Below are 57,671 nucleotides of genomic sequence, written 5' to 3'. Positions count from 1 at the left end.
GTATTGTTTGGTGGTGCGATGGGTGGTGCAGCTGCGCCGACAGCTGCTGCGGGTGCACAAGTGCAACGTAACTACCGTTCAGGTTCTGCAGATGATGCTGGCTTCTTAATGTCAAATGCAGACAGCGTTGTCATTGTACCGGGTTATGGTATGGCACAAGGCCGTGCACAAAACGCAGTAAAAGAGCTGGCAAATTTGCTGAAAGAGCAGGGCGTGACTGTACGTTTTGCGATTCACCCGGTTGCTGGTCGTATGCCAGGTCATATGAACGTATTGCTTGCAGAAGCTGATGTTCCTTATGAAGACATTCTGGAAATGGACGAGATCAACTCGGACTTCCCGGCAACTGACGTAGTACTGGTTATTGGTGCAAACGACGTTGTAAACCCGGCTGCAAAAGACGATCCGAACTCACCAATCTACGGCATGCCAATTCTGGAAGCTCATAAGGCACGCACCATCATGGTCATCAAGCGTTCTATGGCGACCGGTTATGCAGGTCTGGACAATGACCTGTTCTATAACGACAAGACCATGATGATTTTCGGTGATGCGAAGAAAGTTGTGGAAGATATGACTAAAGCGATTAATGGTACAGGTCACTAAGACTTTCCATTCGCTGGATCATCTTAAATCCTCCTTTTAAAAGGGGGATTTTTCCATTTAAATTACAGATAAATTCTCCTTCCTATATAAAAGCTGAATCAGGAAGAATTACAAAATAAAATTAGCTATGGTGTTTTATTTTTAGAAAATTGGTTTAGATAAAATTGCAACAAAACGTTTAAAAAATAGGCTGAATGATTAAATCTGATCGAAAAGCGAATTCATTAAAGTTGCTGATCCATGAATTTCCTTTTTGATTTAAATCAAAGGATATAAAAAAAGCGACCTACATAGGTCGCTTTTTTTGAATATTCGATGTTTATGCTACAGAATCTGCAGGATTGCGCCATAGGCTTTCTAGGTCATAGAATTTACGCGCTGTAGGCAGCATGCAGTGCACTACAACAAAACCTAGATCAATCAGGATCCATTCTGCATCACGTTCGCCTTCGATACCAAGCGGACGGAAACCTGCTTTACGTGCTTCTTCAGCAACATTATCTGCAAGTGATTTAATATGACGGGTTGATGTACCGCTTGCAATCACCATGGCATCTGCCACGTTACTGATGCTAGCAACATCAAGCTGAACAACTTCTTTAGCCTTTACATCTTCGAGGGCTGCATGTACAACTTTCAAGCATGCGTTTACTGCTTGTGCATGAGAATTCATAGTGTGATCGTGAGAATTAGAAGCGCTGGGCGATGGTTCTAAATTCATAGGGAGTATAATTTCCTAACAATTATGCATGATCTAATATAGCGGTTTTAGCCCAAAATTTCAAATGCACCTTCCGCCGCTTTAGTCATACTCCGGGAAGAACTGTTCTTTCCAGCCAAAGGATTCTTCCGAAGTCCCCAGAGGTTTATATTCGGCTGCGACATAACCATTGTATTGGCTATTCTCTAACCATTGAAAAATCTCATAATATGGAATGGAAGCGGTATTGGGTTGATGACGCCCCGGGCAGTCTGCAAACTGGATATGACCAATCTCTGCAATATTTTCTTTTAAGGCTTCAAGTACATCTTCACCCATCATGGCCATATGATAACAGTCATATTGCATTTTCAAGGCAGGATGATTGACAGCTTCCAGCATCTCCTGAGCTTGGGCCACATTCTGAATCAGGAAACGTGGCATGTCCTGACCGTTGATCATTTCAAAGACCGGCTGAATCTGATAATCAGAGAGCATGGAGCAGGCAATTTTCAGATTACTCGCCAAGGTGTTCAGGCAAGGAAGCAGGTCACAATCCAGTGGCTGTTTGCCGGCCAGAATATTGACACTTGGCACATTCAGAGCAGTCGCATATTGAATGGCCTGCTCTACAGCATGACGAAACTCGATTTCCTGTCCAGGAATACCGGCCAGACCGTGTCCACCTTGCATCAGATCACCAGCAGGCACATTAATCAGGCAGATGTCCAGATCATGCAACTGAAGCTGCTGCTGAATCTGCTCAATGCTCAGTTCATAGGGAAACTGGATTTCCACATGTTTAAAACCGTGCGCATGAGCCAAGGCAAAACGTTCTAACAAAGGTACTTCCGTAAAAATCATGGAGAGGTTAACGGCGAGTTTGGTCATGGACTTTTCCTTGCTCAAAGCAGAATATTGAAATGAAATATTTAATGGTCTACGTGCTTGATTACAGTAGCCAGATCGGCCTCAGCAAATCCGTCTTGCTGATGGGCTTTGAGTTGAGACAGGGCCTGGCTTGCCACAGGGATATCCAAAGACAAAGTAGCAGCCAGTTGCACCGCATTGTTCAGGTCTTTAGACAGTGTCTGCACTTTCCATTGCACAGGTTCAAACGTCTGGCTGGCCATACGTGGGGCCAGAATCTGAAAAGGCTTGGAGTCAGCAAAACCACCGGCTAATGCTGGTGCAAGCAGGGCAGTATCTACACCGGCACGATCGGCTAGGGCCACTGCTTCAGCGATCAGGGTACTGTTCGCCGCTACAATCAGCTGGTTACAGATTTTAGTCGCCTGACCGGTTCCCGTATCACCCATGCGAGTGACACGTTGTGAAAGCACGGTATAGATGGGATCAAGTGCGGTAATAGTTTTTGCATCACCACCCGCGAAGATGACTAGCGTGCCTTGTTCTGCACCGGCTGTACCGCCAGACACAGGAGAGTCAATCCAGATCGCTTGTTTAGCTCGGGCCTGTTCAGCTAGAGTTTTGGTTTGATGTACGGAAAGACTGGAAAAATCGACAATAACCTGTCCAGCCACCAGATTGGGCTGAATCTGCTCAAAGACCGATTGCACTGCGGCATCATCTGCCAGACAAGTCAGAATAACCGGATAATTTGCAATTTGATCTAGAGATAGCGGAGTGGCTCCAAGAGCAAACAAAGGATCGCAGGCACTGGCCGTACGGTTCCAGACTGCAACTTGAAAACCTGCTTTTAGCAAGCGGGTTGCCATACGACTGCCCATGAGTCCCATACCTAAAAAGGCAATTTTGCTATCATGATCGAATTGCATTTTATCTCTCATCTTTTGATTTTGCTTCAGCCATAATTATCGATATTGACGTGGCACAAACTGCACGTCCGGATTTTTATCCTTCTTGCGTGCCAGTTGACTGTTTTTACCGAGTAACAGTTTAAGCTGCCAGATTTTTTCCATACGCAATGACTTGTTGGGTTTGTGCTCCATCGCATCCAGCACAAATTTAGAGGCCATCAAGGCATCTGGAGAGCGTTGTAACATTTCTTCAGCCAAAGCTTGTGCTTTTGCTAATGGCTGTTCATCAACATGGGTGATCAGGCCAATTTCTTTGGCATAGGCACCTTCAAAAATACGTGCGGTTAAGGTCAGCTCTTTGGCCAGATCAATCCCGATCAGACCTTTGAGTGAGCGCGTTAATCCCATGTCTGGTACTAGGCCCCAACGAGTTTCCATAATTGACATTTTGGTCGCAGGGTGAGCGATCCGGATATCCGCAGCCAGCGCAAGTTGCATACCTGCACCAAAGCAGAAACCTTCAATGGCTGCAATGACGGGGACAGGCAGTTCCTGCCAGACCAGAAAAGCTTTCTGGAATAAGCTCTGTCCAGGACGGATCAGTTCCCAAGCCGCATAGGCCCGATTTTTAGGATTATTTAAATCGGCCAAGTCAATGCCGGCACTAAAGACCTGCGCTTCACCGGTTAAAATGACACAACGCACTGACTTGTCTTTTTTAATCCGGTTCGCAATCTGCACCAGTTCACGCAGCAGGGCAAAGCTCATAGCATTACGTTTGTCTGGACGGCTGAGAGTAACCGTGGCAATTCCATTATTTTTTTCAAAGCGCACAAGTGACATGGTATTCATCCTTAATTTTTCTGTAAGCGAGCATAGCATGAGCAATCTGTGCTTGCATGACAGCGCAGTCATACAGATATGAGTGATTAAAACAACAATGATTTAACCACTATGCTTGTTTAAGATTTGCTGGGCTGCCTGTTCTACCTGCTCAATTACGGCTTTCAGTTCATCCAGATATTTCAATACTTCCTGAACAAAACTGTCATCGGCCTTACGGCGTTCCTTACGCAAGGTCGAGACAAACTGCTCAAAACTTCCGGTAACTTTTTGCAGAGTCGGTGTGCCGACATAACGAGTAGCCCCATAGAGACGGTGCAAAACATGTTCCAGCTGCGGAAAATCTTCCAGCTCAATTAATTGCTCAATTTCATCCAACTCTTTTTCAAAACTGTCGACCAGCATGCTGAGCAGATCGACGGCCAGATCTTCTTTATTGGCCGCCAGTTGCAGGCTTTGCTGCCAGTCCAGAATATTCGGATCTAGCGCATCAATGACATTGGCACGTTCCAGCACCGGAATCTTTTTAAAACTCTCAGTCGTCCAATGCGTCAGGATCTGCACGATCTGATCAATCTGAATAGGCTTAGTGACATAATCATCCATACCATTTTGTAGCAGTTTCTGTTTCTCATCGGAAAGGGCATGTGCTGTCAGGGCAATAATCGGCAGACGCTGATGATTTTCAAAAGTTGATTCCAGTGAACGGATTGCACGCGTGGTATCGATACCGGACATCACTGGCATCTGGATATCCATAAACACCAGATCAAAAGATGGCAGGCCCTGTTCATAACGGCTCTGGATGATATCAATCGCTTCCTGTCCGCTAATGGCTTTGGTTGTGGTGACATTCAGTTCGGCCAGTAAGGCTTCTAGAACAATCAGGTTCGGCAGATGGTCATCAACGGCCAGAATATGCAGTCCCTGACCATTAAAGTCTTCATGCTGTTCCTGATCGAAGACGGGTTGATTGCCGAGTAGCTGAATCAGAGCACTACGACTCAGGGGCTGATGCAGGGCACGGGCACGATGGTCATTCAGCATGCTCGGATCAAGCTGCATCTGATAACCATACACAGCCAGATGTCCCTGATAGCGAGAGCGAATCTCTGTCAGTAGAGCCTGGCTATCGCCACTATGGTCGACAATCAGCCAGGTATTCTCGATATTTTGTAAATGGTTCAGACGACTGAACAGATCCAGAATGGACGTCGACTCAATATGTTTGACGCGATAATTTTCCAGATAATGTCTCAAAACATTCGCTGTTGCTGGGTGGGCAAGATAAGACACAACGGTCAGATCACTGAAATCCGGGTGCTCATGAACAATATCTTCATCCACCGGGAATTGAGCAGTAAACCAGAAGGTTGAGCCTTTCTCTGTTGGAGCGCGTTCCTGATTGTCTTCAAAGCCGATCTGACCATGCATCAGGTGAACCAGTTGCTTGGAAATGGCCAGCCCTAGACCCGTACCACCGAATTGGCGGGTGACCGAGGTGTCGCCTTGCGAGAAGGATTCAAACAGTTTTTTACGGTCAGTTCCGCTCAGGCCAATGCCGCTGTCCTGAACACTGAAATGCAGCAGACACTGCCCAATATCATCGTGCTCCATGCGTGCCCGGACAATGATTTCGCCATCAGGAGTAAACTTGATCGCATTGGAAATCAGGTTGGTCAGAATCTGTTTAAAGCGCAGTACATCACCAATCACATGTTTTGGCACATTGTCTGCAAAATAGAATGCCATATCGATATGCTTCTGTGCAGCCAGTGGCGAGAGCATATCCATCACATCGAAAATAGCTTCTTCCAGATCAAAAGGTGCGGTTTCCAATTCTAGTTTGCCAGCATCAATCTTGGAGAAATCCAGTACATCATTGATCAGGGCCAGCAGATGTGCAGAAGATTTGCGGATGGTCTGCAAGTACAGGCTTTGCTCATTGCTAAGATTGCCTTGACGCAGCAGCAGGTGAATAAAACCATCAATACTATTCAGTGGTGTACGTAATTCATGGGAAATATTGGCAAGAAACACCGACTTGGCCTGGTTAGCCGAAATCGCCTGGTCACGTGCCTGACGATAAGTAATATTTTGAACTTCTAAAGTATCTAGAGTACGGCGCAAATCATCTTCAGTCTGTTCGGTATGCTCACGCAATTCCAGAAAACTGAAATGCAGACGTTTCACCACATTGGCAATATCACGCTGCAACAGACGCAGTTCACCGGTACTGTTGATCACCATATGCTGATCTAGAGTGTCGGCATTCAGGCGTTGTAGCTGCATGCGAATTTCATACATTGGCGCAATCCAGCGACGAGAATAGAAATTCAGACATAACAACAAGAGCAATAAGGTCAATAAGCCGGTCGCAATCAAAACGATCAGGACCCGGTAGCGGGCAATTTCTAAGGGCTGATTGTCCAGTTCGATCGCCAGCCAGCCTGCATTCATGCCATTTTCATTTACTTTGACTGCATAAATATGATTGTTTTTATCTAATATCGGGCCAACAAAATTGCCATCTTTTTTAAAGTCAGGCCAAGGTGCCTGTTCCTGAAAACCAATGCCGAGTTTACTTTTACCATTTTCATCCAGAATAGCCGCACGAACCAGATGTTTTTCATTCAGCATATTCTGCATGGCGTCATGAGCTTGCTCATATTGCCATGGATAAAGGCTCAAAATGTCCAGCGCATATTCTGAAGTTGCCTGAAAACGGGTCAGAATCGCAATGGCCATCTGCTTTTGCTGGACACGGGCGGCATTGGAAGTTTCCGAGATGACCAGAGCAGCACCAACACAGGCCAGAATAGTAATGGGTACAAAAATCAGTGCAATCAGCTGTCCATAAGCATGATTTAAGTGTAGGCGTTTAAACAGCTTTTTGTTGATATTTGACATGATTCAAGCAGTATTTTCCTTATGCTTTGCATATTAGCATGCTTTAAATCTACTGTTAAAATTTCAGCATTATTTTTCTAAAGCTCCAGATTAAGGCAGAAAATAAGAACCATTGCGCTGAACAGTCATTATGGATGTTTGAGCAAGCCTTTTCAGGGGGAGAGGTGAGCTAAGTCACTGTCACGATTGAGGAGTTTTATCAAGCTAAAACAGGACGAATTGGCCATGCCGATCGTGATTTATACAGTTTTATGCAAAAGCACTGCTATAAATGGGTGCAGGGAAATGCATTTTTTCATACAATAGCCGCACCTCGATATAGGTGCAAATAATGAGTAATACCACCCCTGATTTTCAAGCAGACGAATTTTTACTGGACCATTATGTAGGCAAAACGCCACTGGTGCGTTTGCAGCGTCTGGCTAGTCACACTCAAGCCATAGTACTCGCAAAACTCGAAGGAAATAATCCGGCAGGCTCGGTCAAGGACCGTCCGGCGTATAACATGATCATGCAGGCGGAAAAGCGCGGACAGATCAAACCGGGTGATACCTTGATTGAGGCGACCAGCGGAAATACAGGGATTGCATTGGCGATGGTTGCGGCCATGCGTGGTTACAAGATGCAGCTGATTATGCCGAATAACATGAGTCAGGAACGTAAGGACGCAATGCGTGCTTATGGTGCTGAACTGATTGAAGTGACCAAAGAGCAGGGCATGGAAGGTGCACGTGATCTGGCCTTGCAAATGCAGGCTGAAGGTAAAGGTCTGGTGTTAAACCAATTTGGTAACCCGGACAATGTCGAAGCGCATTACCTGACCACAGGTCCTGAAATCTGGCAGCAAACAGGTGGCAAAATTACACACTTTGTCAGCTCAATGGGTACTACAGGTACGATCATGGGCGTATCTAAATATCTGAAAGAAATGAATCCGGATATTCAGATTGTGGGCCTACAGCCATCTGATGGTTCTAGTATTGCCGGTATCCGTCGCTGGCCAGAAGAATATTTGCCAACGATTTTTGATCGTAGCCGTATCGACCGTATTATCGATATTCCACAGATTGAAGCGGAACGCACCATGCGTAAACTGGCGCAAAAAGAAGGTATCAGTGCCGGTACATCTTCTGGCGGTGCAGTTTGGGCATCCATCAAGCTCGCAGAAGAAAATCCGGATGCAGTAATTGTATGTATTATCTGTGACCGTGGTGACCGTTACCTGTCTACAGGCTTATTCTCTGTACAAGACCCTGAATAATTTTTGAGAAATCTTTTATGCGCCTGCCTGTTTTAACTTTCGATATTGAAACCCAAACCGATCTTAAATCAGGCGCGCATCTGTTTGGTCTGGATCTGCCCGAGGCTGATCTGGATCAGGCCCTGACCAAGTTACGCCGTCAGGAATCAGGCTCGGACTTTCAGCGTCTGCCTTTGCATGAGATTGTCTGTATTTCCGGTTTATGGATGGATGAACAGGGTATGCGCCTGTTTTCTTTCAGCCGTGAACAATACAGTGAAGCAGAGATTTTAAAAAAATTCTTATCCATTTTTGAAAAGCGTCATCCAACTCTAGTCAGTTGGAATGGCTCACAATTTGACCTGCCGGTTATTCTTTATCGGGCCATGTATCATGGTTTATCTGCCCCAAGTCTGTTCGATCAGGGCGAAATCGATACGCAAAAGCGTTATAATAACTACCAGAATCGTTACCATCAGCGTCATGTTGATTTGATGGATGTTATGGCCATGTTTCATGCCCGTCATTTTCAGAAACTGGATGATGTTGCTCATTTACTGGGTTATCCAGGCAAGCGTGGTGATGGTGGCTATCATGTACCTGAATATGTACGTAACCAGCAATGGAACGCACTCACCAGCTATTGCGAAGGTGATGTGCTCAATACCTGGTTGGTCTATATTCGCTGGCTGTTGCTAAAAGGCCAGTTGATGTTGCCTGATTATCAGCATCTGGTGCAGAGTACGATTCAATACCTGCATACCCAGCCGCAACATGCAGATTTTTTATCAGTCTGGCGTGAAACCTCACAAAGAACTGAATTTACCCGTTTTGATTTTCCCATCTCCACATCCTAGGTTTTCATGAAACGTCGAGTACAACCACGTCCAGCGCCGCAATCCGAGTATATTTTTCAGGTTGAATCACTCTCACATGAAGGACGTGGCATCGCTCACTATGGTTCACATCCGGATCATCCACTTGAAAAGCATGGCAAGAAAGTCTTTATCCGCTATGCCTTGCCGGGTGAAACCGTACGTGCCCGCATTACCCGTGAAGTCAAAAAACTGGAAGAGGCGGATAGCCTTGAGTTGCTCAGTGAGGCTTCCGAAATCAGGGTCAAACCTGTGTGTCCACATTTTGGCGTATGCGGCGGCTGCAATATGCAGCATATCCATCCAGATGCCCAAATTGAACTTAAGCAGAATGTTCTGAAATCACATTTGCAGCATTTTGCCGGGATTCAGCCTGTAGAATGGCTGCCACCGTTACGTTCACAACGTGAAGATTACCGTCGTAAAGCCCGGATTGGGGTGCGTTATCTGCCTCAAAAAGAAAAGTTGGTGGTTGGTTTTCGTGAGAACCAGTCCAATAAGCTGACTTCGATTGACCGTTGTATGATTCTGGATCGCGAGTTTGGAGCGGTTACACGTCTTAAACAATTGCTCCAAAGTCTCGATGGTCAGGCAGATATTGGTCATATAGAATTGGCTATGGGTGATCATGACATTGCGTTGCTCATTCGTGAAACCGCAGAATTATCGGTAACAGATGTCAACCGATTGCGCCAATTTACGTTAGAGAAAGGTTGGCAGCTTTATTTGCAACCTGCAGGCCAAGATTATTTGAAGCGGATTGATGAGCCTGAACAGGCAGCACGCTTACACTATGGTCTTGATGACTTTGATGTGGAATTCGGTTTTAATCCATTGGACTTCACTCAGGTCAATTCAACGATCAATCCGCAAATGGTGCGCTTGGCATGTGATTTGCTTCAATTACAGCAGGGCGAACGCGTTCTGGATCTGTTTTGTGGATTAGGAAACTTTTCTTTGCCACTGGCGCGCTGTGTTGGTGCGTCTGGTCAGGTGGTTGCGGTTGAGGGAAGTGAGGAAATGGTGCAACGTGGTGCGGAAAATGCTAACAATAATGGTATTGCACAAGTTTCGTTCTATTCACAAGATTTAACCAAAGATTTTTCGCACCAGTCTTGGGCAAATCAAGGATTTGATGCATTATTAATCGACCCGCCACGTGCTGGAGCAGAAGAAGTCATGCATTATATCCCTCAGTTTGGTGCCAAAAGAATCGTTTATGTGTCATGTAATCCTGCTACGCTTGCAAGAGATGCAGGGCTACTGGTACAACAGGGTTATCAGCTAACGAAAGCCGGTGTGATGGATATGTTTACGCATACCGGACATGTCGAGTCGATTGCCTTGTTCGAAAAAGAAAATTAAATAAACGATCAAAGAGATGATGTATCTAAAAGTAGGAGAAGGGTATGGTCACAGTACGTGAGCAACTGCCTGGGCGGCTCACTGAGTTGTCACAGGAGGCGACTGTAGAACATGCCGAACAAGCACAGCAGGATCTGACTGAATGGTTAGATCGGGTTCGTGGCATATTAGACGGGGCTCCCCTGAAGCAGCTCGAAGAAGTTGCCCGTTTAACCTTAGAAAAAGAGCTACAAAGTACGATTCAGCATCGCTCTAATACCTTCTATACCGGTATTGAAATGGCGGATATTCTCGCGCATCTCTATGTCGATGAAGATACCTTGTCCGCTGCCATGCTTTACCGCGCAGTACGTGAAGGCGTCATGCCACTGGCAGAAGTGCAGGAAAAATTCGGTGAACAGGTCTACAGTCTGGTCAAAGGCACGCTGTCCATGGGTAAGCTGTCTGAGCTGATTGAAAAAAATAAACGCCTGGAAGATCACTTTAATAATAACCAGCGTGAACATCTGTCTGGCATTTACAAGATGCTGATTTCAGTGACAGAAGATGTCCGCGTCGTGTTAATCAAGCTGGCAGAACGTACCTATGCACTGCGCGAACTGGCCAATTCTTCACGTGAACGGCAAGAACGGGTCGCACGAGAAATTCTCACCATTTATTCTCCTCTAGCGCATCGTCTCGGGATTGCCCAGTTGAAATGGGAACTCGAAGATCTGGCCTTCCGCTATCTGGCGCCAGAACGCTATAAAGAAATTGCCTCTTTGCTGAATGAAAAGCGTCTGGAACGTGAACAATATATTCAGTTCGTGATTGATAAATTGCGTGAAGAGCTGGCAGAACACGGCATTGAAGCTGAAATTAACGGCCGGGTGAAGCACATTTATTCGATCTATCGGAAAATGAAAAGCAAAAGCCTGAGCTTCGACCAGCTGTATGACATCCGTGCGCTGCGTGTATTGGTGAAAAGTGTGCCTGAGTGTTATCACACGCTCGGGATCGTACATCAATTGTGGCGACATATTCCGCATCAGTTTGATGACTATATTACCAATCCGAAGGCCAATGGTTATCGCTCTTTACACACAGCTGTGATTGCGGAAAACAAGTCACTTGAAGTGCAGATTCGTACTTATACGATGCATGAAGAGGCTGAACTTGGCGTATGCTCACACTTCAACTATAAGGAAGGTTCGAAAAATACCGATACTTCCTTTAATCATCGTCTGCACTCCCTGCGTGCAGTGATTGAGCATTATCAGGAACGCAATGAAGCCAGTGCACATAAGGATGAAGAAGAGGAAGTTGAAAATTTTGAGCATATTCAAGATTTTGAAGGCTTCGAAAAAATCTATGTGTTCAGCCGTGATGGTGATATTAAAGAGTTACCACGAGGTTCAACCGTACTCGACTTTGCCTATCATGTACATACGGAAGTCGGCAACAAATGCTATGCAGCCCGGGTCAACCAGCGCTATGTACCTTTAACCTATGCCTTGAAAACCGGGGAACAGGTTGAGATTCTGACCAAGAAAGACCGTGAACCAAATCGGGACTGGTTGGTTAATTCACTGGGTTATATCAAGACTGCACGTGCCCGTGACAAGTTACGTCACTGGTTCCGTCAGCAGGATCGCAGTAAGAATCTGGAAGTGGGTCGTGAAATTCTGAATAAAGAATTGGCACGTCTAGCAATTCACCCGAAATCAATCGACTTGGGTGATTATTGCAACCATTTCAATGTGAAAAGTGGTGAAGACATTCTGATTGGTCTGGTGAATGGTGATATCAGCCTGCATGCCCTGATCAATCAGGTGAACCGTCATATGCATCTGGATCAGGATGAGCCTGAACTGGTGCTGAAACCGGCGTTGAATCCGCGTGCCAGCCATACTTTGTCTGCACATGGTATTCTGATTGATGGTCTGGATAACGTCGAACTGCATGTTGCCCAATGCTGTCAGCCGGTACATGGTGAATCGATTGCGGGTTATATCACGTTGAATCGTGGTGTAAGCATCCACAAGGTGGCTTGTCCAGATTATGTACGCATGATCTCGCAGGAACCGGAACGTGCAGTAGAAGCCGACTGGGAGATGCAGCCGACTCGCGGTCAGAGTGTACAGATTGTGGTGGAAGCCTATGACCGTCGTGGCTTGCTGAAAGACCTGACCCAGGTAATTTTCTCGGATCAGATCAATATCCGTCAGGTAAATACTATTTCTGAAGCAGATGGTATTGCCAATATGAAATTATTGATCGAAGTTAAAGGCTTGGCTCAACTTTCCAAATTGCTGGCCCGTCTTGAACAGCAGCCGGGAATTATCAGTGCGCGCCGTCTGGTTCAAGGTAACTGATTCTTTTTAGGCAGGATTAGAAAAGCCCGCAATTCAATTGTGGGCTTTTTTGTTATAAGGTGTGCTGAAGAGGGAAAAGAGCAAATAATAAACATGAGTGCCACGGAAATATTTGAACTGAGACGAAACAATCTGGCCAAAGTGATTGATCAGTTGATTGATAGCCAGCAGTTTAAAAATGGCAAAGAGATTTGCGAGCACTTTGGTCTGTCTGCAGCCTATATTACCCAGCTATTGAACAGTAAGCGCCAGATTGGAGAGAAGGCCGCACGCGAGCTGGAGCAGCAACTGGGCCTGGAAAGTTTAATATTGGATCGTGCTCAAGCACCTGTTATTGAAGTGGCATCTAGTCCTGTAAAAATAACTTTGTTCCAGATGCAGGTTGTTGAGCAGCAAGCCTTTAAAATGAAAACTATAGATTCGGTAGAAAGACTTTTACCATGGCTTAAATTGGAGCTTCAGCATTATGCCATTCAGGTCACAGGACAATATTATTTTCCGAGCCTAAAAGCAGGCTGGTGGTTGGTCTGTGATGCGCAAGCTGTATTACAGTCATCTGGCTTGGCGTGTCTTTATTTAATTAATGGACTGCAACTCATTGTGGAGCTGATGTCGGAAAACCAGGACAGCTATCAGATCCAAAGTCTGGATGAAAGCCGCAAGGTCAGTTTTCAGAAATCTGATGTAGCTAAAATCCACCCTGTGATTGCCATAGTGCCTCAGCATTCAATTTTCTTAGACCAGAAATAATTCAGCCCATCATAAGATGGGCTGAATAGTGAAATCGAAAACGGGCAGCTTATGGAAGCTGATTTTCGTCCTCAAATTCTGGTTTCACCTGAACAATAAAGTCCTGACGATTCAGACCACGCCATAGGGCGAAGGCTGTACCGATATAGATCGAAGAATAGGTACCGACAAAGACACCTACAAACATCGCAATCGAGAACCATTTCAGGCCAGCACCGCCCATGATCATCATGGCCACTACAACCAGTAATAAAGTCATAGAAGTATGAATGGTACGGCGTAAGGTTTCAGTCAAGGCAATATTGATAATTTCAACAGGTTCGGCACCCCGGATCTTACGGAAGTTCTCACGGATACGGTCAGAAACCACGATGTTATCGTTGAGTGAGAAACCGATGATCGCTAGGAGTGCTGCAAGTACAGTCAGGTCAAATGGCCATTGCATCATCGCAAAAATCCCGAGGGTGACGATAATGTCATGGAATAGCGACAATACTGCACCCATCGCCAGTTTGAACTCAAAGCGGATAGTGACATAGACCAGCATTAGCAACAGGGCAAGAGCAACTGCACCCGCAGAACGCACATACAGCTCATTACCGACCTGTCCACCGACTACATCGACCTTAGGTACCTGAGCCGCATTGCCTGGCAGCTGAACTGCTGCAGTAACGGCTTTGGTAAGGTCTTCTGCTTCAATATCTTCCTGAACCGGCATACGTACCATCAGGTCACGTTCCGAGCCCAGCGTCTGCACGACAGCATCATCAAAGCCAGCTTTGCTGAGTGCCTGAGTTACATCATCAGGTTTTACCGGATTGGTATAGTTCAGCTCTGCTGAGACACCACCAGTAAAGTCCAGACCGAGGTTCAAGCCTTTGGTCGCAATAAAGAAGATGCTGGCAACCGTCAGGATGATAGAGAACACTGCCGCAGGCAATGCAATCTTCATAAACGGAATGATACGTTCGTCTTCAGGGCGACCGTACTGTTTCTGATTCAGTTGAGTATTTTCAGTCATCATCGATCTCCTAAATGCTCAACTTTTTCAAGTTACGTTTTTTGCCATAGATGATCTGTACGATCGCACGGGTTACGGTAATCGCCGTAAACATCGAGCAGACAATACCAATCATCAGGGTTACAGCAAAGCCTTTGATTGGACCAGTACCAATTGCGAACAGAATGAACGCGACCAGGAAGGTAGTTAAGTTCGAGTCGAAAATGGTGTTATAGGCTCGATCATAACCGGCCACAATTGCCTGTTTCGGCGAGGCGCCCCATTTCATTTCTTCCCGTATCCGCTCACAGATCAGTACGTTGGCATCGACCGCCATACCAATGGTAATGACGATACCGGCAATACCTGGAAGGGTGAGGGAAGCGCCAATCCACGACATCACTGTCAGAATCATCGCCAGGTTAACGACCAGCGCGAAGTTGGCAATGACACCGAACAGACGGAAGAATACCACCATCCAGATCGCTACTAGAATGAAGCCGATTTGGGTAGAGAGTACACCTTTATCAATATTTTCCTGACCCAGACTTGGACCAATCACACGTTCTTCAACGAAATACATTGGCGCAGCGAGAGCACCAGCACGTAGCATCAAGGCAAGCTCAGAAGCTTCCTGAGGTGAGTCCAGACCGGTAATACGGAATTGAGAACCCAATACTGCCTGAATGGTAGCAGCGTTAATCACCACAGATTCGGTATATGGTGTACGCACTTCAGTTTGTGCACCTGTTGCCGGGTCTTCTACGTAGCTGATCTTTTGCTTGTTCTCAATGAACAGTACCGCCATACGTTTGCCTACGGCATTACGTGTGGCATCTGCCATCAATTTACCGCCAGCGCTGTCCAAAGTAATATTAACTTCAGCACCACCAGTATCCTGACTAAAGCCAGAAGATGCATTTTGTACACGTTCACCGGTCAAAATACGGTTACGGTTTAGCAATAACTGACGACCACTGTCCAGAGATTCATAAGCAAATGCCTGAGTTCCTGCTGGAGCTGTACCACTTAATTGGCCAGTATAAGGATCGATGTATTGATCATTCAGATCAGACACCAGACGGAATTCCAGGTTCGCCGTACGACCCAAGACACGTTTTGCTTCTGCGGTATCCTGTACACCCGGAAGTTCAACCACAATACGGTTGCTACCTTGGGTTTGTACCAGCGCTTCAGCCACACCTAACTCGTTAATACGGTTACGTAAAGTAGTTAAGTTCTGGTTCACCGCATAAGATTCGATTTCCTGCTTACGCGTATCGGTATAGTTGAGGCGTAAAGTCGAACCGGTTTCAGTCGCCACTGCCTGCTGATTGAATTCATTGCCATTACGGCGCAAGAAATCCATGACAGCAGCACGATCATCATTATTGGCAAACTGCACAACAATGGTGTTATTGCTTAAATTCAGGCTATTGAATTTCAGGTTGTTATCACGCAGCTGACGACGCAGGTCAGTTGCTGAGGTGTCCATGCGCTGTGCAATCGCCTTGTCCATATCCACTTCGAGCAGGAAGTGAACACCACCACGTAAGTCCAGACCCAGTTTCATTGGTTTGGCACCAATTTTCTGTAGCCATTCTGGAGTGGTTGGAGCAAGGTTAAGTGCTACGACGTATTCATCACCTAAACCACGGCGTAAAGCTTCTTTGGCTTTCAGCTGTGCTTCACTTGAATTTACACGTAATAAAGCAGCGTTATTACTAAAGCTATTGTCGTGAGTTGCAATATTTTCAGTTGTTAAAATCTGCTCTGCTTTTTGTACGATGCCTGCGTCAATCTGAGTACCGGCTTTGGCACCCGAAATCTGTACAGCAGGTTCATCTGGATACAAACTTGGCAGGGCATATAAAGTACTGACCACCAGGACAACCAGGATCAGCACATATTTCCATGCTGGGTAACGCATTCGTTTTCTTCTTAAAATGAAAAAGTCGTGCGGGGAGCACGACTAATTTTGATTAAATGTTATTTAAAGTGCCTTCAGGCAAAACTGAGATCACACTCGCGCGTTGAACTTTGACTTCTACACCGCGGCTCAACTCAACGACTGCGAAATCACCTTCAATTTTAGTGATTTTGCCCATTAAGCCGCCTGCAAAAACGACTTCGCTGCCTACGCCAAGGCTGTCAACCAGAGCACGGTGCTCTTTGGCACGTTTTGATTGAGGGCGCCAGATCAAGAAATAGAAGATTGCAACAAAAACCGCAATCATCAAAAGGTTAGCCATCAAGCTTGGTTGTTGTGCAGCTTCACCTGCAGCGTGAGCAGTCGAAATAAATAGGCTCATTTCATTTTCCTAAAATAAAAAACTGGTGATCAACTTGATAATAAATTGACATATTCTTGCAATTTACCCTGTCTTTTTCCTCAGCGCAAATGCTGAAAGATTAATCTTGTGGACAAGGTGGAACTTCCAAGCCACGACGAGCGTAAAAGTCCTGAACAAATTCATCAAAAGTTCCGTTATCCAGCGCATTGCGGATATCTTCGGTAAAACGCTGGTAATAACGCAGGTTATGGATGGTACCGAGCATAGAACCCAGCATTTCTCCACATTTCTCTAAATGGAACAGATAAGCACGGGTAAAGTTCTGACAGGTATAGCAGTCACAATGTGGATCAAGTGGGCTTTGATCATGACGGTATTGGCTGTTACGGATACGCACCAGACCATCGGTCACGAAATAATGACCGTTACGTGCATTTCGGGTTGGCATGACGCAGTCGAACATGTCTACACCGCGACGGATACCTTCAACGATATCTTCCGGTTTGCCGACACCCATCAGGTAACGCGGTTTATTTTCCGGCATTTTATTCGGAAGATAATCCAGCACCTTGATCATTTCTTCTTTTGGTTCACCGACAGATAGACCGCCAATCGCATAACCGTCGAAGTCAATCTCAAGCAGACCTTTTAAGGATTCATCGCGCAGGTCTTCATACATCCCACCCTGAATAATCCCGAACAGGGCATTTTTATTGTTGAGTTCATCATGATGATGTTTCTTGCAGCGCTCAGCCCAGCGTAAAGACAGCTGCAAAGATTTTTGCGCTTCTTCATGGGTTGCAGGATAAGGCGTACATTCATCAAAAATCATCACAATATCGGAGTTCAGCGTATGCTGAATTTCCATCGAAATTTCAGGTGAAAGGAAAACTTTTGAACCATCGATCGGAGAGCGGAAGGTCACGCCTTTTTCTTCAATCTTGCGCATTGCACCCAGACTGAAGACCTGGAAGCCGCCTGAGTCAGTCAGAATCGGTTTGTCCCATTTCATGAAACCGTGCAGGCCACCATGTTGCTTGATGACTTCAAGACCCGGGCGCAGGTACAAGTGGAAGGTATTACCGAGGATAATCTGCGCTTTAATGCCTTCAACATCACGTGGCAACATGCCTTTAACCGTGCCATAAGTACCAACTGGCATAAAGACGGGTGTCTCTACTACGCCATGTTCAAGCGTTAAACGACCACGACGGGCACGACCCGACTGACCTAATTTTTCAAACTTCATAAGAGTTCCAAATCAAGGCGAAAAAACAGTTCGCTGATTACTAATGCGAATTAAAGGGCGCTATTTTCCTTGATTCTGACCTTAAACGCCAGCATTGTAGAGAATTCACTCTGTAATTTTATTTATCGATGAATAGAGGAAATATCAGGTGAAAGAGGTAAGTTTGCAGAAAATTGCTGTAAACGCTGCATAATTTCTTCCCGGCTCAAGGCACAGCTACCATCAGGTTCAGCCGCCATGGCAGCAATATGCTGGATCAATTTTTGGATATAGATATTGCTGTCGACAAAATAAGATTCCAGCGTCAGTAAATAGGCATCCTGCGCCACTTCTAGATAGTCATAAGGCTCTATCGTGAGCATTTGTTCCAGATCAATCAAGATGTCTTTGTCACTTTGCGAAAGCTTGAAGCGTTTATGGGATGCAGGCAAAGGCTGAGCTTGTCTGGAAGCTAAAAAGTCCTGCAATAAGCGACTGTCGGAATTGAGTTCAAGTGCAGATCGGCATTCAAATTCGTTCTGGGTCGGAACGCTGAGGAAAAAGATAATCGAATCTAGATCCAGACCATAAGCTTCAGAAAGTCTATGTTTAGCTTGCTTAAAAGTTTCTAGCAATAAATCCAAGTGAGTAGCAGGAAGCTGTTTTTGTTGAGCTAAGACAGGATGGCCAAAACTATGCTGGGTTTTAAAATACTCTGCCAGCCAAGTTTTAAAAGGCACGAGTTCAGATTGTGACGAGGCTTGAGTTCTATAGCGCCATTTTCGTACATTCCAGCGATCCCGTTCGGCCAGATATTGCTGTGGATCTTCAGGGTCCTGAAAAATGCTACGTTCTGTGGAAATCGCCAGATCATCCAGCAATAAAAATTCGTCAAAGACCAGACTACAGGCATAGATGTGGTCATCCTGATAGCGGTCATACAGCTGATAAAATTCCTTGACCAGCGTCTGTTGCAAGTGTTCTAAATAATCCAGCATGATTTTTTATTCTTTTTATTGGGTTTTTATAAGTGTATTGCTTTATCTCTCACTCTTTCATCATAAGCCAATGTATTGCAAATCAAAAACTATAAAATGTAATGATTTTTCTCAGTGGAAGTTCGGACGATAGTCAAAGTTTTGAGTCACGGTCTGGTCACGGAAAGGGCGTACTGCTTTCTTTTTGAGGAACATGTTATTGATAATATTGTGTGGGAAAATCTGAATCTGGTTATTGAAGAGTTCGACATTGCGGTTGTAGATGGTAATTGCAGCGCCGACATTTTCATTCTGTTCTTCAATTTCATTCATCATTTTCAGATAAATGTCATTTGCTTTCAGTTCAGGGTAGTTTTCAATCACCACATTCAGGCTGCGCATCAGTTCTTTATTCAGGTTTTCAACCCGTTGTAACTGGGCAATATCGGCATCCTGAATATTCAGGTTCATAATGTTCTGGCGCAGTTCAGTGACTTTTTCTAAAGTTCCTTTTTCAAAACTGGAATATTGCTCAACCAGAGCTTGCAGACCATCCAGGATTTTTAGTTTTTGCCGCTCATAGCTGGCGACATCGGACCATGCACGAATAGTGGAGTTATGATGACGCACAATGCTGTTACGAATCATGATAATGGCAATAATGACCAGAAGCGGGATAATGACAAAAACAAAAAATCCCATAAAAGTAGTCCCCAGAAAAAAATAATTATTTTAAAAATTGCGTCAGATCAGTATGTAACTTTTCCAATTCTATTAATTTAAACGTTCTGAGATGGCCACGCAATGTGGAAATATCGTTAATTTTATCGTGTTTACTGGATACCTGAAATAAATCATGTGGTCCCAGATAGCAGAGCATATGACTTTCCGGGTGAAACAGTAAATCGCCCTGACGCTGTTCAAAAAAGTCCGCTAGTCGAAGTACAAAACCAGGCGTGAGCATTTTGGCCATTTGCATCGGATCACTGCCAAAGAAATTTAACTTCTGGTTGGTGCGAATGTCGCTGCTGTGCCAGGGATAAGCATAAGGATAATGAAATTTCTTTCTGGAGGTAGTCACGGCTAGCCCCTGAATCTGAACATCAAAAACAAATACCCCCCAAAGGTCTTTATGTACCTGGGTCAGTTTGACCGGTTGACCTTCCTTATTGCGTACCTGAACTTCATGTACATAATGATATTGAAAGACTAGAACCTGATGTTGTTGACCATCTTCATCTTCCCAGACGGTGCTGGCATAGCGTGAAATTTCATTACTCAGAGAGCCCTGATTAAATACCGGGAACAGACGTTTTAAATGGCTAATAAAATGTAGGGGATTCAGTGGAATAGAAATATGTTGTGGCTGCCTCTGAAAAGTCAGCTGGTATTTTTTGGCGAGCGCCTCATCTTCCAGATAACGAATGACTTCATCCAGTGGCTTTCGATGTTCATAGCTGATATAAGCCCAGAATACCAATAGGCATCCAAAGAAAACACCGCTTTGCATCCAGATATTGGCAGGCGCTACAAAGATGCAGCCAATCAGAAAGAGTCCGATTCCGGCCAGAGCAAGCGGTAAATTATTTTCAAATTTTAAGCTAATTGGGCCATTCCAGGGGTGCAAGCCATCCAATAATTCCTGATAGCTTTTTGCCTGACGACCCAGATCCCAGAGCCGGGCGATATTGCGAAACACCACTGCATTTTTCTTACGTCGAATATGAATGGAATGCTGCACAGACTCGATCGGCATCGGGACGGTTCCTGTTGGTTATTGCGCTTGATCAATCAGCATGGCATCGCCATAACTGAAGAAGCGGTATTTGCTTTCAACCGCGTGTTTGTAAGCATTCAGAATGTTTTCACGGTTAGATAGAGCCGAAACCAGCATGAGCAGAGTAGATTCTGGTAAATGGAAGTTGGTGATCAATCGATCCACCACTTTGAACTCATAACCCGGATAGATGAAGATTTGAGTATCACCGGTCCAGCCTTTTAGTTCACCACCATTGGCCTGAGCCGCACTTTCGGTCGCACGGGTTGCGGTCGTACCCACAGCAATGACTTTATTACCGCGTGCTTTGGTGGCCTTGATCAATTCCATGGATTCATCCGATACCTGACACCATTCGCTGTGCATGATATGGTTTTCGATATCATTGGTACGAACTGGCAGGAAAGTACCTGCACCGACATGCAAGGTCACAAAGGTTTTCTGAATGCCTTTTTCTTCCAGTTTCTTCAGCAATTCTTCATCGAAGTGCAGGGAAGCGGTAGGAGCAGCAACGCTGGCCAGTTTTGTCGGATCGTTAAAAACAGTCTGATAACGTACTGTATCAATTTCTTCTGCTTCACGGTTGAAATAAGGTGGAATTGGTAGCGCACCGTATTGATCCAGCACATCCAGAATCGGCTGAGAAAACTCGACAATAAACAGATTTTCATGACGACCTTGAACGGTGACTTTGACTTCATCTGGACCGATAAATAATTCTGCACCGGCTTTAGGTGTGTTGCTGGCCTTGATATGACAATGCGCAATGAACTGATCCATCATACGCTCAACCAGTACTTCAACTGCACCACCAGAGGCGCGTTTACCTTTCAGACGCGCTTTCATTACTTTGGTATCGTTCAGAACCAGCAAATCACCTTCATTCAATAAATCCAGTATATCGGTGAACTGGTGATCGTGATATTGGCCTTGTGCATCAAGATGTAACAGGCGAGAAGCACTACGTTGTTCAAGAGGATAGCGAGCAATCAGCTCATCAGGGAGATCGAAACTAAAATCAGAAAGTTGCATGACAATTTACGATAAAAAAACTGCGGCTAGTATAAACTTTTTTCTTTTTTATGGCGGGAATTGCTCGATTATAAAACAAAAAAATAAGAATTGTTTTAAAATTAGGCAAATGTGTTTTTTCTGCGTTGACAAGTTTTTGAAACAGAGTAATATAGCCGTCATCCACTCCCGAGGTGGTGAAATTGGTAGACGCGGCGGACTCAAAATCCGCTGTCAGAGATGACGTGTCGGTTCGAGTCCGACCCTCGGGACCAAGATTCTGAAGAACCCCAAGCATATTAAGTCTTGGGGTTTTTTATTGCCTAAAAATAAGCACGTAGATGTGGACCTCATTGATTGATCGCATTCTGTATCTTTAATTTGGTAAGGCATCTTTCAGGATAAGAACCTTAATCAGCACTTAAATAAACTAATTGCCTTTATTCTGAATATAAAAAAACCCCACTCACCAATTTTTTCTTTTTTCACTATTAAAAATAAAATTCAGGAGTGGAGCTAGATATTACAGTCTTAATAAATTAAGAAAATTCACCCGTTGAGCGTTCTTTGGCCCAGTCACGCAGGATAAATTTCTGCAATTTCCCGGTTGAAGTTTTTGGAATCTCGGTAATCACCACATCTTTAGGTACTTTAAAACGCGCCAGATGTTGCTTGCAGAATTCGATAATCTCTTCTGCTGTGGCAGTTTGTCCTACTTTCAGTTCGACAAAGGCACATGGCACTTCCTGCCAGCGAGGATCTGGTTTTGCCACCACGGCTGCCGTGAGAATAGCAGGATGCTGATAGAGCACTTCTTCCACTTCCAGCGATGAAATGTTTTCACCACCCGAAATAATCACATCTTTAGAGCGGTCAGTGATTTTTGCATAACCATCAGGTTGGCATACTGCCAGATCGCCAGTATGGAACCAGCCACCGGCAAAGGCTTCTGCAGTTGCTTCCGGATTCTTTAAATAACCTTTCATGACGATGTTGCCACGGAACATGATTTCACCCATGGTCTGACCATCATGTGGCACTTCCTGCATAGTGTCAGGATCAAGTACTTTCATGCCATCTTGCAGCGGATATGGTACACCTTGACGAGAATGCAATTGCGCCTGCTCCTGAATCGACAGATCTGACCAGCCTGCCTGAGACGCACAGAGCGCAGAAGGGCCGTAGGTCTCAGTTAGACCATAGACATGAGTCACATTAATACCGATATTGCGCATGCCCTCAATGATTGCAGCAGGAGGCGCAGCACCGGCTACCATCACTTCGACACGATGATCAAACTTGGTCTTTTTCTCTTCAGGGGTATTGATCAGCATTGATAGTACAATTGGCGCACCGCAGAAATAATCCACTTTATGTTCAGCAATCAGCTTAAAGATCAGTTCCGGATCAACTTTACGTAAACAGACGTTCGTACCGCCATTGGCTGCCATGGTCCAGGCAAAGCACCAGCCATTACAGTGGAATAGCGGTAAGGTCCATAAGTAAGTGGCACGTGGCATCATGCCACAGGCAATGATATTACTGGCTGCATTAATATAGGCGCCACGGTGATGGTAAACCACGCCTTTCGGGTTACCTGTGGTTCCAGAAGTGTAGTTCAGGCTAATCGCATTCCATTCATCATCCGGTAAATGCCATTCAAAATTGGCATCGCCTTGAGCCAGCCAGTCTTCATATTCAATCTGGCCGATACGGGTATCTTCACCCTCAAATTCCTCATCAGCCACGTCAATCACATAAATGTCTTGCTGTGGAACCAGAGCCAAAGCTTCTGTTGCAACTGCAGAAAATTCTGGATCGACCAGCAGTACTTTGGTCTCAGCATGTTCCAGCATGAACGCCAATGTTTTGGCATCCAGACGGGTATTTAAGGTATTCAGGACCGCACCCGCCATTGGCACAGCAAAGTGTGCTTCGATCATCGCAGGTACGTTTGGCAGTAAAACTGAAACGGTGTCATTTTTACCGATGCCTAAATTCTGGAGCTGGTGGGCAAACTGACGGCAACGATTGTATTTTTCACGCCAGGTAATACGACGCTTACCATGAATGATCGCATTTTGATTCGGGTAGATATAAGCCGCGCGATCGAGATAGCGTAAAGGTGACAGCGCTACAAAATTGGCAGGGGTGCGCGGTAATTCATCGTATGCCTTAACCATTGTAAAACTCCGTTCTATATTTATTTTTCATATCCTGTTAAAAAAGATATGCAATTCTTGGAAGTCTTGCAGTTATGCTTTAGTCGAGTGCGAATGTATAATTTTAAAAATTTAAATAATTGAATATTAATAAAATTATTTTTAAGCACCGATTTTTTTGAACCTATGGGTTCCCATATTTGCCTTTTTAGGTATTTTACTCTAAATGGGTGTTAAATATAGCCTCAGCCAAGGAATAATAATGAAAATACAACAGGCGGATGCAACATGGCGCAACTGGTCAGGAAGCCAGTACAGTTCTCCTCAAATTTTTGAGCCTAAAGAAATTAATGAATTGCAAAATCTGGTGAAGTCACATGCGCAGATTCGTGTGGTGGGTGCAGGACATTCATTCAGTGCACTAGCTAAAACCGATGAGGTCTTGATTCGTCTGGATCATTTCAAAGGCGTGATAGATGCAGATGAAGCGACAGCTCAATGTACTGTACAGGCAGGTACGCGTTTATCTGAGTTGGGTGAATATCTAGCCCCTCTTAATCAGGCTTTGATCAATCAAGGCGATATTGATCAGCAAAGTCTGGCGGGTGCAGTCTCGACCGGTACGCATGGCACGGGAATTGATTTGCCGTGTTTATCTGCTTTCGTTCAAGGCTTTGAATTACTGACTGCAGATGGCGAATTATTGCAATGTGATGAGCAGCAAAATACGGAAATTTTTCAGGCAGGGCGGGTAGCACTGGGCAGTCTTGGAATACTCACCAAAATCACCCTGCAAAATCGGCCGCGTTATAAATTAAAAGAACAGATCCGGTTGTGTTCATTAAAAGACATATTTTCCAATATCGATCAATGGAAACATCAGCATCGACATCTTGAGTTTTGGGCTTTTCTGTATGCTGATCAGGTCATGCTGAAAACGCTGGATGAAACTGATGACCGCATTCAGCCGAGAAAAGAAAGCTGGCCATCAGAAGATAGTTTATTAATGTTGTGCTCGGAATTGACAAGGTTATTGCCGTCTACCAATCCTTATCTGCAAAAGCTGCTTGGTGTTTTTGTCAAACCGACCTGTTTTGTGGATTGGTCCAGTCAGATTTTCCCCACACCGCGTAATACCCGATTTAATGAAATGGAATATCAGATTCCGGTCGAACTAGGCTTGCAGTGTCTGGAAGAAGTGCTGCATTGTTTAAGGCAGCATCGTGTGCCGATGTTCTTTCCGATCGAGTTTCGTTATGTCAAAGCGGATGACATCTGGCTCAGTCCGTTTTATCAGCGGGATTCAGTTTCAATTTCTATCCATCAGTTTTATAAGCAGGATTATCACGTCATTTTTAATCTAGTGGAACCGATTTTTCAGAAATATCAGGGGCGACCGCATTGGGGGAAATTGCATAACATGCATGCTGCATCACTGCGTGATTTATATCCAAAATGGCCTGAATTTGTGGCGCTACGTCAGCAACTGGATCCGCAGAAAAAATGGCTGAATCCCTACTTGAAACAACTGTTTCTGGCTAAGTAGCAGGAGTAAAAGATGCGATCAACTTATTTTCAGCAATTGACTCAAGACCTAAAACAGCAGGGTACAGGTACACCACAACTGATTCTGGATTTGGCGCAATATCAGCATAATCTGAATGTTGTGCAGTCGAAGCTCCCTGTGCAGTTAAAGCCACGTCTGGTGGTGAAATCTCTAGCCAGTACCGAAATGCTTCAATTCGCTAGTGAAAAGCTGAATACCCAGCGTTTTATGGTATTTCATCTGCCACATCTTCGGGAAATTATCGGAGCATTTCAGCAAGCGGACATTCTGCTCGGTAAACCGATGCCGATTCATGCAGCGCAGCGCTTTTATCAGAGCTGGTTTGGTCAAAAGGGCTTAAATCCTCAAGCAAAAATTCAATGGCTGATCGATAGTCAGGCACGCCTGGAGCAATATCTGCAACTCGCGCAAAGTCTGAATCTCTGCCTGAATGTGAATATTGAAATTGACGTGGGTCTACATCGCGGAGGAGTAAGCAGTCAGGAACAGTTCGTAGCCCTACTCAAGCTGATTCAGCAGCATCCTCTGGATCTAAAATTTTCCGGATTAATGGGCTACGATGCGCATGTAGCCAAACTGCCAAAAATTCTCAAAAGTCCTGAAAAAAGTTATCAGCAATCACAGCAGATTTATCAACAATTCAAGCTGACGCTGCAACAGCAATTTCCTGATTTATGGCATGAAAACCTATGTTTTAACGGTGGCGGCAGTCCGACCTTTATGCAGCATTGCCAGCAGAGTGTTTGTAATGATCTGGCTTTTGGTTCCATGCTACTTAAACCCAGCGATTTTGATCTAGACAATCTCTCAGCTTTAAAATGTGCCTTGTGGATCGCCACACCAATTTTAAAAGTGCTGCCTTATAGCCAGATTCCTGGACTGGAAATGCTGAATCATCTACCACATCAGCATAAAGCGCTATTTGTGTATGGTGGCTACTGGCAGGCGGACTATTATTTTCCAGAAAAAAGCCAGCCGCATGTTTTATATGGACGCAGTAGCAATCAGGAAATGGTTCTGGTACCGAAATCTTGCGAACTGAAAGTCGATGATTATGTGTTTTTAAGGCCGACCCAAAGTGAGGCTATTATTCCCCAGTTTTCTCACTTGTATGTCTATGCTGAAAGGCAATTTGAAGCGTGGCAAACCTTTAGAGAATAAATAATTCTTGAGCGAATAATGATCTTAACTCGTTGCAGCTCAAAAGAACTTTTTGGTGATAAATCCTATTTTTATTAGGGAAAAGGTTTAATCATTGGCTCAAGCCGTGTAAAATTCTAGGCGATTTTTTATTTATCCACCGTTTTTATCTTTTGAGGTTCTCCCTCGATCATAATCTCGCGGTGACATGCTCCATGGTACGGGGCATCACTCCTTAAGGATTTCATATGCCAATTATCACTTTGCCAAATGGCGATCAAAAACAGTTTGATCACGCCGTATCTGTGATGGAAGTTGCTCAAAGCATCGGTCCTGGTCTTGCAAAAAATACCGTTGCAGGTCGTGTAAACGATCGTCTAGTGGACGCGTGCGATCTGATTACTGAAGACGCAACCTTACACATCATCACGCCTAAAGATGAAGAAGGTGTCGAAATTATTCGTCACTCTTGCGCACACTTGGTGGGTCATGCCGTTAAGCAATTGTTCCCAGAAGCAAAGATGGTCATTGGTCCAGTCATTGAAGAAGGTTTCTACTATGACATCTGGATGCCACGTCCATTTACTTTAGATGACATGGCTGCGATTGAAGAGCGTATGAAAAAGCTCATCGATCAAGACTATGACGTCGTGAAAAAAATGACTCCACGTGATGAAGTGATTGCAGAATTCACTGCACGTGGCGAAGAATACAAATTGCGCCTGATCGCAGACATGCCTGAAGAAACTCAAATGGGCCTGTACTACCATCAGGACTATCTGGATATGTGCCGTGGTCCGCACGTACCAAATACCAAATTCCTAAAATCGTTCAAACTGACTAAAATTTCTGGTGCTTACTGGCGCGGTGATGCGAAGAATGAACAGCTACAACGGATCTATGGTACAGCTTGGGCGGATAAGAAACAGCTCGCAGCTTATATCAAGCGTATTGAAGAAGCTGAAAAACGCGATCACCGTAAAATTGGTAAAGCCTTAGACTTGTTCCATATGCAGGAAGAAGCACCAGGTATGGTGTTCTGGCATCCAAACGGCTGGACCATTTACCAAGTGCTTGAACAATACATGCGTAAAGTTCAGCAAGAAAATGGCTATCTTGAAATCCGTACACCACAAGTGGTGGATTTCACGCTTTGGGAAAAATCAGGTCACGCAGCGAACTATGCTGAAAACATGTTTACGACTCATTCAGAGAACCGTAACTACGCTGTAAAACCGATGAACTGTCCTTGTCACGTGCAAGTGTTCAACCAGGGCTTAAAATCATATCGTGATCTTCCAATCCGTTTAGCGGAGTTTGGTTCATGTCACCGTAACGAGCCATCGGGTTCTTTACACGGCATCATGCGTGTACGTGGTTTTACCCAAGATGATGCGCATATTTTCTGTACTAAAGAACAAATCGGTACTGAAGTTGCAGACTTTATCAAATTGACACTAGACGTATACAAAGATTTTGGCTTTGAAGAAGTACAAATGAAGTTATCTACACGTCCTGAAAAACGTGTGGGTGATGATGCACTTTGGGATATGGCAGAAAAATCTTTGGCAGATGCTTTAGATGCTGCTGGCCTAGATTGGGATTTACAACCAGGTGAAGGTGCATTCTACGGTCCGAAGATCGAATTCTCATTGAAAGACTGCTTAGGCCGAATCTGGCAGTGTGGTACCATTCAATGTGACTTCAACCTTCCAGAACGTCTGGATGCCTCTTATGTTACTGAAGACAACGATCGTGATCAGCCTGTGATGTTGCACCGTGCAATTCTTGGCAGTTTCGAACGTTTTATTGGTATACTGATTGAACACTACGCGGGCTTTATGCCACCTTGGTTATCACCAGTGCAAGCGTGTGTCATGAATATTACTGATGCTCAAGCCGAGGCTTGTGAGTCAGTCGTCGCGAAACTTAAAGAAAACGGAATTCGTGCAATTTCTGACTTGAGAAATGAGAAAATCGGCTTTAAGATTCGTGAACGTACTTTAGAGCGTATTCCTTACTTATTGGTACTTGGGGACCGTGAGGTAGAGGAAGGTACTGTGAATGTCCGTACCCGCTCAGGAAAAAATTTGGGTACTATGTCAATCGATGCTTTCGTTGACTTAGTAAAAGCAGCCGTTGCCGAACGCGGCCGGTACATTGTGGAGTAACAGCGATTAAACAGCCTGACCGTAATCAACAGGGCGGTAATAAATCAAACCGTCCTGCCTTGAATGATGAAATTCGTGCTAAAGAAGTTCGTCTTGTAGACGAAAATGGTGAGCAAAAAGGTATTGTAAGCCTTGCGGAAGCATTGCGCGCAGCAGAAAATGTTGAGCTTGATCTTGTTGAGATCGTAGCCAATGCTGAGCCACCTGTTTGCAAAATCATGGACTTCAATAAGCATTTGTTTGATCTGAAACAAAAGCAGAAAGAAGCGAAGAAAAAACAACATCAAGTCCAGGTGAAAGAAATCAAGCTACGTCCTGCGACAGATGTAGGTGATTACAACGTAAAATTACGTGCAATCATCAAATTCCTTGAAGAAGGAAACAAGGTTAAAATTACCCTGCGTTTCCGTGGTCGTGAAATGGCTCACCAGCAACTGGGTCTGGCTCAACTGCAAAAAGTTGAAGCAGACGTCGTTGAATATGGTGTTGTTGAACAAGCACCAAAAATGGAAGGTCGTCAAATGGGTATGCTGCTTGGTCCTAAAAAGAAAAAGTAAGCATCTCTTGATGAAAAAAAGCCCTGCATTTGCAGGGCTTTTTTTATGAGGTAATTTAATCTTCTATTGAGCAGGGTAGGATTTTCCTGCTTCTACAATCGGAATATTGGCCTCAGTGGGTACATAAATTATTTGTTGAATACGACCTTCACGTAGGGCTTCACCAAATGCACCAATAAATTCCTGCTTGCGATATTCAGGATAATCTTTAGCTGCCTGCCCAACGAGTTTAATGGCTTCTGCGCGCAGTTTGGCACTTTCCAGTTCCGCTTTTGCAACTTGCACTTGAATCATTTTGGATTGTTCTGCTTCAGCCAATGCTGCCTGACCATCCATGCCTTGTTTCCAAACTTTATAATGTGGCCAGCCAAACAATAGCAGTAAAATGACAATCAATAAAAAGAACAGCAAGCCCAATAGCATGAATGGACTGAGGGCGTTGCGACGGACATAATTCATAGTGCACCTACGGCAGATTTTTTTATCTATGGTATTTATTGAATGTTTTATTCTGTTTCAGAAAAAGCATAGCCGAAATTTTATGTAAATCAAATATATGTAGTGATAGGGGAAAGTCCTAACCAGAACACCATTTTTTAATAACTGCTTTTTATCCTTTGGAATCTGATGAGATAAATTTCTTTCAGCTTAAACTTCATGATTAAAATTGCTTTTGAATCAGCCTTTATGATCTTAAATTCCAAGCACTGTACATGGCTTGAATGATTTCCTTAGCTTGCTGGCGGGAAAACATCGATAAATGAATCCGGAATAATCTTAAACAGAGCTGGTCGCGCCAACTGGGCTGACAAAGAATAAAATCGAGCGTGCCATCTCGCTGATTAATTTGATGAGCGGGAAGTCCGATTAGCCAGCGTTTGGTACGTGCCTTAATTGAATCATATTGAGGATTGATAAAGCTGTAATGGACGGTTTCACGATATAAACACAGACTGATCCGGTATCCTGCCAGGGTGTAATAAATTGTCCGCGAGGTGATTTTTAGTTTAATGCTATATACCAAGAGCGATAGCATCAGGAAACCCAGCATATAGCCATAAAAGCTTGGGGACTCCTGCCATAAAAATACCAATCCTCGAACAAAACTGGAAGGAGGATCTGGAGTATGACGGTATAAGGTCATCAAAATCCCAACGGGATAGCAAAGGAGGAGAAGTCCCATATGTTTCATCGTCTGGGCACTTTGATGAAACAGAATAATGTCTGATGTGTTCATATTATTATTTTTATAAGGAGTGAAAATTGAACACTTTCAAGCTTAAGGATTCTGTCCTAAAAAAGAAAGACCCGTTCGGGCCTTTCTTTTCGTTGAGGATCAGCTTTGCTGCTCGTTAGATTCATTTTTTTCAGCTAACAGCTTTTTGCCAATCGGAATCTGACGAGGCAATTTTTCTTCCGGCACATTGCGCTGCAATTCGATTTTCAATAAACCATTTTCAAATTCAGCTTGTTGTACCTCCACATGTTCATCCAGACGTAAAGACAGCTTGAATGAACGGTGGGCGATGCCTTTATGTAGGAATTCCACAGTCGTATCTGAATTTTCTTCCATCGCTTTACCGCTAATGGTCAGAACCTGATTTTCCAGATTGATCTCTAGCTGGTCTTCATTGAATCCGGCAGCAGAAACCACAATGCGGTAATTGTTGTCGCCGGTTTTTTCAATGTTGTAATGTGGATAGTTCGGTGCCTCACTTTGCATTGCATAATCAAAAAGGTCATTAAAGCGGTCAAAACCGATACTACGACGGAATAGTGGGCTAAGACTGAAATTGCTCATTGATCTTACCTCCTGATCTCAGAAAAGTTTTTTAAACAACATGCAATTCTTCAATATGAACTCAGTGATTAGAAACAATCTCCTGAATAGATCATTGCTCTATTTCTAATATAGGATTGAGGCGAAGCTTTTCAAGCCTCAAGATTTAAAAATATTTGAACCCATCTTGGGCTAAAAATAATGCTTTAAATTTAGCGATTTTACTGCTGAACCTATAACAAAATATGCGGAAGTAGGGCTTTAAATCATGCTATAACTAGATCAAATTTCAATAATGTCATGTAAAAACGAAAAGGTAACAGGTAATAACATGATTGATCTCTATTATTGGGGAACGCCCAATGGCCATAAAATTACCATCGCATTAGAAGAAATGGGCTTGGAGTATAAAATTTTCCCGATCAATATTCTGGAAAATGACCAGTTTCAACCTGATTTTTTACGTATCTCTCCAAATAACAAAATTCCTGCGATTGTGGATCAGGATGGCCCGCGTGGTGAACCGATTTCAGTCTTTGAATCTGGCGCGATTCTGCAATATTTGGGTCGTAAAACCGGCCTGTTTTATCCGGATGATGAGCAGCAACGTGTTGAAGTTGAGCAATGGCTGATGTGGCAAATGGGTGGCTTGGGTCCGATGCTGGGGCAGAATCATCACTTTAGCCGTTTTGCTCCTGAGCGTATCCCATATGCTACTGATCGTTATGTCAATGAAACCAAGCGTCTATATGGGGTTCTGAACAAACAGCTGATTGGTCAGAAATATGTAGCTGGTGAGTATTCGATTGCGGATATGGCTATTTTGCCATGGGTGCTACGTCATGAATGGCAGCAGATTGATCTGGCTGATTATCCGGAAGTACAGGAATATGTGACCCGCCTGACTGCGCGTCCAGCGGTGCAAAGAGCGTTAGCAATACAGGTCAGATAAGTCTGGCCTTTGTGCTAAACTAGATAAAAGTAGATTAAACCACCTTTGGGTGGTTTTTTATTGGGTGAGTATATGAAAGATTTTTTCCTGAACTTTACTAAAATCGTGGAAACGAATCCTCGAATTTACTGGAGTATTATTTTCGGTATCGCAGCTTGTCTGCTGCTGTTTATTGCTGAAATTGTGCATGTGGATCAGGTGATCAGTGCCTTGAATACCAAAGATCGTCAGATTTTAAATACAGCTCTTGAGCCGATCACCCAGAAATATCAATGGTCACGTATTTTGGTCATGGTTATGGCTATAGTCTGGGCGAATTGGGAATATCTTAAAGCCAAGAAAAAACTGGGTTTAAGCCGCTAGTCTCGGGATGTCCCTGTTTCTGCTCTTTCTTGCCGCTTTTGGTGCAGCCACTTTATTACCGCTGCAGTCGGAAGCGGTTTTGCTGGGTTTATTATGGCAAGGGAGCTATTCGGCGGCCTTGCTCATCATGATTGCAAGTGCTGGAAATATCTTGGGTTCCTGTGTGAACTGGTATCTGGGGTTCAAGATTGAGCAATATAAGCATAAAAAATGGTTTCCAGTCTCTGAGCAGCAGATGCTTAAAGCTCAAAGTACCTATCAGAAATACGGCTATTGGTCATTATTGCTGAGCTGGGTGCCGATTATTGGCGATCCAATTACATTAATTGCCGGTTTGCTCAAGGAAAATTTTACCCGTTTTATTTTGATAGTCAGTATTGCCAAAATTGGACGTTATCTGTTTGTCTATTGGGCGTATGCGATGTTTTAAAAAAGAGGCATAAAGCCTCTTTTTATTTATATTCATCATTAGTGCGCAGAATTTTCTTGATTGAAAAACCTTTGCACATCAGAACTAAAAATTATTTTTCATTTCCTTTGGTAATATCAACTCCAAACAGATCCTTGGTTCTCGCCCAGCTGATGGCAACCACCAGTAGGGTCATGCTGCCACCAAACACTGTAGCCATAATCGTACCCATATATCTCGCAGCCAGACCAGACTCAAAAGCACCCAGTTCATTACTAGACGAGACAAACATGCCGTTTACTGCAGCAACCCGGCCACGCATATTATCGGGTGGATAAATCTGTAAAATCGTCTGACGAATCACCACTGAAATACTGTCACAAGCCCCGGTCATGGCAAGAGCAAACAGAGATAGCCACATCGAGTTGGAGAAAGCAAATAGTAAAGTAAAGACACCGAAACCTGCGACTGCAAGCAGCATATTACGCCAGGCATGTTGCGTAGGCGGAAAGCGGGTCAGGACAATCATGGTTATCAGCGCACCAATGGAAGGAGCAGCCCGTAAATAACCCAAACCCTCTGGACCAACTTTTAGAATATCTTCGGCAAAAATCGGTAAGAGGGCAATCACCCCACCAAACAATACCGAAACTAGATCTAGGGAAATCGACCACAGTACAATTTTACTGTTCCAGATGAAGCGGAAACCATCGCCCAGACTATGCAGGACATTTTCAGTTTCAATTTTAGGAAAATCGCGCTTTTGCAATAAGTTAATCAGAACAAAACAGATGCTGACCAGTACTGCGACAGTTAGAAGACTGGTTTCCCGACCTAAAAACGCCAGCATAAAACCACCGAGCATCGGCCCGATAATTACACCACTTTGCCAGCCAATTGTGGTCCAAGTTGCACCATTGGCATAGAGTGCACGTGGAATCAGAAAGGGTTTTAGTGAAGTTGCTGAAGGATTATAAAAGCCACGAATGGTACCCAGACAGAAAATGACGGCATAAATTCCCCAAGATAATTGACTGGTGCTGAGGTTTCCCAAACCGTGATAATGAAACAGTGACCAGAGAATGACAGGCATCGGAATGGCAAAAAATAAACAGATTTTCATAATAGTCTGCTTATTAAAACGATCCGCAACATATCCACCCCATAAAGAAAGGGAAATAAATGGAATCGCCTCTGCCAGACCAATCAGTCCTAAGGTCAGCGGGTCTTTGGTAATCTGATATAGTGAATAGGCAACAATAATTTCCTGAATCAGAATGGCTAAAGTCAGGCAAAACTGATTTAAGGTAACAATAGAAAAGTCTCGATAACGGAGTGCGGCAAATGCATCGGGCTGAATGTGCATAAAGAGCTGTAACTGAAAAAATTGACAAATTATAAAGTGATATCGCAAGCAGTATATAAATTCATCATTCAATTCTTATCGTAAAAAATGCTAAGTTTGCAGATTCATCAAGAAAAAAAGACTAGTGCTTTTGTTTTAAGCAAAGATGCATTAGAATATCGGCTCCCTTACCTGCAGGGCGTTCTTGCAATGGTGCAGACGTGCCGAACAGGTGTTCAAAAGAGGTTGTTATGCCTAAGATGAAAACTCGCCGTGGTGCAGCTAAACGCTTCAAAGCGACTGCTAACGGTTTTAAGCGTAAACAAGCGTTCAAACGCCACATTTTGACCAAAAAATCTGCTAAGCGTATTCGTCAATTGCGCGGCTGTGTAATGGTTCACGTAAGTGACGTTGCTTCAGTTCGTCGTATGTGCCCGTACATCTAAGGAGATTATAAATGGCTCGTGTAAAACGTGGTGTACAGGCTCATCGCCGTCACAAAAAAATTCTTGCTCGCGCTAAAGGTTACTATGGTGCTCGTTCACGCGTTTACCGCGTAGCGTTCCAAGCGGTAATCAAAGCTGGTCAATACGCTTACCGTGACCGTCGTCAGAAGAAACGTCAATTCCGTGCTCTATGGATTGCGCGTATCAACGCTGGTGCACGTCAAAACGGTTTATCGTACAGCCGTATGATCGCTGGCTTGAAAAAAGCTCAGGTTATCATCGACCGTCGCGTACTTGCTGACATCGCTATGCATGACGCAGTTGCGTTTGCAGCTCTAGCTTCTAAAGCTAAAGATGCGTTGGCTGCATAAGTCTTTATGACTTAGAAAAAAGACCGCTTTTAGCGGTCTTTTTTTATCTCTGTCTTTTTTATTTTTTGACGTTCAAATCAGTCTTTAAAGCCCAAAATAATATCCAATCAAACAGATAATCACCGTAATAATAATCAGGGTAATCACATTGCCTGAATTGGATTTAGCTGCGTCATGGGGCTTATGTGCTTTAGAAACTTTGACCGCGCGATCCTCAGTATTCATCCCTGCAAAAGGATCAGGCGTCACTTTAGGAGTGAGTTGTGCGGTTTTATAATGATTGGCCACTTTCACAATGAACTTGGCACTGATTTCATCGATTTTTTGTGCAAAGTGGCGCAGATTTAATTGCTGCTCTGGATTCAGTACCTGACCATCATCGTTATAAGGGTGTTGAATCTTCGTCTGAATAAAATCACTTAATGCATCCAGACGGTACAAGGTCTGATGAGCATAATCAGATGAATAATCCGTTGGAATCAAAGCTAGGTGACTCGGATTTTCTGCATGAGACTGAATCGTTGGGGTAGTACCGTAATAAGGCAAACCAGTATAAGCAGGCTCAGTGAATCCTTGAGCTAAATGGTGTTCAAATAATTCCTGTTCAGTATAGGTATGAATATCATCCCAGTTTGGCTGCACCAAATCAGCATCAATTCTTTTGGCCAGTTTACTGTTCAGTTCATAACGCCAGAATACTTCATGACGTAAAGGCGACTGTTGGGCTTCTGGTGCTTCATAATCATTATCAACGGTATACCATTCAGCCAGTTCCTTACCGATCATCCAGGCGGTTTTACCTTGAGCATGATGACTGATAATCACATGAGCCAAAGGAACCAGCTCAACATTGGCATTAGGGTTATTTTCATCTTCCAGTAAATGTGAAGAATGTAGACTAATACGACGAACACCTTGTTTTTTCAGACCTTCTAACCAGATTTGAAAGTGCTGTGCCAGTAAATGCTGGGAAATCAGATCTCGAAAAGTTAAATGGTGCTGATTAAAAATGGAGTGATTCAGCCAGCGGCTGAAACTGAGATCCTGAGTTAAAAACTCATTGCCATAAGTGACGAGGGTCAGTTGCTGTTTCCAAATTTGATCGAGTGCCATAGTGATTTGATCTGATTGATATTATGTTTATCTTATACTTTTTATAATTCATGATGCTATTCTAATTTTCATTAAAAGCGCACTTCATCAACTCGCCTAAAAACTGTTAGAATATGGGGTTTTTAAAAATATTTCTAACCTGTTGCTTTGAGAGTTACTATGTCACTGGAAGCCCTGACCACTGAAGCGCTCGCTGCGATTGCAGCAGCTCAAGACCTTGCTGCACTTGATCAAGTACGAGTGCAATTTACGGGGAAAAAAAGCCAGCTCGCGGAACAATCTAAGTCGCTGGGGAAAATGGATCCTGAACAACGTAAAGCGTTCGGGGCACAAATTCACGCAGTTCGTGAAGCCATCACAAGTGCTTTGACACAACGTCAGGCTGAACTGCAAAAAGCTGCACTAGAGCAGAAGCTTGCTAGTGAAACAATTGATATTACCTTGCCCGGTCGTGGCCAACAGGTGGGCAGCATCCACCCAGTGACCCAAGTACAAGAACGTATCTGTCAATTCTTTACCAAAGCAGGTTTTACAGTAGCAACTGGTCCAGAAGTTGAAGATGACTATCACAACTTCGAAGCATTGAATATTCCGGGCCATCACCCTGCACGTGCCATGCACGACACTTTCTATTTTGATGTGAACCATCTGCTACGTACCCATACTTCGGGTGTACAGATTCGTACCATGGAAACCCAGCAGCCACCAATTCGTATCGTGTGCCCAGGTCGTGTATACCGTTGTGACTCTGACCAGACGCATTCACCAATGTTCCATCAGATCGAAGGCTTATACGTTGCTGAAAATACCAGCTTTGCTGAATTGAAAGGTTTATTGGTAAACCTGCTAAACGAATTCTTCGAAAAAGATTTGAAAGTGCGTTTCCGTCCGTCTTATTTCCCGTTCACTGAGCCAAGTGCTGAAGTGGACATTATGGATGAGCGTGGCAAATGGTTAGAAGTTTTGGGTTGCGGTATGGTGCATCCAAATGTACTTCGCGCTGCGGGTATTGATCCAGACAAATACAAAGGCTTTGCATTTGGTTTAGGTGTAGAACGTTTTGCAATGTTGCGTTATGGCATTAATGACCTGCGTATGTTCTATCAAAACGATGTGCGTTTCTTACGCCAGTTTGCTTAAGAGATTTAATAGCCTCTTCTTATAAAGTTGAGTGGCTAAAACATATTAATTTTTAGATTTAAAAATCCCCCTAAATCCCCCTTTGTAAAAGGGGGACTTACACGAAACAAGATAGGGTGTGGGATTTCCCCTCTTTGAAAAAGAGGGGCTAGGGGAGATTAAGGAAATGAATGTATGAAAATTAGCGAAAATTGGCTGCGCACATGGGTTAACCCAGCCATCGACAGTGACACACTCTCTGACCAGTTGACTATGCTGGGCCTGGAAGTAGATGATTTGTCTCCAGCTGCAAAACCGTTCACAGGGGTGGTTGTGGGTGAAGTCCTGACTGTCGAACAGCATCCGGACGCAGACCGTTTACGTGTTACTACTGTAAACATTGGTTCAGGTGAGCCTTTGCAAATCGTGTGTGGTGCACCTAACGTACGTGCCGGTATGAAAGCGCCTGTTGCGACCATCGGTGCAGTTCTGCCAGGCGATTTTAAAATCAAGAAAGGCAAACTGCGTGGTGTTGAATCACAAGGTATGTTATGCGGCGCTTCAGAAATCGATCTTGAAGACAAAATTGATGGTCTATTAGAGCTTCCTGCAGATGCACCAGTCGGTGTCAATGTTCGTGAATATTTAGACCTTGATGACAACGTGATTGATATCAGCATCACCCCGAACCGTGGTGACTGTTTCAGCATTCGCGGGATCGCACGTGAAATTGGTGTAATTAACCAATTGCCTGTCACTGCACCTGAAATTAAAGAAGTTGCAGCAACTCTTGCAGATGAGAAGAAAGTCGTTGTTGAAACTGAAGGTTGTGCACGTTACCTCGGTCGTGTGATCAAAAACGTCAATACCAAAGCACCAACCCCTGAGTGGATGGAACGAGCTTTAGTACGTGCCGGTATCCGTCAGCACAGTATTCTGGTCGATATTACCAACTATGTATTAATGGAACTGGGTCAACCTCTACATGCATTTGATGGCGGTAAGGTTCAGGGTTCAGTGCATGTGCGTCAAGCCAAAGCAGGTGAAAAACTGGTTCTATTAAATGAACAGGAAGTGGAACTGCAAGACGACGTGATGGTAATCGCAGATGATGAAAAAGCATTAGCGATTGCAGGGATTATGGGGGGCCTGTCTTCATCAGTAACTGATGAAACTACTGAAATCTTCCTGGAATCAGCATTTTTCGCGCCATTGCATATTGCTGGCCGTGCTCGTCGTTTCGGTCTGCATACGGATGCGTCACAACGTTATGAACGTGGTGTAGACTTTGAACTTCCTATGATCGCAATGCACCGTGCTTCTCAGTTGATTGCTGAGCTTGCAGGCGGTGAGTTTGGTCCAATCATTGTAGCTGAAAAACCAGAGCTATTACCAAAGCGTGAAGCGATTGAGCTAGAACAAGCTCAAGTCGATCAATTATTAGGTTATACAGTTGAATCAGATTTCATTACAGATGCTTTAACGCGTTTAGGTTGTGAAGTGACTGTAAAAGCTGAAGGCCAGTGGTCAGTGGTTCCTCCATCACACCGTTATGATATGGCAACTTACCAAGACCTGATTGAAGAAGTTGCCCGTATTCACGGTTATGACAATATTCAAATCAGCTTACCGGTCATTGATGTGAAGTTGGCGAAATATGAAGACCAATTTGAACTGACTCAGCTTCGTCAAACTGCCGTGACCTTGGGCTATCAGGAAGCGATCAGTTTCAGTTTTGCTGACCTGAAACTGGAAAAACAGTTAAATCCAGAAGTTAATCCATTGGCATTGGCGAACCCAATTTCAAGCGATTTGGCAGTGATGCGTTCAACTTTACTGTCTAGCCTGATTCCATGCGTACAGTACAACGTTAACCGTCAGCAAAACCGTGTACGTTTCTTCGAACTTGGTCTGCGTTTTGATTACCAGAATGCGGCTTCAATTCATGATCTGAAACAGATTCCAACTTTTGCATTGATTGCTACCGGTTCACGTACGCCTGAAACCTGGCATGGTAAAGTACAGCCAATGGATTTCTTTGACTTCAAAGGTGACATTGAGGAAATTCTGGCAGCTGCGCGTCTAAATGTGGAATATGTACGTTCTGAACGTAGCTGGTTACATCCTGGTCAATCTGCTGAAATTCTAGTTAATGGTCAGTCAATTGGCTACTTAGGTCGTTTACATCCGTCGCTGGAAGATGAGCTCGATTTGGCGACGACTTGGGTCGCTGAATTAGATCAATCGGCTGTTTTGCAAACTTATGTATCTAATTTTACAGAATTATCACGTTTTCCATCGGTTCGACGTGATATTGCGCTTTTAATTAGTGATAAGATTAATGTTAGCGAAATTCAGGGACTTATCGAAAAAACAGGTGGAGAGCTTCTAGGCTCGACATGGTTGTTCGATGTGTACACTGGACAAGGAGTAGAAGAAGGGAAACGCTCACTGGCATTTGCACTTCTCTGGCAGCATCCAAGCCGTACACTGGAAGATGCTGAAATTAAATCAGGTATGGATAATATCCTTCAGGTGTTGGAAAACACTTACCAAGCGACATTGAGGGCTTCATGACAGCATTAACAAAAGCAGAAATGGCTGATCATTTAAGTGAGCTCACGAGTTTAAACCGTCGTGAAGCTAAACAAATGGTCGAGTTGTTTTTCGATGAGATTAGCCAAGCGCTAATCTCGGGCGAACAAGTAAAATTATCGGGTTTCGGTAACTTTGAATTACGTGATAAGCGCCAACGTCCAGGCCGTAATCCGAAGACGGGTGAAGAGATTCCGATTTCTGCACGCCGTGTTGTTACGTTCCGCGCGGGGCAGAAGTTCCGTCAACGTGTGGGGAATGAGCAGATCAATTGATCTGCTTTTTTTCATTTAAAAATTTTATTTTTTTAATCTTTTATATTTCTAAACAAAAAAAAGAGAGCCAAAGGCTCTCTTTTTTTACTAAATAATCGTAAAGATTATTGAGCAGCAGCTTCAGAAGCAGCAGTAGCTTGAGCAGCAGCGTCAGTAGCAACAGCAGCAGCAGCGTCAGCTTCAGCAACAGCAGCAGCGTCAGAAGCAGCAACTTCAGAAGTAGCTTCTACAGCAGCAGCGTCAGCAGCAGCTTCAGCTTCAGAAGCAGCTTCTACAGCTTCAGATGCAGCTTGGTTAGCGTCAGCAGCAGCGTCGTCAGCTTTTTTAGCACAACCAACGAAAGCTAAAGTAGTAGCAACTGCAGCAGCAATAGCGATTTTTTTGAATAACATGGCATCACTCTCTAAAAAATTGAGATTAAAAAAAACCAAAGTCAGGCTGTAATATGCTTTTATTATTCCTAATAGTGTTAGGGACTAACAACGCAGGAGCAGTCTAACTGGTCTGCAAATATGCTATCACTGCGCATTTTTAATTGCTACTAGGGGAACATCAAAAACAGTGAAAAAACGATAAAAATTAAGGGTTTTTTAACAGAAAATAACAATTAATTGAAAGATATAGATTGGAGAAAGGCTTATTAAGCTTATAAAAATTATACAGTTATTTATCTGTTTATTTTAATAATCAAAAACTTAAAAATAAGTTTACAGATATTTCAGTACATTGTTTCATTGTGTAACATGCGTCAACCATAAAAAAGGCCACCTTGAATAGTGACCTTTCCGATAATTTTAGTTCGATGCTTTGCGTTTCATCTGATCAAAGAAATCATCATTGGTCTTGGTTTCTTTCATACGATCCAGCAGGAATTCCATCGCAACCAGTTCATCTTGGGTATGCAGGAGTTTGCGTAGAATCCAAACTTTACGCAGTTTGTCTTCGGACATCAAACGTTCTTCACGACGCGTACCTGATTTCTTGATATTCATCGCAGGGAAAACACGTTTTTCCGCAATACGGCGATCTAGCGTGATTTCCTGGTTACCTGTACCTTTGAATTCTTCGTAAATGACTTCATCCATTTTACTGCCGGTTTCAATCAGTGCAGTAGAAATGATAGTAAGAGAACCGCCTTCTTCGATATTACGTGCCGCACCGAAGAAACGTTTTGGACGTTCAAGTGCATGTGCATCTACACCACCAGTTAATACCTTACCTGATGAAGGAATCACAGTGTTATATGCACGTGCCAGACGGGTAATCGAATCCAGCAGAATCACCACATCTTTCTTGTGTTCAACTAAACGTTTGGCTTTTTCAATCACCATCTCAGCCACTTGAACGTGACGGGCAGGTGATTCATCAAAGGTAGAAGCGACCACTTCACCGCGAACGGTACGTTCCATTTCGGTGACTTCTTCAGGACGTTCATCAATCAGAAGGACAATCAGGAAACATTCAGGGTTATTACGAACAATCGATTGAGCGATGTTCTGTAATAGCATGGTTTTACCAGCTTTCGGTGGTGCAACGATAATTGAACGTTGACCTTTACCAATTGGTGCCACCAGATCGACGACACGTGCAGTTAAATCTTCAGTCGTACCATTACCAAGTTCCATCACTAATTGTTCAGTAGGGAACAATGGAGTTAAGTTTTCGAACAAGATCTTGTTACGTGAATTTTCCGGGGTATCGTAGTTAATCTGATTGACTTTCAGCAAAGCAAAATAACGCTCACCTTCTTTAGGCGGACGAATGGTTCCCGTAATGGTGTCACCGGTACGCAGGTTAAAGCGGCGAATTTGTGATGGGCTGACATAGATATCGTCAGGACCTGCCAAATAAGAGCCTGCTGCAGAGCGTAAGAAGCCAAAACCATCTGACAAAATTTCTAGAACGCCATCACCAAAAATCTCTTCACCATTCATCGCATGGCGTTTTAAGATGGCAAAAATAATGTCTTGCTTACGGTTACGAGCCATACCTTCAAGGCCCATAAACTCGGCAATCTTGATGAGTTCGCCAATCGGTTTTTTCTTGAGTTCGGTTAAATTCATAGGTGGTCAGATAGAATCAAAGTTCTAAGGTATAGGTTAGAAAGGGAGTAACATTCGGCCGCATATAAGCATTCAAACGAAAGCAATTGAATTTGCACAAGAACAATTCAGAGGTCTGTTTGATTGTTTCAAAGAGAAATGTGAAAACAATTTCTATTGCCGAGCGGCATGTTATGTAATGTGTCTTGTAAGAAACTGACAGGATTTAGCATCCTTTATCTCTTGAAGTTGAAATATAAGAGAGAAATAGGTTTTTGTCAATTTATAGACGAAAAAAATACGCAACCTTTGGTCGCGTATTTTTACTATAGCATTTTATGCTTAGATGTTTTGATCAATAAATGCAGTCAATTTAGATTTTGGTGCTGCACCGACTTGAGTCGCTACGACTTCACCATTTTTAAACATCAATAAAGCTGGAATGTTGCGGATATTGAAATTCACAGCAGTTTGTTCGCAAGATGTTACGTCAACTTTGACAATTTTCACTTTGCCTTGATATTCATCAGCCAATACTTCAAGTACAGGGGCAATAGCTTTACATGGCGCACACCAGCCAGCCCAGAAATCAACCAGTACAGGAACGTCTGATTGAAGAACGTCTGCTTCGAAGTTTGCGTCAGTAGTGTTTACGATGTTGCCAGACATGGAGTGCTCCAGAATTAATTTTATAAAGATAACTATAATTATTAGTATTACATAGCCATCTTTAACAATGTAGGGGAATCTGTAAATTTTCAAGCTTTAATGTTGTTTTGTCTAATGGATGATCACGATAGTCACCATCGCCTCATACAATTGTCCTATAAATGAAAAAAATAATTACGCGAAATTGTCCTGACAAATGGCTTTTAAATTGCATGGTTGTGAATTACTCTAAGCACAATTCTTAAAAGGTTTATTTCTAGAATGTCTGATTTTTTGATTGATGAAGAATTACTCGCAGCCATCGATATGGGATCAAACAGTTTTCATTTGGCGATTGCCCGGGTGGATCATGGCGAAGTGAAAAAAGTCGCATCAATGTCAGAAAAGGTTCAACTTGCTGCGGGACTGGATGAAAATAAAAATTTGACTGAAGCCGCACAGCAGCGCGGTTTGGCTTGTCTGGCCCGTTTTGTCGGACGCTTGGGATCGGTACAACCGAACCGTTTACGGATTGTGGCAACGAATGCTTTGCGTCAGGCCAAAAATGGTCATGAATTTATTCAGAAAGCAGCTGAAATTTTACCAAAACCGATTGAAATTATTGCTGGTCGCGAAGAAGCGCGTCTAATTTATCTCGGTGTGTCACATACCATGGCCAATACTGGCCGTCGTCTGGTGGTAGATATCGGTGGGGGTTCGACTGAACTGATTATTGGGGAAAAATTCGAACCCATTCATACCGAATCTGTGCAGATGGGATGTGTGACTTTTACCAAGAAATTCTTTGCTGATGGTGAAATCACCCATAAAGCATTTGATAAGGCAGTGACTGCGGCACGTAAAGAAATTTCAGGCATTGCCAATACTTATAAATCTGCCGGTTGGGATGCAGTCGTTGGTTCGAGTGGTACGATCAAAGCCTGTCGTCAGATCTGTGTCAATATGGGCTGGAGCAATGATAAAGAACAGCTCACCCGTGAAGGTCTGGAAAAACTTAAAGATAAATTATTCAAATATAAGCATGTTTCGGACATGGAGTTTGAAGGTCTGAAAGATGACCGTCGTGCAGTTTTACCTGCAGGAATTGCCATTTTATATGCAGTATTTGATGTACTGAATATCCCACATCTGGTCTATTCAGATGGCGCATTGCGTGAAGGCGTGATGTATGACCTCTTGGGTCGTTTCAAGCATGAAGATATCCGTGATCGTTCTGTTCATGCCTTAATTGGTCGTTATAATGCCGATGCCAAACAGGCCGAACGTGTAGTGCAGACTGCGCAAAAACTGTTTGATGATGTGGCTGGTGATCTCGGCCTGTATAGTGAAGACAGTGATTTACTCCGTCGCGCCGCTTATTTGCATGAAATTGGTTTAGCGATCAGTCATAGTGGTTATCACCGCCACGGTGCCTACTTATTGCAACATTCTGACATTGCCGGTTTTTCGCAGGTAGATCAGAATTATTTGTCACATTTGGTCGCACACCATCGCCGTAAATTGCGCGCTGATGCCAAGCATGATGTGATGAAAGTCGGTGGAACTAAACTTTTACAGCTGTGTTTGCTGTTGCGTCTGGCGGTTTTGGTCAATCACAGTCGTAGTGATGAGATGCTTCCTGCCATTGAACTCAAGGTCAAGAATGCGCAACAATGGCAGCTCAGCATTTCTGGTGATGCCAAACAATGGCCATTGCTGATTGCTGAACTGCATGATGAACAGGTGCAGTTTAAAAATTGGGAGATCGAGCTCTCGGTTCAATCTGAACAATTTGTTAATTAATACCTTTATAGGGATGAAAACGGTTGACCTATGAAAAATAAAGCTACCCCATCAAAAGCATGGACGACAGTACAGATTGCTCGTCATCCGGAACGTCCACAATTTCTGGACTACGTAGGTGAAATATTCACTGAATTTGATGCTTTGCATGGCGACCGTCTCTATGGTGATGATGGCGCAATGATCGGTGGTCTGGCACGTTTCGATGGACAACCAGTGATGATCGTGGGTCAGCACCGTGGTCGTAGTACCCGTGAAAAATTACAGCATAATTTTGGCATGAGTAACCCGGAAGGTTACCGTAAAGCTCAGCGTCTGCTGGATATGGCGGAACGTTTTAATCTGCCAGTCTTCACCTTTATTGATACCATGGGTGCATACCCAGGTGTGGGTGCGGAAGAGCGTGGTCAGGCTGAAGCGATTGCGTCAAGTTTGGCACAACTTTCTAATCTGAAAGTACCTGTAATTGCTACAGTTTTGGGTGAAGGTGGTTCAGGTGGCGCACTCGGCATTGGTGTTGCGGATCGTGTAGTGATGCTCTCTCACAGTATTTATTCAGTGATTTCACCAGAAGGTTGTGCATCTATTCTGTGGAAAACCGCAGAAAAAGCAGAACAGGCCAGTGAAGCTTTGGCATTGACTGCTGAAAAATTACAGAAGATGGGCATTGTTGAATACGTCGTTGATGAAGGTGAAGGCGCACATCTGGATCCGGACGAGGTCATGTACCAACTGAAAGCAGTCCTGAAAGAAGCTTTAAATGAACTGCAAGCAATGGAACCACAAGCACGATGCGAAGCACGTTACCAACGTTTAATGAAGTTTGGCAGCGACAATTTAGGTCTGGCATCTTAAAGCAACTGCAGGAATTTCCTGCAGAAACAAAATTTCTAATCGGATGCAGTGGCGGCGTAGATTCTATGCTGTTGCTGCATCTGATGTTTTTTTTGTACCCGAAAAAAATCCGCGCAATTTATATTGATCATCAATTGCAAAGTATCAGCAATGAATGGGGCACTTTTGTCCAGCATCAGTGTCAGCAACTAAATATTCCTTGCATCATTCAGCCCGTCCATGTTGCCAGCGGCAATCTGGAATCACAGGCTCGCCAATCTCGTTATCAGGCTTATTTAAACCATTTACAGCCCAATGAAGTTCTAGTCTTAGCTCACCATCAGCAAGATCAGGCAGAAACTTTAATATTGCGCTTACTTTCTGGGGCGGGGATTGATGGTCTGGCTGCCATGAAAGCCATCGATATCCGGCAAGATTTAACCATTTGGCGGCCACTACTGGATATTTCCCGTGAGCAGATTTGCCAATGGGCAGCAGATTTAAACATTCAGAATATTGAAGATCCGACCAATCAGGATACTCATTATGATCGGGCTTGGGCGCGTCAGGTGCTGTGGCCGGTATTAAGTGATCGTTATCCGAAAATGCAATCTGCCTTGGCACGTACTAGTGAACTGATGCAGGATGCGCAAAACATTCTGCAAGAAGTATTGGCGCAGGATCTGAAACTCTGTGGCAATGCCAAAATTCTCGATCTACCTTCATTCTCAAGTTTATCTAAAGCACGGCAGCGCCAGTTACTCTCGGTCTGGATGAAAGGCGAAGGACAATATCGTCCTTCTCTGGACATGGTTGAGCGTGTACAGACTGAAGTAATTGGAGCGAAACAGGATGCTCAGGCAGCGCTGCATTGGTCGGGTTATTACTATGTGCGTTATCAGCAGCAGTTGCATCGCCTAAAAGCTGAAATTTATCTGGCTGATCAACAATCGACTGTAGCTGAACAGCAGATCATTTTACAAAATAAAGATCAGATTCATCTTCCTTCTGGTCAATTCGGGATTCAAAGGGCTGAGATAGGATTATCTCCCACTTTGTTAGGTCAACCCTTATATTTACGGCAACGGAAGGGGGGTGAAAAAATCCATCTCTATGGACGGGTGGGACACTGGCCGCTCAAAAAAGCCATTCAGGAAGCGCAAATATTTCCCTGGACTCGGCATACTATTCAAATATTAAGCACAGATAATGTTATGCTAGGCGTGTTTACACCTAAAGGATTTTGGTTAGCTCAATCTGCATATTGTGAAGCAGGGGGATGGCTACCCATTTCGGTTTCTTCAACTTTAGAATTCAACGACGAGCATTAAACATGAGTGCAGCTTTAAATTGTAATATTAGTTTTATTGGTGGCGGTAATATGGCTCAAGCCTTGATTGGCGGGCTGATTTCGCAGGGGTTGCCAGCAACGCGTATTACAGTTTCTGATCCGGTTGAGAAAGTACGCTCACTTCTTGCAGAAAAAGAAGTCAATGTCACCGATGATAATATTGCTGCTATTAAAGATGCGGATATCGTCCTGTTTGCAGTCAAACCACAGGTTTTAGCTGGTGTGTTAAAACCACTTCAAGGTTTACTTGATGGCAAGCTGGTGATTTCAATTGTTGCGGGTGCCGAGATTGCAACACTATCTGCGCTATTGGGTACTGATCGTATTGTCCGTGTGATGCCGAATACACCCGCATTGGTACAGACTGGTGCACATGGTTTATTTGCCAATGCAGAAGTTGGTAATGATGACCGTGAGCTGGCGAGTCAGGTTTTGGCTTCTACCGGTCTGACAATTTGGGTAAACTCAGAAGCTCAGATTGATGCCGTAACTGCAGTCTCTGGTTCAGGACCTGCTTACTTCTTCTATATGATGGAAAGCATGATTCGTGCAGGCAAGAATTTAGGTCTGGATGAAAAAGTAGCTACTGCATTGACATTGCAAACTGCTTTGGGGGCAGCGCAAATGGCGATCACCAGTTCGAATACACCGGCAGAGCTACGTAAGAATGTAACATCTCCGAATGGTACAACTCAGGCGGCATTGGAAGTGTTTGATCGCGCGCAGATTTCTCAGAATATTCAGGCAGCGCTTGCTGCTGCGCAAAAACGTAGTCAGGAACTGGCCCAAGAGCTCAGTGACAATAGCAAATAATCTATCAGTTTAATTTTTAGGAACGTTCAAGTATGGGTGCAAATTCTGCGCTAATTTTTGGCATTATCATTAACGTCGCGATTTTGCTCGTATTCTTCCGCTTTTTAATGCAATTAGCCGCGGTGAGTCCTTATAATCCTGTCGTTCTATCTACTGTCAAAGCGACTAAAATTGTAGATGTGTTTGGGCGTATTTTCCCAACTGCAGGTAAAGGCCGGGTGAATACTGCTGCACTGGCACTTTTGGTCGTGCTGTATTTGCTGAAAATTTTTGGCATCATGTATTTGTCTGGGGGAATGCCAAATGGTCCAATCCATTTGCTTATTTTGACCTTTGTTACCATGATGCAGGATTTGATCCGTTTCTGTCGTTACCTGATTTTTGCAACGATTATTTTGAGCTGGGTGGTGATGTTTACGCAATCCCGTTCACCTTATATTGAGGTAGTTCAGGAACTTGCAGAACCATTATTGGCACCGTTCCGTCGTATCATGCCGAATATGGGAATGATCGATCTGTCTCCAATTCTGGCAATTTTGGCACTGATCGTAATTGAAATGATTATGAATCAGGTGGCAATTGTGTTGCTAACCGGTCTTTAATCAGACCCTAAAGAAAAAGGACGCTTAGGCGTCCTTTTTTATTTCAAGAAAATTCCCTCTTCTTGTAGGAGAGGGTTAGGGTGAGGTCTATAAATTTAAATAACCTCTATCCCAACCTTCCTCCTAAAAGGAGGAAGGAGCTTTAGTATTAATGCGCTTCATCCCAGTTCATGCCTTTACCGACTTCCACGACCAAAGGCACAGAGATTTCAATCACAGATTGCATCACTTCGGCCAGTTGAGGAGCCAGTTCATCTGCAATCGCTTCATCGACTTCAAATACCAATTCATCGTGCACTTGTAGCAGCATTTTGGCCTGATCTTTAGGTAGCATTTTATCAACCTCAATCATCGCCATTTTGATAATGTCTGCAGCTGAACCTTGTAATGGTGCATTAATCGCCGCACGTTCAGCGGCTTTGCGGACCATCATGTTACGGGCATCGATATCAGGTGTGTATAAACGGCGACCTAGAATAGTTTCAACGAAGCCTTGTTCCAATGCCACCTGACGGGTACGCTGCATATATTCATAAATTCCCGGATAGCGGCGGAAATACTGTTTGATATATTCCTGTGATTCCTGACGAGTGAAACCTAACTGACGAGTCAGGCCAAATTCAGACATGCCATAGAGCAGACCGAAGTTCACGGCTTTGGCCTGACGACGCTGATCATTGGTCACTTCTTCAAGCGGGATACCCAGAACTTCAGCTGCGGTACGGCGATGCACATCCTGTCCATGGTTAAAGGCATCTACTAGCGCATCATCCTGAGATAAATGTGCCATCAGACGCAATTCAATCTGTGAATAATCGGCTGCGAGTAAGACACGACCTTCGGGCGCAATAAAGGCCTTACGAATCTGACGTCCGATTTCTGCACGAATTGGAATGTTTTGCAGGTTTGGATCAGTAGACGATAAACGGCCAGTGGCTGTGAGTGCCTGATGATAACTGGTATGCACACGATGGGTCTCATTATTGGCTTGTTTGCATAGGCCATCGGTATAGGTGCTTTTCAGTTTGGACAGACCCCGATATTCCAGAATCAGTTCAGCAATCGGGTGTTCCAGTTTTTCCAGTACACTTTCACTGGTGCTGTACTGACCGGTAGAGGTCTTTTTGCCACCTTTCAGGCCTAGTTTGTCAAACAGAACTTCACCGACCTGCTTAGGGGAGCTGACATTAAACGCTTCACCTGCTATTTCCATGATCTGATTTTCCAGATTCTGCATGGTTTGAGCAAATTCACAACCGAGTTGATCCAAGAAAGCCAGATCCAGTCGGATGCCATTTTCTTCCATGCTGGTCAGCACACGCGCTACCGGCATTTCGATATTGTGCAGAATATTGACCAGTTCAGGATAAGTTTGAAGCTTTTTGCTAAGCACTTCAAACAGGCGATAGGTCACATGTGCATCTTCTGCGGCATAGTGTGCTGCGGTTTCGATCTCGATTTTATTGAAAGTTTTTTGTTTGGCACCTTTGCCCGCCACCTGTTCATAAGTGGTGGTTAAGTGGCTTAAGTACAGACGGGCTACATCATCCATGCCATGACGGGTGGCAACTGAGTTCAGCACATAAGAAGCCAGCATGGTATCAAAATACCAACCCGCCAGATGAATGCCGTGATTTTCCAGAACATGCGCATCATATTTCAGGTGATGACCAATTTTCTGAATCGCTTCATCTTCTAAAATCGGTTTGATCTGAGCCAGAATTTCTTCACGATTGAGCTGTTCTGGCGCACCTTCATAATCATGTGCTAGCGGTATGTAATAGGCATCCTGTGCATCAAAAGCCACCGAAAAACCAACAATCTGTGCAATACGATAATCTAGACTGGTGGTTTCGGTGTCAAAAGCAAAGCGTTTTTCAGTATTTAAACGTTCAAACAGCTTACTCCAATCTTCCTGAGTCAAGACGGTATGATAAGTCGCCTCTCCGAGCTGATCGTTATCACTGCTTAGTGTTGCCTGCTGGTCATCGGCTTCCTGAGGTTCAGGTGCTGCTTTGGCAGTAATCGATTGGGTAGCCTGTTTATAATTACGGTTATTGGGATTATTTGGATGATCCAGTGATTGCAGCTGGTTACGGAATTCCAGTTCAGTATACAGATTACGTAAAGCTTCTACATTTGGATCCTGAAGTTTCAGGTCATCATAAGTGAAGCTTAAATCCAGATCGCAAATGATGCTGGCCAACTGATGATCCAGTGCAATGCCATCGGTATTGTCTTTAATATTCTGACCCACTTTACCTTTGATCTTGTCGACATTTTCCAGAATGCCACCAATCGAGCCATATTCATTGAGTAATTTGGCTGCAGTTTTCGCTCCAATCCCAGGCACACCCATAATACCGTCTGAGGCATCGCCCATCAGGGTCAGATAGTCAATAATCTGGTTTGGCCATACACCAAACTTTTCAAAAACCCCATCAACATCCATCGGTTTTTCTTTAAAGCTGTCTTCCAAGGTCACTTTATCAGTCACCAGTTGTGCCATGTCTTTATCACCGGTTGAAATCAGTACCTGATGACCTAAAGCTTCAGCACGTTTAGCCAGTGTACCAATAATGTCATCCGCTTCCGCACCTGGCAGCATATGCAGGGGAATGCCCAAAGCACGAATCAAGGCATGTAAGTATGGAATTTGCTGTGACAGTTCTTCCGGCATGCTCGGACGGTCACCTTTATAAATAGGTGATAGCTCGTGACGGAAAGTCGGTTCAGGCGTGTCGAAAATCACCGCCATATGTGTTGGCTGGGTACGGCGCATCAGTTTTTGAATAGCAGAAATCGCACCACGAATTGCATTGGTGTGCAGACCGGTTGACGTGGTTAATGGTGGTAGTGCATGAAAGGCACGAAATAAAAAGTAAGAGCCATCGACCAAGACAAATGGTGGCATGTAATCAATTCCTTATTCAAAAAACAGTTTTATTGTACGTGATTTTTACTGCACTCGCAGGGGCAAGTCGGTTTCTACAGCTTAGCGAATATCGGGTGAAGATGAAATAAGCAGTACAAGCTGTTGTATGATGACATGGTTAAGGAACGAGAACGAGAAGAATGACGGCAGGGCAAAATGAATTGCGTATGATCTGGCTGATTAGTCTGGTAATTGTGGGGATAAGTGCATGGTATCTGGAATTGCAGATCGTGACTTATCTCACTGGTCTGGGTTTCCTGATCAGCGTGATGCAATATATCAGTGCCATTGAAGCGCCCGTGCGGGATCTGGCTGCACCGACGCAGGTGATTGTGCCAGCCAATTCTAAAATACCGCTGTATATTTCTTCTATTATCGCCATTGTCGGAGGCGTGACTGAGCTTAACTGGCTGATGGGGATCGGCATTACCGCCTGGATTTTCTTTCTATTACGCTGGTTACAACGTTTGGAACGTAACATTGTCCAGTTGCAATCTCGTTACCGGTCAGCAGATCAGATACATCCAGAAATCACTCAACCAGATATTCCTTTACCCATTGCTGCTCAAGCTAGTTCAGATCAACCACAATTGCTGGATCAGATCCAGCAGTGGATTTTTCGAGGAAATCCGGTCCTTAAAGCTGCGATCGCGATTCTGGTCATTGGGATTATTTTATTACTTCGTTTTGCGACAGAGCACTGGCAGCTGAGCTTGGCGGTAAAATTAGGACTGGTCGCTTTATCTGCTGTTGTTGTGACCGGATTGGGTTATACCCTGATCGCTAAAAATCGAAGTTTTGGTCTGGCACTGGAAGGCTTGGGATTAGGGGCACTATTTCTGACCTTGTTCTTTGCCTACTACAATCTGGTGATTGCCACGTTGCCACTGGCAGCTCTGGTGTTCTTGGTCATTTTAGCAATTACGATGTACTTAAGCTTGAAACAGGAAAGTATTGAGCTGGCAGTTATGGCTTTATTCATTGCCTATCTGGCGCCGTTTACCTTGCCGACCCGAGATGCTTCTGCGGTTGAGTTCATCAGTTATTATCTGCTGATTAATATCGGCGTGCTGTTACTCAGCAGTTTGCGGCCTTGGAAAATCCTGAACCAGATTGCCTTTCTGGTCACAGTCATAGTAGGTGGGATGTATAGCCTGATTCATGGTCATACATACGAGCGTTATACCATGACCGCTCTGATTCTGGCACATAGTGCGGTATTCATCTGGCTGGGCTTTCGTTTTAGCCAGTTACTGGCCCGGCAGGATCTTTCGCGTTTTCGTTTAAAACCGATTCTGGATCTTGTCCTGATTTTTGCTGCACCGATTACCGCATATATTTTCCTGTATCTGATTCATTTCAATCAGCCTGATCAGAAGCTTTGGCAAGCCGGGCTTAGTCTGTTATTTGCCGGGATATTTGCAATCTGTTGGACTTTAGTGCGTCGTAGAGAAAGTATTCAGGTCATTTCCCAAAGTTATCTCAGCTTGATGCTGATCTTTCTGGCTTTGGTTCCACCCATTTTATTGACAGAGCAGTGGAGCGTAGTGGGTTGGGCGGTTGAAGGAGCACTGATTTATCTCTGGGCATTGGAAAAGAATATTCGGGTTGCGCATTATCTGAGTATGGGACTGCTGATCATGGCAGGCTTCAGTAGTGTTTACTATCTGATTGAGCTTAATCCCACACCGCGGAAAATTTTCTGGATTCTCAGCTTCTGTTATGTCGCCGTCGTCTTCCTGAGTCAGCTTAAAGCCAAATATCGCCAGCAGCTTAATAGCTTAAGTATCAGTTTTCTGAGCACTCTCAGTTTTGCTTCGACCCTGATGTTGTTTGCCTTGCTTGAAGATGAGTTTGCTCATGAACAGGCTTATATTTATAGTTTATTCAGTCTTGGACTGGGTTATACGGTTCTAAGTGAAATCATACAGCGCAAGCATCAGGAATGGTGCTGGTTATTGCCAAAATGGAGCGGTCTTACGCCATTGGTGATCATTGCGATTTTGCTGGCTGTTGATTATAGCGAAAATGGGATTCTGGTCTGGCCAAGTGCTTTGGAGCGTGGAATCTTTGCACTTTCATCATTATTGCTGGCTGCTTTATGGTTAAGACCGGTGAAAGGAATTGATTTATCCAAAGAGTGGATGAGCTTTGGGGTATTTGCCAGTTTGGCTTTGACCAGTGTATGCCTGCTTCCAGGTATGCCTTATCTGAGTATGGTAATTCTTCCTCTGGTGTTCTGGTTCTGGTGTTACCGACAAAAAGAAAATTCAGAGTGGCGCTTACTCTGGCAAAGTAAAAACTGTTTAGTATTAATGGGGACTTGGTTAATATGCTCACAACTGTTTAACCAGCAAGCTTTCCAATATTACTGGTTACCTCTATTCAATCCATTTGACCTGATTAGTCTGGCCATGCTTGCCAGTTTCCTGTGGATGCTGTTGCAGCAGATTCGGGCAGGACACGATCGTGGGATGATGTCGGTACTGATGGTACTAAGCCTGTTATGGCTGTCGAGCTATATTGTATTACGGGCCTTACATATCTATCTGCAAACACCATTCAATAGCTTGGAATTGTGGAGTAATGCCACAGTACAGTTAAGCCTGACGATTCTTTGGGTATTGCTGGCCTGGGCGACTATGTGGACGGCTACGCTAAAAAGGCTTAAACCGATGTGGATTTTAGGAGGCAGTATTCTGGTGATCGTCAGCTTGAAGCTGGTGTTATTCGACCTGTCTCATACCGGTACACTGACGCGTGTGATTTCATTCTTGCTGGCCGGTGGGGTCATGCTACTGATTGCGTATATAGCACCAATGCCGGATGGGGAGAAAAGGGTTTGAATCTAAATTACTCGATTTGAGCGTTAATTTAATCTCCCCAAACCCTGAACGAGCTTAAAGCACTGCTTTAAGCGATATGTAAAAGAAAGACAGGCTTTTTATGACAGTTCCTCCCTTAGTAAAGGGAGGTGAGGAGGCATTTAGAAAAAGTTATTTTAAATCCGGCTCTCTCTTCAGCTCCTTTTCATTGGCATATTGATCAACGTCTTCATTTTCCAGTGGGCGAGCCAGTGGATGATCAACAAAGCCCATTTTCGGTACCGGAATTTCAATCTGGTTATCGAGAAAGCCATTTCGAATCCGTTCCTGCATTTCATCACGGACTTTCAGATAATTTTCTTGCTGACACCAAATCGCAAACAAAAGTTCAATCGAAGATTCACGGAAGGCGGTGACTGTGACTGCAGGCTTTGGATCGGCCAGAACCAGCGGATATTTATTGGCAACATCAAGCAGTACTTCACGCACCTTGATGATGTCTTCATGGAAATTAATAGCCAAGGTAATCGGAATACGCCGGATTGGAAACTTGGACAAGTTGTGTACCGGAGCCCGAATCAGTTGTTCGTTTGGCAAGCGTACATAAATATTGTCTTGGGTAAGTAGTTTAACCGAGAGCAGATCAATCGAAATCACTTCACCTTCAACGGTATGTCCACGAATCAGTGTAATCTGAATGGTATCACCCACTTCAAAAGATCCTTCACCAATCAGGAAGATACCGCTGATCAGGTTGGATGCAGAGGTTTGGGATGCGAAACCCAGTGCGACGGTTAAAATACCTGCTGCACCGAGAAAGACACTGAGTTTAAATCCGGCTTCCTTCAAACTCGCCATCACAAACAGCAGGAAAATAAAGTAGAAAATCCCGCGGCGCCAGACCATTTGCTGATGCGCATTAAAGCGTATACCAATAGTACGGATAAAAGCATTCGAAAAAAAACGTGCGATCAGGAAACCAATAAAACACAGCACAACCGCGACGACGATTTCAGTCAGGCGATCGGTATTAATATTGGTAAATACTCCCTTGAGACTGTTGGTGACTTCGGTTGGAATATTCGAATTTGGCATCACACGCTCTTAGAAAAATGAATCAAACATATTAAATAAATTTCCCGCTGGATCACGGGGTGGGTGTAAATAATCCACTTCACCCGCATTGGGCGGGGTACGGTTTTCCACCCGGATCCGGGGTGGGCGATCCAGACCTTCATGCAAAACCTTAATCTGCGAGGTCCACAGACGTTCAGTGCTGGCACTATAAAAGAGAGGCAATGCAGGTACTGGAACATTCATACGATCGAAACGCAGTTGCTGCTGACTGGTATTATGAAACTCAATTGGAGTCACAGCACGGAATGCACGAGGACGTAATTGTTGCAATTCAGTCCGGCCATCGACTGCGGTAGCATAGCAAATTTCACCGGAACGATGATTGGGTCCAAACCAGGTATCTTTCGGTAAAATCACTGGAAGATCAAAAATCGGTTCACGTTGACCTTCGACAAAACCGGCAATCCATAGCGGGGTGCTGATATAGAGGGTTCCACGTTGTCCAGCCGGAATATAAATCGGATCAACCGGTTTAATTACTACGGAGCGATTCGCCAGACGAGGCATAAGCTGTAACTTGCTTTGGGTAGATTTGAACATATAGCGTTCAATTTTCACCGGGGTCGGGAATGCAAATAGTGGGTCACTGATCTGATGCCATTGCTGTTCATAATCGTACTGAACCCTCGGACGATAATATTCTAGTCGCCATTCCTGCAAGCCTCGGGTCAAACGAAACAGCAGAGAGCCAAATTGCCAGGCCTTGGACTCGTTAATTTCAAAACTTTGCTCTCCCCACCATTGAATTCTGGGAGACTGCAGGTTTAATTCCTCTTGATCTAGGGGCAATGTTGGCATCCTTTCTTGCTAAATCTTTGAAAACATACTTCACGCTGTCATATGCTTAGAGTACACTCAATTTAAATTTTTTCATCATTATTATAATCTGCGATGCAAGTACTGAAACAATTACAAATCCCGTATAGCTTTGCGAAACGTCATGGTGTGCTATTGCGTTATGAGGGAGATCAGGCTTTTATTGTCCGTCGTGACAATACATCTATGCTTGCATTACAGGAAGCACGCCGTTTGCTGGGTCATCCGGCCCAGTATCAACATTGTACAGAACAAGAATTCAATCAGTTACTCAGTTCCAGTTTTGCCGGCGATAGCGGTGAGTCACAGCAGGTCGCGGCTGGTCTGGAAGATCACCCGGATTTATTAAGCCTTGCTGATTCGGTCCCTGAAGCCGAAGATCTGATGGATCAGGAGGATGATGCGCCTATTGTCCGTCTGATCAATGCCTTGTTGTCTGAAGCAATCCGGGTTGGAGCTTCAGATATTCATGTGGAATCTTTTGAAAAACGACTTTCCGTACGTTTGCGTGTCGATGGGCAATTGCGTGAAATTGTGCAGCCACGTCGTGAACTGGCACCATTACTGGTATCACGGATCAAGGTCATGGCCAAGCTGGATATTGCAGAAAAACGGATTCCTCAGGATGGCCGTATTTCCTTACGTCTGGCAGGTCGTGAAGTCGATGTGCGTGTTTCGACTTTGCCATCCTCTTATGGCGAGCGGGTGGTGATGCGTTTGCTGGACAAGCAGGCCGGCCGTCTAAATATGACCCATCTTGGCTTGATGAATAATGATTATGATCGACTCAAGGCCCTAGTGCATCGCCCTCATGGCATTATTCTGGTGACTGGACCTACCGGTTCGGGTAAGACCACTACCTTATATGCAGCACTTTCTGATCTAAATGATGGTTCCAAAAATATCCTGACGGCTGAAGATCCGGTGGAATATCAGTTAGAAGGGATTGGTCAGACTCAGGTAAATACCAAAGTCGACATGACCTTTGCTCGTGCTTTAAAAGCCATGTTGCGTCAGGATCCGGATGTGGTGATGGTCGGTGAGATTCGTGATCTGGAAACCGCAGAAATTGCAGTTCAAGCCTCACTGACAGGTCACCTAGTATTATCAACGTTGCATACCAATACTGCGATTGGTGCAGTGACACGTCTGAAAGACATGGGAATTGAACCATTCTTGCTATCGAGCTCCTTAATTGGGGTAGTTGCTCAGCGTCTGGTACGGACTTTATGCCCACATTGTGCAACCTGGAAAGATGCAGATGCATTTGAACAGAATCTGTTTGAACATATTGAGCATCCACAGGATTTAAGATTACCTCAACCGCACGGTTGTGAACGGTGTGGTAATACCGGCTTTAGTGGACGTACCGCCATTTATGAAATTGTACCGGTTGATGAGCATATGCGCCGTCTGATTCATGGTAATGCGGCTGAATATGAGCTGGAAACCTATGCACGTCAGCAATCTGGTTCAATTCGCGATGATGGTTTACGTAAAGTGCTGGCTGGGAAAACCACGATTGAAGAAGTTTTGCGTGTAACCAATGAGGCGGCAGAGTAAATTTTTATTCGATGGGATAGGAAGGCACAGTTTTCTTAAGTAAATATCTCAAATGATTAGGGTCTGTTGACATTTACTGTTCATAATTAAACCTATAAAGGTAGCCATAAAAATATACAGGCTAAGGCAACAGAACTTTGATAATTTCTTTTGAGCTTGTCATATCGAGTAGCTATTCCTCTAAATTGCTTTAATCTACAAAACATATTTTCAACTAAGTGCCTGA

50 protein-coding genes, 1 tRNA gene and 1 pseudogene (1 of these 52 running past the window's edge) are annotated in these 57,671 nt (G+C 44.1%); 26 read left to right on the top strand and 26 right to left on the bottom strand.

The annotated features are described in order from the left end of the window. Positions 1–606, top strand: partial view of an NAD(P)(+) transhydrogenase (Re/Si-specific) subunit beta gene (locus tag FTU19_RS08245; RefSeq protein WP_159123084.1) — the end only. The gene continues 840 nt to the left of window position 1, outside the view; the window shows 606 of its 1,446 coding nt (coding positions 841–1,446); its start codon lies beyond the left edge, outside the window; it ends in the stop codon at positions 604–606. A 319-nt stretch (positions 607–925) separates the two neighbouring features. Here the strand turns inward: FTU19_RS08245 and rsfS are convergent, their stop codons facing one another. From rsfS to FTU19_RS08220, 5 genes are all read right to left on the bottom strand, one after another. After that, positions 926–1,327, bottom strand: coding sequence for a ribosome silencing factor (gene rsfS, locus FTU19_RS08240; protein WP_004783634.1), 402 nt, complete (start codon positions 1,325–1,327; stop codon positions 926–928). 81 nt (positions 1,328–1,408) lie between these two features. Further along, positions 1,409–2,197: a hydroxypyruvate isomerase family protein gene (locus tag FTU19_RS08235; RefSeq protein WP_159123083.1), complete on the bottom strand. Its 789-nt coding sequence runs from the start codon at positions 2,195–2,197 to the stop codon at positions 1,409–1,411. A 41-nt stretch (positions 2,198–2,238) separates the two neighbouring features. Next, positions 2,239–3,105, bottom strand: coding sequence for an NAD(P)-dependent oxidoreductase (locus FTU19_RS08230; RefSeq protein ID WP_180053909.1), 867 nt, complete (start codon positions 3,103–3,105; stop codon positions 2,239–2,241). A 36-nt stretch (positions 3,106–3,141) separates the two neighbouring features. Then, positions 3,142–3,930, bottom strand: coding sequence for a crotonase/enoyl-CoA hydratase family protein (locus FTU19_RS08225; RefSeq protein WP_005233879.1), 789 nt, complete (start codon positions 3,928–3,930; stop codon positions 3,142–3,144). A gap of 102 nt (positions 3,931–4,032) precedes the next feature. Beyond that, complete coding sequence (locus tag FTU19_RS08220; protein ID WP_166135668.1) at positions 4,033–6,840, bottom strand: ATP-binding protein; 2,808 nt, start codon at positions 6,838–6,840, stop codon at positions 4,033–4,035. A gap of 331 nt (positions 6,841–7,171) precedes the next feature. Between FTU19_RS08220 and cysM the strand changes: the two genes are divergently transcribed. From cysM to FTU19_RS08195, 5 genes are all read left to right on the top strand, one after another. Then, positions 7,172–8,101 (top strand): cysteine synthase CysM, encoded by a 930-nt coding sequence (gene cysM, locus FTU19_RS08215; RefSeq protein WP_004783626.1) that lies wholly within the window; start codon positions 7,172–7,174, stop codon positions 8,099–8,101. Positions 8,102–8,118: 17 nt separating this feature from the next. Beyond that, positions 8,119–8,937 (top strand): 3'-5' exonuclease, encoded by an 819-nt coding sequence (locus FTU19_RS08210; protein WP_159123080.1) that lies wholly within the window; start codon positions 8,119–8,121, stop codon positions 8,935–8,937. Between the two features lie 6 nt (positions 8,938–8,943). Further along, positions 8,944–10,320: a 23S rRNA (uracil(1939)-C(5))-methyltransferase RlmD gene (rlmD, locus tag FTU19_RS08205; RefSeq protein WP_180130707.1), complete on the top strand. Its 1,377-nt coding sequence runs from the start codon at positions 8,944–8,946 to the stop codon at positions 10,318–10,320. A 44-nt stretch (positions 10,321–10,364) separates the two neighbouring features. After that, positions 10,365–12,674 (top strand): bifunctional (p)ppGpp synthetase/guanosine-3',5'-bis(diphosphate) 3'-pyrophosphohydrolase, encoded by a 2,310-nt coding sequence (locus FTU19_RS08200; RefSeq protein WP_179992984.1) that lies wholly within the window; start codon positions 10,365–10,367, stop codon positions 12,672–12,674. Positions 12,675–12,767: 93 nt separating this feature from the next. Then, a complete protein-coding gene (locus FTU19_RS08195; protein ID WP_180130704.1) occupies positions 12,768–13,424 on the top strand; it encodes a hypothetical protein in 657 nt (218 codons plus the stop codon). 49 nt (positions 13,425–13,473) lie between these two features. On the opposite strand, the gene secF is transcribed toward FTU19_RS08195, so the two are convergent. The 8 genes from secF to queA form a co-directional block, all read right to left on the bottom strand. Then, complete coding sequence (gene secF, locus FTU19_RS08190) at positions 13,474–14,448, bottom strand: protein translocase subunit SecF (protein ID WP_180130701.1); 975 nt, start codon at positions 14,446–14,448, stop codon at positions 13,474–13,476. A gap of 7 nt (positions 14,449–14,455) precedes the next feature. Further along, a complete protein-coding gene (secD, locus tag FTU19_RS08185; protein ID WP_159123076.1) occupies positions 14,456–16,354 on the bottom strand; it encodes a protein translocase subunit SecD in 1,899 nt (632 codons plus the stop codon). Positions 16,355–16,406: 52 nt separating this feature from the next. Further along, positions 16,407–16,736, bottom strand: a complete 330-nt coding sequence (gene yajC, locus FTU19_RS08180) for a preprotein translocase subunit YajC (RefSeq protein WP_004783613.1) — start codon at positions 16,734–16,736, stop codon at positions 16,407–16,409. Positions 16,737–16,836: 100 nt separating this feature from the next. Beyond that, the gene (gene tgt / locus FTU19_RS08175) at positions 16,837–17,967 is read right to left on the bottom strand and encodes a tRNA guanosine(34) transglycosylase Tgt (protein WP_004783611.1); all 1,131 of its coding nucleotides are present in this window, start codon (positions 17,965–17,967) and stop codon (positions 16,837–16,839) included. Positions 17,968–18,089: 122 nt separating this feature from the next. Continuing rightward, positions 18,090–18,944: a DUF4303 domain-containing protein gene (locus FTU19_RS08170; protein WP_180130698.1), complete on the bottom strand. Its 855-nt coding sequence runs from the start codon at positions 18,942–18,944 to the stop codon at positions 18,090–18,092. 111 nt (positions 18,945–19,055) lie between these two features. Continuing rightward, on the bottom strand, positions 19,056–19,625 hold the full coding sequence (locus tag FTU19_RS08165; protein WP_180130695.1) for a LemA family protein: 570 nt from the start codon (positions 19,623–19,625) through the stop codon (positions 19,056–19,058). A gap of 25 nt (positions 19,626–19,650) precedes the next feature. Continuing rightward, complete coding sequence (locus FTU19_RS08160; protein ID WP_180130692.1) at positions 19,651–20,679, bottom strand: hypothetical protein; 1,029 nt, start codon at positions 20,677–20,679, stop codon at positions 19,651–19,653. A gap of 18 nt (positions 20,680–20,697) precedes the next feature. Next, the gene (gene queA / locus FTU19_RS08155) at positions 20,698–21,732 is read right to left on the bottom strand and encodes a tRNA preQ1(34) S-adenosylmethionine ribosyltransferase-isomerase QueA (RefSeq protein ID WP_180130690.1); all 1,035 of its coding nucleotides are present in this window, start codon (positions 21,730–21,732) and stop codon (positions 20,698–20,700) included. A gap of 167 nt (positions 21,733–21,899) precedes the next feature. On the opposite strand from queA, the gene FTU19_RS08150 reads away from it, so the two are divergent. Next, positions 21,900–21,986, top strand: a tRNA-Leu gene (locus FTU19_RS08150). A gap of 264 nt (positions 21,987–22,250) precedes the next feature. On the opposite strand, the gene FTU19_RS08145 is transcribed toward FTU19_RS08150, so the two are convergent. Continuing rightward, complete coding sequence (locus FTU19_RS08145) at positions 22,251–23,894, bottom strand: acyl-CoA synthetase (RefSeq protein ID WP_179992978.1); 1,644 nt, start codon at positions 23,892–23,894, stop codon at positions 22,251–22,253. A 241-nt stretch (positions 23,895–24,135) separates the two neighbouring features. Here FTU19_RS08145 and FTU19_RS08140 point away from each other — a divergent pair, with 241 nt between their 5' ends. From FTU19_RS08140 to infC, 4 genes are all read left to right on the top strand, one after another. Continuing rightward, positions 24,136–25,419 carry a D-arabinono-1,4-lactone oxidase gene (locus tag FTU19_RS08140; RefSeq protein WP_180130687.1) on the top strand — a complete coding sequence of 428 codons (1,284 nt, stop codon included), beginning with the start codon at positions 24,136–24,138 and terminating at the stop codon, positions 25,417–25,419. A gap of 12 nt (positions 25,420–25,431) precedes the next feature. Then, positions 25,432–26,601 (top strand): alanine racemase, encoded by a 1,170-nt coding sequence (locus FTU19_RS08135; RefSeq protein ID WP_180130684.1) that lies wholly within the window; start codon positions 25,432–25,434, stop codon positions 26,599–26,601. 227 nt (positions 26,602–26,828) lie between these two features. Then, entirely contained in the window at positions 26,829–28,751 is a 1,923-nt protein-coding gene (gene thrS / locus FTU19_RS08130) for a threonine--tRNA ligase (RefSeq protein ID WP_159123058.1), read from the top strand. Positions 28,752–28,810: 59 nt separating this feature from the next. After that, positions 28,811–29,308, top strand: a complete 498-nt coding sequence (infC, locus tag FTU19_RS08125) for a translation initiation factor IF-3 (protein ID WP_004783590.1) — start codon at positions 28,811–28,813, stop codon at positions 29,306–29,308. Between the two features lie 63 nt (positions 29,309–29,371). Here infC and FTU19_RS08120 read toward each other — a convergent pair whose 3' ends face one another. The 3 genes from FTU19_RS08120 to FTU19_RS08110 all read right to left on the bottom strand — a co-directional run bounded on the left by FTU19_RS08120 (position 29,372) and on the right by FTU19_RS08110 (position 31,109). Beyond that, positions 29,372–29,767, bottom strand: a complete 396-nt coding sequence (locus FTU19_RS08120; RefSeq protein WP_034170831.1) for a hypothetical protein — start codon at positions 29,765–29,767, stop codon at positions 29,372–29,374. A gap of 226 nt (positions 29,768–29,993) precedes the next feature. Beyond that, entirely contained in the window at positions 29,994–30,545 is a 552-nt protein-coding gene (locus FTU19_RS08115; protein ID WP_180130681.1) for a hypothetical protein, read from the bottom strand. A gap of 99 nt (positions 30,546–30,644) precedes the next feature. Further along, entirely contained in the window at positions 30,645–31,109 is a 465-nt protein-coding gene (locus tag FTU19_RS08110) for an Hsp20 family protein (RefSeq protein ID WP_104425756.1), read from the bottom strand. Positions 31,110–31,419: 310 nt separating this feature from the next. On the opposite strand from FTU19_RS08110, the gene FTU19_RS08105 reads away from it, so the two are divergent. From FTU19_RS08105 to FTU19_RS08095, 3 genes are all read left to right on the top strand, one after another. After that, positions 31,420–32,040 carry a glutathione S-transferase N-terminal domain-containing protein gene (locus tag FTU19_RS08105; RefSeq protein WP_004783581.1) on the top strand — a complete coding sequence of 207 codons (621 nt, stop codon included), beginning with the start codon at positions 31,420–31,422 and terminating at the stop codon, positions 32,038–32,040. A 72-nt stretch (positions 32,041–32,112) separates the two neighbouring features. Next, positions 32,113–32,403 carry a hypothetical protein gene (locus FTU19_RS08100; protein ID WP_180011741.1) on the top strand — a complete coding sequence of 97 codons (291 nt, stop codon included), beginning with the start codon at positions 32,113–32,115 and terminating at the stop codon, positions 32,401–32,403. Positions 32,404–32,410: 7 nt separating this feature from the next. Further along, on the top strand, positions 32,411–32,833 hold the full coding sequence (locus tag FTU19_RS08095) for a YqaA family protein (protein WP_034170828.1): 423 nt from the start codon (positions 32,411–32,413) through the stop codon (positions 32,831–32,833). A 91-nt stretch (positions 32,834–32,924) separates the two neighbouring features. Here FTU19_RS08095 and FTU19_RS08090 read toward each other — a convergent pair whose 3' ends face one another. After that, positions 32,925–34,178, bottom strand: a complete 1,254-nt coding sequence (locus FTU19_RS08090) for an MFS transporter (protein ID WP_179992973.1) — start codon at positions 34,176–34,178, stop codon at positions 32,925–32,927. Positions 34,179–34,408: 230 nt separating this feature from the next. Here FTU19_RS08090 and rpmI point away from each other — a divergent pair, with 230 nt between their 5' ends. Together rpmI and rplT are read left to right on the top strand one after the other, a co-directional pair. Beyond that, positions 34,409–34,603, top strand: coding sequence for a 50S ribosomal protein L35 (gene rpmI, locus FTU19_RS08085; protein ID WP_004278281.1), 195 nt, complete (start codon positions 34,409–34,411; stop codon positions 34,601–34,603). Positions 34,604–34,614: 11 nt separating this feature from the next. Continuing rightward, positions 34,615–34,974 carry a 50S ribosomal protein L20 gene (gene rplT / locus FTU19_RS08080; protein ID WP_004647525.1) on the top strand — a complete coding sequence of 120 codons (360 nt, stop codon included), beginning with the start codon at positions 34,615–34,617 and terminating at the stop codon, positions 34,972–34,974. 84 nt (positions 34,975–35,058) lie between these two features. Here rplT and FTU19_RS08075 read toward each other — a convergent pair whose 3' ends face one another. Next, the gene (locus FTU19_RS08075; protein ID WP_180130679.1) at positions 35,059–36,087 is read right to left on the bottom strand and encodes a hypothetical protein; all 1,029 of its coding nucleotides are present in this window, start codon (positions 36,085–36,087) and stop codon (positions 35,059–35,061) included. A 159-nt stretch (positions 36,088–36,246) separates the two neighbouring features. Here FTU19_RS08075 and pheS point away from each other — a divergent pair, with 159 nt between their 5' ends. The 3 genes from pheS (at position 36,247) to FTU19_RS08060 (ending at position 40,076) form a co-directional block, all read left to right on the top strand. After that, a complete protein-coding gene (pheS, locus tag FTU19_RS08070) occupies positions 36,247–37,227 on the top strand; it encodes a phenylalanine--tRNA ligase subunit alpha (RefSeq protein WP_034703065.1) in 981 nt (326 codons plus the stop codon). 174 nt (positions 37,228–37,401) lie between these two features. Then, the gene (pheT, locus tag FTU19_RS08065) at positions 37,402–39,783 is read left to right on the top strand and encodes a phenylalanine--tRNA ligase subunit beta (protein ID WP_180130676.1); all 2,382 of its coding nucleotides are present in this window, start codon (positions 37,402–37,404) and stop codon (positions 39,781–39,783) included. Continuing rightward, positions 39,780–40,076 carry an integration host factor subunit alpha gene (locus FTU19_RS08060; protein ID WP_004783565.1) on the top strand — a complete coding sequence of 99 codons (297 nt, stop codon included), beginning with the start codon at positions 39,780–39,782 and terminating at the stop codon, positions 40,074–40,076. The genes pheT and FTU19_RS08060 overlap by 4 nt, the downstream gene beginning before the upstream one ends. Before the next feature lie 104 nt (positions 40,077–40,180). On the opposite strand, the gene FTU19_RS08055 is transcribed toward FTU19_RS08060, so the two are convergent. The 3 genes from FTU19_RS08055 to trxA form a co-directional block, all read right to left on the bottom strand. Next, positions 40,181–40,468: a hypothetical protein gene (locus tag FTU19_RS08055; RefSeq protein ID WP_179992970.1), complete on the bottom strand. Its 288-nt coding sequence runs from the start codon at positions 40,466–40,468 to the stop codon at positions 40,181–40,183. A 402-nt stretch (positions 40,469–40,870) separates the two neighbouring features. Next, on the bottom strand, positions 40,871–42,139 hold the full coding sequence (gene rho / locus FTU19_RS08050; RefSeq protein ID WP_004783562.1) for a transcription termination factor Rho: 1,269 nt from the start codon (positions 42,137–42,139) through the stop codon (positions 40,871–40,873). Between the two features lie 321 nt (positions 42,140–42,460). Further along, on the bottom strand, positions 42,461–42,787 hold the full coding sequence (gene trxA / locus FTU19_RS08045) for a thioredoxin (protein ID WP_005233946.1): 327 nt from the start codon (positions 42,785–42,787) through the stop codon (positions 42,461–42,463). 261 nt (positions 42,788–43,048) lie between these two features. Here trxA and ppx point away from each other — a divergent pair, with 261 nt between their 5' ends. From ppx to FTU19_RS08020, 5 genes are read left to right on the top strand one after another with little or no spacing between them, the layout of a single operon-like run. Next, positions 43,049–44,569 (top strand): exopolyphosphatase, encoded by a 1,521-nt coding sequence (ppx, locus tag FTU19_RS08040; RefSeq protein WP_180130673.1) that lies wholly within the window; start codon positions 43,049–43,051, stop codon positions 44,567–44,569. A 30-nt stretch (positions 44,570–44,599) separates the two neighbouring features. Beyond that, positions 44,600–45,424 (top strand): acetyl-CoA carboxylase carboxyltransferase subunit alpha, encoded by an 825-nt coding sequence (locus FTU19_RS08035; protein ID WP_004783557.1) that lies wholly within the window; start codon positions 44,600–44,602, stop codon positions 45,422–45,424. Next, positions 45,361–46,734, top strand: a complete 1,374-nt coding sequence (gene tilS / locus FTU19_RS08030; protein ID WP_180130671.1) for a tRNA lysidine(34) synthetase TilS — start codon at positions 45,361–45,363, stop codon at positions 46,732–46,734. The genes FTU19_RS08035 and tilS overlap by 64 nt, the downstream gene beginning before the upstream one ends. Positions 46,735–46,736: 2 nt before the next feature. Beyond that, positions 46,737–47,567, top strand: a complete 831-nt coding sequence (gene proC / locus FTU19_RS08025; RefSeq protein ID WP_004783553.1) for a pyrroline-5-carboxylate reductase — start codon at positions 46,737–46,739, stop codon at positions 47,565–47,567. A gap of 32 nt (positions 47,568–47,599) precedes the next feature. Further along, a complete protein-coding gene (locus FTU19_RS08020) occupies positions 47,600–48,169 on the top strand; it encodes a YggT family protein (protein ID WP_004783550.1) in 570 nt (189 codons plus the stop codon). Positions 48,170–48,317: 148 nt separating this feature from the next. Here FTU19_RS08020 and polA read toward each other — a convergent pair whose 3' ends face one another. Continuing rightward, the gene (gene polA, locus FTU19_RS08015; protein WP_180130668.1) at positions 48,318–51,083 is read right to left on the bottom strand and encodes a DNA polymerase I; all 2,766 of its coding nucleotides are present in this window, start codon (positions 51,081–51,083) and stop codon (positions 48,318–48,320) included. 161 nt (positions 51,084–51,244) lie between these two features. Between polA and FTU19_RS08010 the strand changes: the two genes are divergently transcribed. Next, a complete protein-coding gene (locus tag FTU19_RS08010; RefSeq protein ID WP_180130666.1) occupies positions 51,245–53,950 on the top strand; it encodes a DUF2339 domain-containing protein in 2,706 nt (901 codons plus the stop codon). A gap of 150 nt (positions 53,951–54,100) precedes the next feature. Here FTU19_RS08010 and FTU19_RS08005 read toward each other — a convergent pair whose 3' ends face one another. Together FTU19_RS08005 and FTU19_RS08000 are read right to left on the bottom strand one after the other, a co-directional pair. Beyond that, positions 54,101–55,024, bottom strand: a complete 924-nt coding sequence (locus FTU19_RS08005; protein ID WP_004783545.1) for a mechanosensitive ion channel family protein — start codon at positions 55,022–55,024, stop codon at positions 54,101–54,103. Positions 55,025–55,033: 9 nt separating this feature from the next. After that, positions 55,034–55,864, bottom strand: coding sequence for a hypothetical protein (locus FTU19_RS08000; RefSeq protein ID WP_180130663.1), 831 nt, complete (start codon positions 55,862–55,864; stop codon positions 55,034–55,036). Positions 55,865–55,957: 93 nt separating this feature from the next. Between FTU19_RS08000 and gspE the strand changes: the two genes are divergently transcribed. Continuing rightward, a complete protein-coding gene (gspE, locus tag FTU19_RS07995) occupies positions 55,958–57,445 on the top strand; it encodes a type II secretion system ATPase GspE (protein WP_180130659.1) in 1,488 nt (495 codons plus the stop codon). Between the two features lie 92 nt (positions 57,446–57,537). Here the strand turns inward: gspE and FTU19_RS07990 are convergent. Further along, positions 57,538–57,671 (bottom strand): annotated as a pseudogene (locus FTU19_RS07990) (IS5/IS1182 family transposase); the annotation flags it as partial.

Origin of the sequence: Acinetobacter sp. YH12072 (assembly GCF_013419565.1) — a bacterium.
GTDB lineage: Bacteria > Pseudomonadota > Gammaproteobacteria > Pseudomonadales > Moraxellaceae > Acinetobacter.
Note: the sequence above shows the minus strand (reverse complement) of the source record. Positions and strands in the feature narration are given on the sequence as shown.

What these genes read in the sequence shown, in the direction of transcription:
- rsfS (WP_004783634.1), bottom strand. Translation starts at nt 1,327, where the DNA reads ATGAATTTAGAACCATCGCCCAGCGCTTCTAATTCTCACGATCACACT.
- FTU19_RS08235 (WP_159123083.1), bottom strand. Translation starts at nt 2,197, where the DNA reads ATGACCAAACTCGCCGTTAACCTCTCCATGATTTTTACGGAAGTACCT.
- FTU19_RS08230 (WP_180053909.1), bottom strand. Translation starts at nt 3,105, where the DNA reads ATGCAATTCGATCATGATAGCAAAATTGCCTTTTTAGGTATGGGACTC.
- FTU19_RS08225 (WP_005233879.1), bottom strand. Translation starts at nt 3,930, where the DNA reads ATGTCACTTGTGCGCTTTGAAAAAAATAATGGAATTGCCACGGTTACT.
- FTU19_RS08220 (WP_166135668.1), bottom strand. Translation starts at nt 6,840, where the DNA reads ATGTCAAATATCAACAAAAAGCTGTTTAAACGCCTACACTTAAATCAT.
- cysM (WP_004783626.1), top strand. Translation starts at nt 7,172, where the DNA reads ATGAGTAATACCACCCCTGATTTTCAAGCAGACGAATTTTTACTGGAC.
- FTU19_RS08210 (WP_159123080.1), top strand. Translation starts at nt 8,119, where the DNA reads ATGCGCCTGCCTGTTTTAACTTTCGATATTGAAACCCAAACCGATCTT.
- rlmD (WP_180130707.1), top strand. Translation starts at nt 8,944, where the DNA reads ATGAAACGTCGAGTACAACCACGTCCAGCGCCGCAATCCGAGTATATT.
- FTU19_RS08200 (WP_179992984.1), top strand. Translation starts at nt 10,365, where the DNA reads ATGGTCACAGTACGTGAGCAACTGCCTGGGCGGCTCACTGAGTTGTCA.
- FTU19_RS08195 (WP_180130704.1), top strand. Translation starts at nt 12,768, where the DNA reads ATGAGTGCCACGGAAATATTTGAACTGAGACGAAACAATCTGGCCAAA.
- secF (WP_180130701.1), bottom strand. Translation starts at nt 14,448, where the DNA reads ATGATGACTGAAAATACTCAACTGAATCAGAAACAGTACGGTCGCCCT.
- secD (WP_159123076.1), bottom strand. Translation starts at nt 16,354, where the DNA reads ATGCGTTACCCAGCATGGAAATATGTGCTGATCCTGGTTGTCCTGGTG.
- yajC (WP_004783613.1), bottom strand. Translation starts at nt 16,736, where the DNA reads ATGAGCCTATTTATTTCGACTGCTCACGCTGCAGGTGAAGCTGCACAA.
- tgt (WP_004783611.1), bottom strand. Translation starts at nt 17,967, where the DNA reads ATGAAGTTTGAAAAATTAGGTCAGTCGGGTCGTGCCCGTCGTGGTCGT.
- FTU19_RS08170 (WP_180130698.1), bottom strand. Translation starts at nt 18,944, where the DNA reads ATGCTGGATTATTTAGAACACTTGCAACAGACGCTGGTCAAGGAATTT.
- FTU19_RS08165 (WP_180130695.1), bottom strand. Translation starts at nt 19,625, where the DNA reads ATGGGATTTTTTGTTTTTGTCATTATCCCGCTTCTGGTCATTATTGCC.
- FTU19_RS08160 (WP_180130692.1), bottom strand. Translation starts at nt 20,679, where the DNA reads ATGCCGATCGAGTCTGTGCAGCATTCCATTCATATTCGACGTAAGAAA.
- queA (WP_180130690.1), bottom strand. Translation starts at nt 21,732, where the DNA reads ATGCAACTTTCTGATTTTAGTTTCGATCTCCCTGATGAGCTGATTGCT.
- FTU19_RS08145 (WP_179992978.1), bottom strand. Translation starts at nt 23,894, where the DNA reads ATGGTTAAGGCATACGATGAATTACCGCGCACCCCTGCCAATTTTGTA.
- FTU19_RS08140 (WP_180130687.1), top strand. Translation starts at nt 24,136, where the DNA reads ATGAAAATACAACAGGCGGATGCAACATGGCGCAACTGGTCAGGAAGC.
- FTU19_RS08135 (WP_180130684.1), top strand. Translation starts at nt 25,432, where the DNA reads ATGCGATCAACTTATTTTCAGCAATTGACTCAAGACCTAAAACAGCAG.
- thrS (WP_159123058.1), top strand. Translation starts at nt 26,829, where the DNA reads ATGCCAATTATCACTTTGCCAAATGGCGATCAAAAACAGTTTGATCAC.
- FTU19_RS08120 (WP_034170831.1), bottom strand. Translation starts at nt 29,767, where the DNA reads ATGAATTATGTCCGTCGCAACGCCCTCAGTCCATTCATGCTATTGGGC.
- FTU19_RS08115 (WP_180130681.1), bottom strand. Translation starts at nt 30,545, where the DNA reads ATGAACACATCAGACATTATTCTGTTTCATCAAAGTGCCCAGACGATG.
- FTU19_RS08110 (WP_104425756.1), bottom strand. Translation starts at nt 31,109, where the DNA reads ATGAGCAATTTCAGTCTTAGCCCACTATTCCGTCGTAGTATCGGTTTT.
- FTU19_RS08105 (WP_004783581.1), top strand. Translation starts at nt 31,420, where the DNA reads ATGATTGATCTCTATTATTGGGGAACGCCCAATGGCCATAAAATTACC.
- FTU19_RS08100 (WP_180011741.1), top strand. Translation starts at nt 32,113, where the DNA reads ATGAAAGATTTTTTCCTGAACTTTACTAAAATCGTGGAAACGAATCCT.
- FTU19_RS08095 (WP_034170828.1), top strand. Translation starts at nt 32,411, where the DNA reads ATGTCCCTGTTTCTGCTCTTTCTTGCCGCTTTTGGTGCAGCCACTTTA.
- FTU19_RS08090 (WP_179992973.1), bottom strand. Translation starts at nt 34,178, where the DNA reads ATGCACATTCAGCCCGATGCATTTGCCGCACTCCGTTATCGAGACTTT.
- rpmI (WP_004278281.1), top strand. Translation starts at nt 34,409, where the DNA reads ATGCCTAAGATGAAAACTCGCCGTGGTGCAGCTAAACGCTTCAAAGCG.
- rplT (WP_004647525.1), top strand. Translation starts at nt 34,615, where the DNA reads ATGGCTCGTGTAAAACGTGGTGTACAGGCTCATCGCCGTCACAAAAAA.
- FTU19_RS08075 (WP_180130679.1), bottom strand. Translation starts at nt 36,087, where the DNA reads ATGGCACTCGATCAAATTTGGAAACAGCAACTGACCCTCGTCACTTAT.
- pheS (WP_034703065.1), top strand. Translation starts at nt 36,247, where the DNA reads ATGTCACTGGAAGCCCTGACCACTGAAGCGCTCGCTGCGATTGCAGCA.
- pheT (WP_180130676.1), top strand. Translation starts at nt 37,402, where the DNA reads ATGAAAATTAGCGAAAATTGGCTGCGCACATGGGTTAACCCAGCCATC.
- FTU19_RS08060 (WP_004783565.1), top strand. Translation starts at nt 39,780, where the DNA reads ATGACAGCATTAACAAAAGCAGAAATGGCTGATCATTTAAGTGAGCTC.
- FTU19_RS08055 (WP_179992970.1), bottom strand. Translation starts at nt 40,468, where the DNA reads ATGTTATTCAAAAAAATCGCTATTGCTGCTGCAGTTGCTACTACTTTA.
- rho (WP_004783562.1), bottom strand. Translation starts at nt 42,139, where the DNA reads ATGAATTTAACCGAACTCAAGAAAAAACCGATTGGCGAACTCATCAAG.
- trxA (WP_005233946.1), bottom strand. Translation starts at nt 42,787, where the DNA reads ATGTCTGGCAACATCGTAAACACTACTGACGCAAACTTCGAAGCAGAC.
- ppx (WP_180130673.1), top strand. Translation starts at nt 43,049, where the DNA reads ATGTCTGATTTTTTGATTGATGAAGAATTACTCGCAGCCATCGATATG.
- FTU19_RS08035 (WP_004783557.1), top strand. Translation starts at nt 44,600, where the DNA reads ATGAAAAATAAAGCTACCCCATCAAAAGCATGGACGACAGTACAGATT.
- tilS (WP_180130671.1), top strand. Translation starts at nt 45,361, where the DNA reads ATGCGAAGCACGTTACCAACGTTTAATGAAGTTTGGCAGCGACAATTT.
- proC (WP_004783553.1), top strand. Translation starts at nt 46,737, where the DNA reads ATGAGTGCAGCTTTAAATTGTAATATTAGTTTTATTGGTGGCGGTAAT.
- FTU19_RS08020 (WP_004783550.1), top strand. Translation starts at nt 47,600, where the DNA reads ATGGGTGCAAATTCTGCGCTAATTTTTGGCATTATCATTAACGTCGCG.
- polA (WP_180130668.1), bottom strand. Translation starts at nt 51,083, where the DNA reads ATGCCACCATTTGTCTTGGTCGATGGCTCTTACTTTTTATTTCGTGCC.
- FTU19_RS08010 (WP_180130666.1), top strand. Translation starts at nt 51,245, where the DNA reads ATGACGGCAGGGCAAAATGAATTGCGTATGATCTGGCTGATTAGTCTG.
- FTU19_RS08005 (WP_004783545.1), bottom strand. Translation starts at nt 55,024, where the DNA reads ATGCCAAATTCGAATATTCCAACCGAAGTCACCAACAGTCTCAAGGGA.
- FTU19_RS08000 (WP_180130663.1), bottom strand. Translation starts at nt 55,864, where the DNA reads ATGCCAACATTGCCCCTAGATCAAGAGGAATTAAACCTGCAGTCTCCC.
- gspE (WP_180130659.1), top strand. Translation starts at nt 55,958, where the DNA reads ATGCAAGTACTGAAACAATTACAAATCCCGTATAGCTTTGCGAAACGT.